At 72.9% G+C, this 56,339-nt stretch carries 51 protein-coding genes, 1 tRNA gene and 2 pseudogenes (1 of these 54 running past the window's edge); 34 read left to right on the forward strand and 20 right to left on the reverse strand.

What is annotated here, in order from left to right; genetic code table 11:
• The 3 genes from IE98_RS0130510 to IE98_RS0130520 all read left to right on the forward strand — a co-directional run.
• Positions 1 to 781, forward strand: a 781-nt coding sequence (locus IE98_RS0130510; RefSeq protein ID WP_043175520.1) for a cytochrome c oxidase subunit I, incomplete at its 5' end; no start/stop codon positions are given.
• A gap of 86 nt (positions 782 to 867) precedes the next feature.
• Positions 868 to 1,245, forward strand: coding sequence for a hypothetical protein (locus IE98_RS0130515; RefSeq protein ID WP_052391180.1), 378 nt, complete (start codon positions 868 to 870; stop codon positions 1,243 to 1,245).
• A 98-nt stretch (positions 1,246 to 1,343) separates the two neighbouring features.
• Complete coding sequence (locus IE98_RS0130520; protein WP_052391181.1) at positions 1,344 to 2,060, forward strand: sigma 54 modulation/S30EA ribosomal C-terminal domain-containing protein; 717 nt, start codon at positions 1,344 to 1,346, stop codon at positions 2,058 to 2,060.
• A gap of 15 nt (positions 2,061 to 2,075) precedes the next feature.
• Here the strand turns inward: IE98_RS0130520 and IE98_RS0130525 are convergent, their stop codons facing one another.
• On the reverse strand, positions 2,076 to 2,825 hold the full coding sequence (locus IE98_RS0130525) for a putative protein N(5)-glutamine methyltransferase (protein ID WP_030274535.1): 750 nt from the start codon (positions 2,823 to 2,825) through the stop codon (positions 2,076 to 2,078).
• Between the two features lie 384 nt (positions 2,826 to 3,209).
• On the opposite strand from IE98_RS0130525, the gene IE98_RS0130530 reads away from it, so the two are divergent.
• The gene (locus IE98_RS0130530) at positions 3,210 to 4,376 is read left to right on the forward strand and encodes a damage-control phosphatase ARMT1 family protein (protein WP_030274538.1); all 1,167 of its coding nucleotides are present in this window, start codon (positions 3,210 to 3,212) and stop codon (positions 4,374 to 4,376) included.
• Positions 4,377 to 4,426: 50 nt separating this feature from the next.
• On the opposite strand, the gene IE98_RS0130535 is transcribed toward IE98_RS0130530, so the two are convergent.
• From IE98_RS0130535 to IE98_RS0130550, 3 genes are all read right to left on the reverse strand, one after another.
• Positions 4,427 to 5,398 (reverse strand): hypothetical protein, encoded by a 972-nt coding sequence (locus IE98_RS0130535; protein ID WP_030274540.1) that lies wholly within the window; start codon positions 5,396 to 5,398, stop codon positions 4,427 to 4,429.
• Positions 5,399 to 5,659: 261 nt separating this feature from the next.
• Positions 5,660 to 5,863 (reverse strand): hypothetical protein, encoded by a 204-nt coding sequence (locus IE98_RS0130540; RefSeq protein WP_030274543.1) that lies wholly within the window; start codon positions 5,861 to 5,863, stop codon positions 5,660 to 5,662.
• Positions 5,864 to 6,445: 582 nt separating this feature from the next.
• Positions 6,446 to 7,468, reverse strand: coding sequence for a hypothetical protein (locus tag IE98_RS0130550; protein WP_030274548.1), 1,023 nt, complete (start codon positions 7,466 to 7,468; stop codon positions 6,446 to 6,448).
• Positions 7,469 to 7,819: 351 nt separating this feature from the next.
• On the opposite strand from IE98_RS0130550, the gene IE98_RS0130560 reads away from it, so the two are divergent.
• Genes IE98_RS0130560 through IE98_RS0130570 form a run of 3 tightly spaced genes read left to right on the forward strand, consistent with a single transcriptional unit; the run spans position 7,820 to position 9,805 of the window.
• Entirely contained in the window at positions 7,820 to 8,815 is a 996-nt protein-coding gene (locus IE98_RS0130560; protein WP_030274550.1) for an AraC family transcriptional regulator, read from the forward strand.
• Between the two features lie 41 nt (positions 8,816 to 8,856).
• Positions 8,857 to 9,324: a PH domain-containing protein gene (locus IE98_RS0130565; protein ID WP_159401127.1), complete on the forward strand. Its 468-nt coding sequence runs from the start codon at positions 8,857 to 8,859 to the stop codon at positions 9,322 to 9,324.
• A gap of 43 nt (positions 9,325 to 9,367) precedes the next feature.
• Positions 9,368 to 9,805: a hypothetical protein gene (locus IE98_RS0130570; RefSeq protein WP_052391182.1), complete on the forward strand. Its 438-nt coding sequence runs from the start codon at positions 9,368 to 9,370 to the stop codon at positions 9,803 to 9,805.
• A 537-nt stretch (positions 9,806 to 10,342) separates the two neighbouring features.
• On the opposite strand, the gene IE98_RS49580 is transcribed toward IE98_RS0130570, so the two are convergent.
• Both IE98_RS49580 and IE98_RS0130575 read right to left on the reverse strand, forming a co-directional pair.
• Complete coding sequence (locus IE98_RS49580; RefSeq protein WP_159401128.1) at positions 10,343 to 11,029, reverse strand: hypothetical protein; 687 nt, start codon at positions 11,027 to 11,029, stop codon at positions 10,343 to 10,345.
• An 819-nt stretch (positions 11,030 to 11,848) separates the two neighbouring features.
• Positions 11,849 to 11,922, reverse strand: a tRNA-Gly gene (locus tag IE98_RS0130575).
• 299 nt (positions 11,923 to 12,221) lie between these two features.
• On the opposite strand from IE98_RS0130575, the gene IE98_RS43335 reads away from it, so the two are divergent.
• Positions 12,222 to 12,443 (forward strand): hypothetical protein, encoded by a 222-nt coding sequence (locus IE98_RS43335; RefSeq protein ID WP_043175522.1) that lies wholly within the window; start codon positions 12,222 to 12,224, stop codon positions 12,441 to 12,443.
• 82 nt (positions 12,444 to 12,525) lie between these two features.
• Positions 12,526 to 13,101, forward strand: a complete 576-nt coding sequence (gene dcd, locus IE98_RS0130585) for a dCTP deaminase (RefSeq protein WP_030274557.1) — start codon at positions 12,526 to 12,528, stop codon at positions 13,099 to 13,101.
• A 158-nt stretch (positions 13,102 to 13,259) separates the two neighbouring features.
• Here dcd and IE98_RS0130590 read toward each other — a convergent pair whose 3' ends face one another.
• The 6 genes and pseudogenes from IE98_RS0130590 to IE98_RS0130615 form a co-directional block, all read right to left on the reverse strand.
• Entirely contained in the window at positions 13,260 to 13,778 is a 519-nt protein-coding gene (locus IE98_RS0130590; protein WP_234443741.1) for an LppU/SCO3897 family protein, read from the reverse strand.
• 166 nt (positions 13,779 to 13,944) lie between these two features.
• Positions 13,945 to 14,835, reverse strand: a complete 891-nt coding sequence (locus tag IE98_RS0130595) for a metal-dependent hydrolase (protein ID WP_030274560.1) — start codon at positions 14,833 to 14,835, stop codon at positions 13,945 to 13,947.
• Between the two features lie 171 nt (positions 14,836 to 15,006).
• Complete coding sequence (locus IE98_RS0130600; protein ID WP_052391183.1) at positions 15,007 to 15,942, reverse strand: Yip1 family protein; 936 nt, start codon at positions 15,940 to 15,942, stop codon at positions 15,007 to 15,009.
• A gap of 203 nt (positions 15,943 to 16,145) precedes the next feature.
• A pseudogene (locus tag IE98_RS0130605) lies at positions 16,146 to 17,210 on the reverse strand (sugar phosphate nucleotidyltransferase); the annotation flags it as partial.
• A gap of 223 nt (positions 17,211 to 17,433) precedes the next feature.
• The gene (locus IE98_RS52075) at positions 17,434 to 18,552 is read right to left on the reverse strand and encodes a LamG domain-containing protein (RefSeq protein WP_106976753.1); all 1,119 of its coding nucleotides are present in this window, start codon (positions 18,550 to 18,552) and stop codon (positions 17,434 to 17,436) included.
• Positions 18,553 to 18,645: 93 nt separating this feature from the next.
• On the reverse strand, positions 18,646 to 20,862 hold the full coding sequence (locus tag IE98_RS0130615; protein WP_030274566.1) for a 4Fe-4S dicluster domain-containing protein: 2,217 nt from the start codon (positions 20,860 to 20,862) through the stop codon (positions 18,646 to 18,648).
• Positions 20,863 to 21,171: 309 nt separating this feature from the next.
• Between IE98_RS0130615 and dnaK the strand changes: the two genes are divergently transcribed.
• The 5 genes from dnaK (at position 21,172) to IE98_RS0130640 (ending at position 26,570) form a co-directional block, all read left to right on the forward strand.
• On the forward strand, positions 21,172 to 23,010 hold the full coding sequence (dnaK, locus tag IE98_RS0130620) for a molecular chaperone DnaK (protein ID WP_030274568.1): 1,839 nt from the start codon (positions 21,172 to 21,174) through the stop codon (positions 23,008 to 23,010).
• On the forward strand, positions 23,007 to 23,603 hold the full coding sequence (gene grpE / locus IE98_RS0130625) for a nucleotide exchange factor GrpE (RefSeq protein WP_030274570.1): 597 nt from the start codon (positions 23,007 to 23,009) through the stop codon (positions 23,601 to 23,603). Before dnaK ends, grpE begins: the two co-directional genes overlap by 4 nt.
• Before the next feature lie 90 nt (positions 23,604 to 23,693).
• Complete coding sequence (gene dnaJ, locus IE98_RS0130630) at positions 23,694 to 24,836, forward strand: molecular chaperone DnaJ (RefSeq protein ID WP_030274571.1); 1,143 nt, start codon at positions 23,694 to 23,696, stop codon at positions 24,834 to 24,836.
• Positions 24,837 to 24,840: 4 nt separating this feature from the next.
• On the forward strand, positions 24,841 to 25,347 hold the full coding sequence (locus IE98_RS0130635; RefSeq protein WP_234443742.1) for a heat shock protein transcriptional repressor HspR: 507 nt from the start codon (positions 24,841 to 24,843) through the stop codon (positions 25,345 to 25,347).
• A 209-nt stretch (positions 25,348 to 25,556) separates the two neighbouring features.
• Positions 25,557 to 26,570 (forward strand): TrmB family transcriptional regulator, encoded by a 1,014-nt coding sequence (locus tag IE98_RS0130640; protein WP_052391184.1) that lies wholly within the window; start codon positions 25,557 to 25,559, stop codon positions 26,568 to 26,570.
• 53 nt (positions 26,571 to 26,623) lie between these two features.
• Here the strand turns inward: IE98_RS0130640 and IE98_RS49585 are convergent, their stop codons facing one another.
• Positions 26,624 to 26,761, reverse strand: a complete 138-nt coding sequence (locus tag IE98_RS49585; RefSeq protein WP_159401129.1) for a hypothetical protein — start codon at positions 26,759 to 26,761, stop codon at positions 26,624 to 26,626.
• A 400-nt stretch (positions 26,762 to 27,161) separates the two neighbouring features.
• Here IE98_RS49585 and IE98_RS45255 point away from each other — a divergent pair, with 400 nt between their 5' ends.
• Positions 27,162 to 27,782 carry a hypothetical protein gene (locus tag IE98_RS45255; RefSeq protein ID WP_030274576.1) on the forward strand — a complete coding sequence of 207 codons (621 nt, stop codon included), beginning with the start codon at positions 27,162 to 27,164 and terminating at the stop codon, positions 27,780 to 27,782.
• Between the two features lie 7 nt (positions 27,783 to 27,789).
• On the opposite strand, the gene IE98_RS45260 is transcribed toward IE98_RS45255, so the two are convergent.
• From IE98_RS45260 to IE98_RS0130670, 3 genes are all read right to left on the reverse strand, one after another.
• Positions 27,790 to 28,770: a hypothetical protein gene (locus IE98_RS45260; RefSeq protein ID WP_052391185.1), complete on the reverse strand. Its 981-nt coding sequence runs from the start codon at positions 28,768 to 28,770 to the stop codon at positions 27,790 to 27,792.
• Positions 28,771 to 28,868: 98 nt separating this feature from the next.
• On the reverse strand, positions 28,869 to 29,843 hold the full coding sequence (locus IE98_RS0130660) for a helix-turn-helix domain-containing protein (RefSeq protein ID WP_030274580.1): 975 nt from the start codon (positions 29,841 to 29,843) through the stop codon (positions 28,869 to 28,871).
• 855 nt (positions 29,844 to 30,698) lie between these two features.
• Entirely contained in the window at positions 30,699 to 31,943 is a 1,245-nt protein-coding gene (locus IE98_RS0130670) for a C4-dicarboxylate ABC transporter (protein ID WP_078661428.1), read from the reverse strand.
• A gap of 70 nt (positions 31,944 to 32,013) precedes the next feature.
• Between IE98_RS0130670 and IE98_RS0130675 the strand changes: the two genes are divergently transcribed.
• Both IE98_RS0130675 and clpB read left to right on the forward strand, forming a co-directional pair.
• Positions 32,014 to 32,928: a LysR family transcriptional regulator gene (locus IE98_RS0130675; RefSeq protein WP_030274584.1), complete on the forward strand. Its 915-nt coding sequence runs from the start codon at positions 32,014 to 32,016 to the stop codon at positions 32,926 to 32,928.
• 116 nt (positions 32,929 to 33,044) lie between these two features.
• Positions 33,045 to 35,648 (forward strand): ATP-dependent chaperone ClpB, encoded by a 2,604-nt coding sequence (gene clpB, locus IE98_RS0130680; RefSeq protein WP_030274586.1) that lies wholly within the window; start codon positions 33,045 to 33,047, stop codon positions 35,646 to 35,648.
• A 37-nt stretch (positions 35,649 to 35,685) separates the two neighbouring features.
• Here clpB and IE98_RS0130685 read toward each other — a convergent pair whose 3' ends face one another.
• Both IE98_RS0130685 and IE98_RS0130690 read right to left on the reverse strand, forming a co-directional pair.
• A complete protein-coding gene (locus IE98_RS0130685) occupies positions 35,686 to 36,546 on the reverse strand; it encodes a hypothetical protein (protein ID WP_030274588.1) in 861 nt (286 codons plus the stop codon).
• Positions 36,543 to 36,830: a helix-turn-helix domain-containing protein gene (locus IE98_RS0130690; protein WP_030274590.1), complete on the reverse strand. Its 288-nt coding sequence runs from the start codon at positions 36,828 to 36,830 to the stop codon at positions 36,543 to 36,545. The genes IE98_RS0130685 and IE98_RS0130690 overlap by 4 nt, the downstream gene beginning before the upstream one ends.
• Positions 36,831 to 37,123: 293 nt before the next feature.
• On the opposite strand from IE98_RS0130690, the gene IE98_RS0130695 reads away from it, so the two are divergent.
• The 8 genes and pseudogenes from IE98_RS0130695 (at position 37,124) to pyrE (ending at position 44,097) form a co-directional block, all read left to right on the forward strand.
• The gene (locus tag IE98_RS0130695; protein ID WP_052391186.1) at positions 37,124 to 37,477 is read left to right on the forward strand and encodes a beta/gamma crystallin domain-containing protein; all 354 of its coding nucleotides are present in this window, start codon (positions 37,124 to 37,126) and stop codon (positions 37,475 to 37,477) included.
• A 139-nt stretch (positions 37,478 to 37,616) separates the two neighbouring features.
• On the forward strand, positions 37,617 to 38,171 hold the full coding sequence (locus tag IE98_RS0130700; RefSeq protein ID WP_030274594.1) for a YbjN domain-containing protein: 555 nt from the start codon (positions 37,617 to 37,619) through the stop codon (positions 38,169 to 38,171).
• Positions 38,172 to 38,333: 162 nt separating this feature from the next.
• Positions 38,334 to 39,494, forward strand: coding sequence for a pyridoxal phosphate-dependent aminotransferase (locus IE98_RS0130705; protein WP_030274595.1), 1,161 nt, complete (start codon positions 38,334 to 38,336; stop codon positions 39,492 to 39,494).
• Positions 39,495 to 39,837: 343 nt separating this feature from the next.
• Positions 39,838 to 40,398 (forward strand): DUF2617 family protein, encoded by a 561-nt coding sequence (locus IE98_RS0130710; protein ID WP_030274596.1) that lies wholly within the window; start codon positions 39,838 to 39,840, stop codon positions 40,396 to 40,398.
• A gap of 115 nt (positions 40,399 to 40,513) precedes the next feature.
• Positions 40,514 to 42,157: a spermidine synthase gene (locus IE98_RS0130715; RefSeq protein WP_052391187.1), complete on the forward strand. Its 1,644-nt coding sequence runs from the start codon at positions 40,514 to 40,516 to the stop codon at positions 42,155 to 42,157.
• A 134-nt stretch (positions 42,158 to 42,291) separates the two neighbouring features.
• A pseudogene (locus IE98_RS52665) lies at positions 42,292 to 42,708 on the forward strand (SRPBCC domain-containing protein); the annotation flags it as partial.
• Between the two features lie 421 nt (positions 42,709 to 43,129).
• A complete protein-coding gene (locus IE98_RS51290; protein ID WP_030274599.1) occupies positions 43,130 to 43,525 on the forward strand; it encodes a hypothetical protein in 396 nt (131 codons plus the stop codon).
• A 32-nt stretch (positions 43,526 to 43,557) separates the two neighbouring features.
• Positions 43,558 to 44,097 (forward strand): orotate phosphoribosyltransferase, encoded by a 540-nt coding sequence (gene pyrE, locus IE98_RS51295; RefSeq protein ID WP_030274601.1) that lies wholly within the window; start codon positions 43,558 to 43,560, stop codon positions 44,095 to 44,097.
• Positions 44,098 to 44,213: 116 nt separating this feature from the next.
• Here pyrE and IE98_RS0130730 read toward each other — a convergent pair whose 3' ends face one another.
• Positions 44,214 to 44,924, reverse strand: coding sequence for a DedA family protein (locus IE98_RS0130730; protein ID WP_052391188.1), 711 nt, complete (start codon positions 44,922 to 44,924; stop codon positions 44,214 to 44,216).
• Positions 44,925 to 45,205: 281 nt separating this feature from the next.
• Here IE98_RS0130730 and fbaA point away from each other — a divergent pair, with 281 nt between their 5' ends.
• A complete protein-coding gene (gene fbaA / locus IE98_RS0130735; protein ID WP_030274604.1) occupies positions 45,206 to 46,228 on the forward strand; it encodes a class II fructose-bisphosphate aldolase in 1,023 nt (340 codons plus the stop codon).
• Positions 46,229 to 46,320: 92 nt separating this feature from the next.
• Here the strand turns inward: fbaA and IE98_RS0130740 are convergent, their stop codons facing one another.
• Positions 46,321 to 47,064 (reverse strand): CGNR zinc finger domain-containing protein, encoded by a 744-nt coding sequence (locus tag IE98_RS0130740; protein WP_078661430.1) that lies wholly within the window; start codon positions 47,062 to 47,064, stop codon positions 46,321 to 46,323.
• A gap of 249 nt (positions 47,065 to 47,313) precedes the next feature.
• Between IE98_RS0130740 and IE98_RS0130745 the strand changes: the two genes are divergently transcribed.
• The 8 genes from IE98_RS0130745 to IE98_RS0130780 all read left to right on the forward strand — a co-directional run.
• Positions 47,314 to 48,855 (forward strand): 4-hydroxyphenylacetate 3-hydroxylase family protein, encoded by a 1,542-nt coding sequence (locus tag IE98_RS0130745; protein WP_052391189.1) that lies wholly within the window; start codon positions 47,314 to 47,316, stop codon positions 48,853 to 48,855.
• A 59-nt stretch (positions 48,856 to 48,914) separates the two neighbouring features.
• Complete coding sequence (locus IE98_RS0130750; protein WP_030274610.1) at positions 48,915 to 49,412, forward strand: flavin reductase family protein; 498 nt, start codon at positions 48,915 to 48,917, stop codon at positions 49,410 to 49,412.
• 21 nt (positions 49,413 to 49,433) lie between these two features.
• The gene (locus IE98_RS45265; RefSeq protein WP_052391190.1) at positions 49,434 to 50,471 is read left to right on the forward strand and encodes a hypothetical protein; all 1,038 of its coding nucleotides are present in this window, start codon (positions 49,434 to 49,436) and stop codon (positions 50,469 to 50,471) included.
• Between the two features lie 160 nt (positions 50,472 to 50,631).
• Complete coding sequence (locus IE98_RS0130760; protein WP_063749033.1) at positions 50,632 to 52,179, forward strand: FAD/NAD(P)-binding protein; 1,548 nt, start codon at positions 50,632 to 50,634, stop codon at positions 52,177 to 52,179.
• Between the two features lie 37 nt (positions 52,180 to 52,216).
• Entirely contained in the window at positions 52,217 to 53,017 is an 801-nt protein-coding gene (locus tag IE98_RS0130765; RefSeq protein ID WP_106976754.1) for a class II aldolase/adducin family protein, read from the forward strand.
• A 46-nt stretch (positions 53,018 to 53,063) separates the two neighbouring features.
• Positions 53,064 to 53,702, forward strand: a complete 639-nt coding sequence (locus IE98_RS0130770; RefSeq protein ID WP_030274616.1) for an NAD(P)-dependent oxidoreductase — start codon at positions 53,064 to 53,066, stop codon at positions 53,700 to 53,702.
• Between the two features lie 128 nt (positions 53,703 to 53,830).
• Positions 53,831 to 55,078, forward strand: coding sequence for a multidrug effflux MFS transporter (locus IE98_RS0130775; RefSeq protein ID WP_052391191.1), 1,248 nt, complete (start codon positions 53,831 to 53,833; stop codon positions 55,076 to 55,078).
• Between the two features lie 176 nt (positions 55,079 to 55,254).
• A protein-coding gene (locus IE98_RS0130780; RefSeq protein ID WP_052391192.1) for a class II 3-deoxy-7-phosphoheptulonate synthase crosses the window boundary here: on the forward strand, positions 55,255 to 56,339 show its 5' portion. 310 nt of this gene lie beyond the right edge of the window; only the first 1,085 of its 1,395 coding nucleotides appear in the window; its start codon is at positions 55,255 to 55,257; the stop codon falls past the right edge of the window.

Consider the following 56,339-nt stretch of genomic DNA (forward strand, 5'->3'; position numbering starts at 1 on the left):
CTTCATGACCTTCCTGATCGCCGTCCCGACCGGTGTGAAGTTCTTCAACTGGGTCGGCACCATGTGGAAGGGATCGCTCAGCTTCGAGACCCCGATGCTCTGGACGACCGGGTTCCTCGTCACCTTCCTCTTCGGCGGCCTCACCGGCGTGCTGCTGGCCGCCCCGCCGATCGACTTCCACGTCTCCGACTCGTACTTCGTCGTCGCGCACTTCCACTACACCCTGTTCGGCACGGTGGTGTACGCGATGTTCGCCGGCTTCCACTTCTGGTGGCCGAAGATGACCGGCAAGATGCTCGACGAACGCCTCGGCAAGATCACCTTCTGGACGCTGACGGTGGGCTTCCACAGCACCTTCCTCGTCCAGCACTGGCTCGGCGCCGAGGGCATGCCCCGCCGCTACGCCGACTACCTGGCCTCGGACGGCTTCACCACGCTGAACACCGTCTCCACCGTGGGCTCGTTCCTGCTCGGCCTGTCGATCCTGCCGTTCCTCTACAACGTCTGGAAGACCGCCAAGTACGGCGAGAAGGTCACCGAGGACGACCCGTGGGGCTGGGGGCGCTCGCTGGAGTGGACCACCTCCTGCCCGCCGCCGCGGCACAACTTCCGCACCCTGCCGAAGATCCGCTCGGAGTCCCCGGCCTTCGACCTGCACCACCCCGAGATCGCCGCCCGCGACCACCTGGAGCACCACGGCGCGCCGGCCGAGCACCTCGCCGGCGTCGTCCCGGCGGCGTACGACGCGCCGGTCGGCCGGCGCCACCGCCAGGACGTCTGACCCCCGAGTCCCCGTCCCCGCCCCGTCCTCCCCCGTCGGGGCGGGGGCGGCCCCACCGCCGTCCCCCGTACGAGCAAGGAGCAGCCGTGAGCCACATCGTCCCGGCCATCGGCGCGGCCGCCCTCGCGGCGGCCGGCAACGTCTGGTGGCTGCCCGCCCTGGCCGATCTGCGGGCCGGTGACGACCGGCCGCGCTCCGCCCGGCCGACCGCCCTCGGCTGCCTCGCCTGGTGGCTCGGCACCGCCCTGACCGCAGCGCTCTGGTTCACGCCGGCACCCGGCCGCCTCGGGCTCGCGCTGCTCGCCCCGGCCGCGCTCGCGGGCGGTGCCCTGTGGTTCGCCGGGTGCGTCCGGCGAGGGGCCGAACTGCGCGAGGCGGCGCGGACCTGGGCGGCCCTCGCACCGGCGGCCGTCCCCCCGCAGGTCCGCGGGGGCGGCCCCCGGATCGGCCGGACGGGCCCGTGACCGGGCCGTTCGGCCCTTTCGGAGGGCAGGGCCCCGGAGTTGGGTAAGGACAGGGGTGCGTTCAGTCGTCCGACACCAGCGGCAGGAGGAGCGGTCACATGACCGAGGCGATCACTGTTCAGGCCTTCGACGGCGTCCCGTGCGAGGTGCTCGACGAGGCCCGCGGCCGGATCGCGGCCGCCGCCGACTGCGCCAACGCGCTCGTCGAGTCGCTGCGGGTCCGGCTGACCTCCGCGGGGCTCGCGCAGGTCAACGCCGAGGTCGACGGCCGGCGGATCCGGGTGCAGGAGACCGCGCGCGGCCTCGGCGAAGCGCTGGACCGGCTGGCCGAGGGACTGCGCCGCCGGATCTCCGCCGTCACCGGCACCTGGACGCCACGGGCCTGGCCGCAGCCGTCCCGCCCACCGCTGCCGCCGGTCCCGCCCGCGGCCGGCCCGCAGGTCATCGCCCGCGTCAAGACGCCGTCGCTGGTGTGGTGTTCACCGGACGCCGCGGCCCGAACCCTGGACGCGATGGACTACCGGATCCACCTGTTCACCGACCCGGCGACCGAGACGGACGCCGTCGTCTACCGGGTCGGCCCGACCGGCTACCGGCTGGCCAGGACGATCGCCGCCGCCCCGCCGCGCGGCTGCACGGCCCCGCTGACCGTCAGCCCGCACGGCGCACCGACGCTCGACGACCGGCAGGCCGCGGAGCGGCTGGCCGGCGCCGAACTGCCCTTCCTGTTCTACGCCGACCCCGCCGACGGCCGCGGCCGGGTGCTCTACCGGCGCTTCGACGGCCGGCTCGGCCTGATCACCGGCTCCTCCTGAGCCCCGTCCGGCGGCTCACCGCGTGCCGATCACGACGGTGGCGTCCATCTCCTCGCAGACGGCGGTCCGGGCGGGCAGCCCTGCCGCCGCGAAGGCCGCCAGGGTGGTGGGGGCCTGCCGCCCGCTGGTCTCCACCAGCAGGTGGCCGCCGGGCGCGAGCCACCGCGGCGCGTCCGCGACCACCCGTCGCTGCACGTCCAGTCCGTCCGCACCGCCGTCCAGGGCGACCCGCGGCTCGTGCTCGCGGGCCTCGGCGGGCAACAGCCCGATCGCCGCGGTCGGCACGTACGGCGCGTTGGCGACCAGCACGTCGACCCGGCCGAGCAGGGTGGCCGGCAGCGGCTCGTAGAGGTCGCCGAGGTGGACGGTGCCGCCGACCGCGGCCGCGTTGCGGCGGGCGCAGCGGACGGCCGCCGGGTCGACGTCCGCGGCGTGCAGTTCGACCCCGGGGCCGACGGCGGCGGCCAGCGCCACCCCCAGGGCGCCGACCCCGCAGCACAGGTCGAGCACCACCGCGGACGGGCCGGCCAGCAGCGCCGCCTGCCGGACGAGGAACTCGGTGCGCCGCCGCGGGACGAAGAGCCCCGGGTCCACGGCGATCCGCAGACCGCAGAAGTCCGCCCAGCCGAGCACGTGCTCCAGCGGGCGGCCGGCGGCCCGGGCGGCCACCATCGTGTCGAGCTCGGCCGCCGAGCGGGCGGTGGCGAGGATCAGCTCCGCCTCGTCCTCGGCGAAGACGCAGCCGGCGGCGCGCAGCCGCAGCACGACGGCCGGGAAGGCGGGAAGCGAGCGGAGGTGGTCGGAAGGACCGGTACTGCGGGAAGAGCGGGAGGACAACGGGAGCCTTTCGGGAAACCGCCGAGGGGCGCTCCCGCGACCGCTACCGCGGTCGTGCCGTCCGGCCGTACGAGGAGAGCACCCGACCTGCACCTGCGTCGATGGGTCCCACCTCCTCGATCCGTCCCTGCTGGGGTGCCGCCACCCTACCCGAGCCGGGCCCGTTCGCCATCGTCCTTCCGTGCGCCCGGCCGCGTCCTGTCGCCGCATCAGGGCCGCTCCGGGATGCGCACGGCGCCGTCCCGGTGCTGCGGGCCCGGTCTGCCCTAGGGTCGGAGGGCCGCCGTCCGACCGCCGAGAGACAGGCCCGCCGTGCCGACCGCACCCGTCATCCGCATCGACGTCCCCGGTTCCTTCCCGTGGGGCGTCTTCCACGAGCGGCACCCCGAACTCGTCCGGCAGGTACTGGCGGCGCGGCCGTACGGGCCCGCCGAGCGCGCAGCGGTCGGGGAACTGCTCGCGGAGAGCACCGGCGGCCTGCTGGAGCCGCCCGGCGCCGGCCTCCACGACCGCGCCGAGTGGCTCGTGTGGGGCGAGGGGCTCTGGGGCCGGCCGTGGAGCGAGGCGCCCTTCCTGTGGGCGGAGAGCTGGTTCCACCGGCGGCTGCTCGACGCCACCGGGTACTTCCGGCCCGGGCCCTGGCAGGGCGTCGACCCCTACGCGCCGTTCAAGGACGCGGAGCTGGCCGGCGAGGCCGTGGACGGCGAGCTCGCCGCCCTCGACGGGCTCGCCGACCTGCCCGGGGAGGCGCGGGCCCGGGCCGTGCTCTCCTCCGCCCTCTGGGGCAACCGCGCCGACCTGAGCTTCCGGATGGCCGCCGGGCCGGAGGGCGCGGCCGCGTCCGACCTGGTCGCCGACGACAGCGGGCTGCTGCTGGCCGAACTGGAGCGGGTCCGGGGCGGCACGGTCTGCATCGTCGCCGACAACGCCGCGAGGGAACTGCTGCCCGACCTCGTCCTGGCCGACCACCTGCTGGCCGCGGACGAGGCCACCCGGGTCCTGCTGCACGTGAAGCCGCAGCCGTACTTCGTCTCCGACGCCACCCCCGCGGACGTCCTCGCCGCGGTCGACCGCCTGCGTGCGGCGGACGGGGCCGCGGCCCGGGCGGTGGGCGAGCGCCTCCGGCGGGCCGTGGACGACGGCGTGCTGCGGGTGGCGGCCCACCCGTTCTCCTGCGCGCCGCTCCCCTACCGGGACATGCCGGCCGACCTGCGGGCCGAACTCGCCGGCGTCGACCTGACCGTCCTCAAGGGCGATCTCAACTACCGCCGACTGGTGGGCGACCGCCACTGGCCGCCGACCACGCCGTTCGCCGACGTGGCGGGTCATTTCCCCTCCCCCGTCGCCGTCCTGCGCACCCTCAAGTCCGATGTGGTGACGGGCCTGTCGCAGTCCACCGTCACCCGCCTCGACACCACCGGCCCCGACTGGCGGACCGCAGGCACCCACGCCCTCGTCCAGGTCCGCACCCGCGCCTAGCGCGCAGCGCGCCTCGCGCCCGGGGCCTGCCGTCGAACGCGCCCGGGTGGTCACGTCAGCGGCACCCGGGGAGCATCCATGACCTGCGGCGGCACGTCCCAGCCGGCCGCGGCCGCTGCGTCGCCCGCACTCCGCATGGCGGCCCGGACCAGGGCCGCGCCCCGCCGGGTGGCCGCCTCTCCCGTCCCGACCGCGACCGGTCTCGTTCCCAGCCCGGCGCAGGGGCGGCAGATCCCGGGCCGCGGCACCGGGTCGTGGCACTGTCCGCACTCCGCGTACCGGGCGACCACGGGCGGCGCGGCCTCCGGCACCGGGGGCATCTTGCGGGTCAGGCGGTGCCGCAGCACGCCGAACGCCGAGTGGATCGTGGCAGGCAGGCACGACAGCAGCGCCTGGGCGAGGTCGGCCGGGCTGCTGCCCCGTTCCAGCCAGCCGGCGACCAGCGGTGCCAGTCTCCGGGCCTCCGCCTGGCCGAGGCGCAGCCGGGGCTCCGGCCGGATCACCCGGAACAGCACCGACACGGCCTCGTCGGTGCGGTCGTCCGGCGGCTCGACGGCTCGCGGCGCCCTCGTCCGGCGGCGCTCGGCCGGTACGGCCTCGGCCGGCGGAGCCGTCCCGGCCGGTTCGGTCCCGGCCGGTTCGGTCCCGGCCGGTTCGGGTTCCAACGGCGGGACAGGGAGGGAGGGTTCTTTGTCTAGGTCTTTTAGAGGACCGCCAGGTCCGCCGCTGTTCCGCCGACCGGACCCCGGGGTTTCGACACCCGGTGCGAGCTGCTGCGGCGTGTCGTAGACGTGGACCGCGCTGTGCCACTTGCCGCTCTGATCCTGGTACTTGACGACCCAGTAGTAGCCGGCCGCCGTCAGCTCGCGGAGCGCCTTGGCAACCGCGATCCGGCCCTGCACGCAGCTGTCGGCCAGGCTCCGGCCGTCCTCACGCCAGCCGTCCGGCCGCGAGAGGAGGTCGCCGAGCAGCCCGCGCGCGGTATAGCTCAGCCGGCGGTCCTGCAGGGTGACATTCGGCAATACCGTGAAGTTCCCTGCCGGTTCGATACGATGGATGTGCATGGGGAGGTTTGGCTCCTAGTGCCGTGCCCCGGGGTGTTGCCGCACCGCCGGGGTCATCTGTGCCCGTTCGCACGGAACCTAACACACGCAGAGTCACCTCATCGACACGATCCGTGTCGCTCGCATTCGCGCACCGATCGATCAACTCCCGCACCTCCACGGCCCCTTCGCATCAGTGCCGCAGCCGCGGTGGTGGTCCGTCCGCGGCCCGCGGCGCCCTCACCGGCGACGGCGCGAACGCACCTGCTGATGGATCGCGTAGCAGGCGAGCGCCATCAGGACACCGGCGCCCACCGCCCAGAGGCCGGATCCGCCACGACGCCGCAGCTCCAGACCACCGATCAGCAGCCCCGCGGACAGCACCAACTGGCAGTAGGGCATCGCCCTGTCCAGCACACCGCCGTCCCTCAAGGGGTTCTTCACCGGCCCTCCCCGCCCTCGCGGCAGCACTGTACTGCCGTGCGACCCCCGATCGGGCGTCCGAGCACGCCGGGTGCTGCACCCGCGACCTGCGACGTCCCCGGGCGGGGCCTGGAGGTGCGCCGTCGCGATCGCCGTGACGCCGCGGTCAGGGGGTGGTGCCGGGGGGTGCGTCCCCGCAGCGCCCGGACGAGGATCAGGACGGTCGTCTTGGCGAGCACGTGCCCGCAGGTGTCCACGATCGACGTGACCGCGTCGGAGGCCCCGAGGACCCGGGGAAGATCGGCCGTCGCCACAGAGGCACCGAACATGAACGGCAGCCACTCCCAGTGCGTCCGGGAGCGCCGTGTCCGTGTGGCGGGCCGTCGCCGTCTCCACCGTCGGGCGAGCAGGCCGAGCAGCGGGCTCAGGGCCATCAGCGAGGCGGCGAACCCCACGTCCGACCAGTGCAGTTCGACGTCCACGTCAGCCCCTCCGGTGCCGGGTGTCCCCGGATCCGGGCGGTGAGCCCACAGCCGCCGCCGTCCGTGGGGCAGCCCCCGGCCGCGGGGGCGGTCCGGGGGCTGCCGTGGTGGTGCGGGTCGTTCAGAGGGCCTTGCCGTTGACGAACAGCTTGACCGGGCCGGTGGGGGTCTTCGCACCGGTCACGGTGTCGCCGTAGGCGATCGCACCTTCGGTGACCGGTCCGTCGGTGACGCTGCCGGGCACGACGGCACCGCCGACGACGGCACCGGCCGTGACGGGGCCGTCGGTGATCGCACCGGGCGTGATGACATTGCTGAGCTGCGTGATCTTGTCAGCGTTGGAGCTGCGGAGGCAGTCGTCCGGGTTCTCGCCCGGAGCCGCGTCCCACGCGTCCCAGACGACGCCGGTCAGGGGCCCGAACGCGTAGTCCCCGAACGTGTAGTCGCCGAACGCGTAGGGCCCGAAGTCGAAGTCGCCGAACGCGTAGTCACCGAAGGTCCAGTCGCCGAAGGCGGGGGCGTTCCAGTCGGCGGTGCCGGCCTCGAAGGTCGGCTCGCCCTTCCAGCCCTTGAGGACGAAGCCGGTGTACTGGTTGGCCTTGCGCGCGTCGGCGTCGACGTCGTAGCCGAGGGTGCCGGTCAGGCTGCCGGAGCGGCTGCCGGCCCGGGTGCCCTCGCGGGAGGCGTCCCGGCTGCCCGTCCGGGTGCCGGTGTGCGAGGCCGTCCGGGTGGCGGTGCGGACGGCGTCGCGCTCGCCGGCGCGGTGGAACGTCTTGGTGCCGTTGCCGTTGGTGAACGTGCAGGTCAGGGTCTGCACGATGGCCTGGGTGGCCGTCTGGGTGGCGGTCTGGGTCCCGGTCTGGGTGGCGGACTGCGTCCCGGTCTGCGAGGCGGACTGGGTGACGTCCTGCGCCAGCGACTGGGTCGCCGGCTGCTTGGCGGTGAACGAGAGGCTCTTGGCGTCGACCGCCTTCTGCAGCGCCGCGTTGTTGAAGCCGAGCGCGGTCTGGACGTCGCCCTTGCCGATGAAACCGGTACCGGTGGCGGGGTCGAAGCCGGCCGCCGCCGAGGCGGGGGCGGCGCCGAGCGCGAGGGCCGCCACGGAGACCGCGGCGCCGCCGACGAGCTTGCTGCGAATGTGCATGCGCTGGTTCTTTCGTCGTGCCGTCATGTGTGCGCGGCTGCCGGTCTCGGAGGCGTCAGTGCGCCTCTCCTCCGGCTGCCGGTCTTCTGTGATCCTGTTGGGGCAGGCCGGTCGTCCGACGTACGGGCGACCCGCCTGAGGTGTGATCACGGATCGGTGATCGCGACGGAGAGTACGTGGTCGTTTGCCGCCCGCGGCCCGGAGCGCCCGGCAGCAAGCGCATCGTTCGCGCAGGTCAGAGGGGATCTGCGCGCGGCCGAGGAGGTTTCGCATGTCCCGAAGTGATGGGTCGGCGTCCCAGGTGGTCATCCGCAGGGCCGGGGTGACGCGCTCCCGGCAGGCGGCCTTCTGATGGAGCCTCTGGCGCGCAGCGCGGCACTGACGGGGTATCCGGAGCTGTGCCGCACCCTGGGGATCGACCCCCGGGCGCTGCTGCGCGAGGTCGGCCTGGACGTGCCCGATCTCGCCGACCAGGACAACTGGATCTCCGCGTCCGCGGTGGCGCAGGTCCTCGAAGCGTCGGCGGACGCGGCCGGCCGGGAGGACTTCGGGCTGCGCATGGCCGAACTGCGCCGCCTCTCCACCATGGGCCCGATCAGCCTCCTGGTCCGCGAGGAGCCCGACGTCCGCAGCGTGCTCCACGTCCTGATCAAGTACGAGCACATGTACAACCAGGCCGTTCGCCTGAGCCTGGACGAGGCCGGCGATCTGGCGACCCTGCGCATCTCCCTGGACCTGCCGGCGACCCAGCGGGTCCGTCAGGTCATGGAACTCGGGATGGCCGCCTACTACCAGATCCTCAAGGACCTCCACGGCGGCCGGCTGCGGCTGCGTCAGGTCTGCTTCACCCACCGGGCGCCGGCCGACCCGGACACGCACCACCGCGTCTTCGCGGCGGACCTGAGGTTCGACGCGGGCTTCAACGGCATCGTGCTGGCGCGTAGGGCCCTGCAGGCGGCCAACACCGAGGCGGATCCGATCCTGCGGAGGTACGCGCGGCAGTACGTCGAGTCGCTGGCCGCGGAGACCGGGTCCTCCGACGCGGCGCAGGTACGCAAGATCATCGAAGTCCTGATGCCCGCCGGCAGGGGCACCGCGAGCCAGGTGGCGCGCAGCATGGGGATCGACCGCCGCACCCTGCACCGGCGCCTGGAGCAGTCGGGCGAGACCTTCACCTCGCTCCTCCATGCCGTCCGGGTCGATCTCGCGCCGAGGTTCGTCGCCGACGGCCGGCGCCCGCTCGCGGAGGTCGCCCCACTCCTCGGCTTCACCTCCGCAGGAGCGTTCTCCCGGTGGTTCCGCGTCCAGTTCGGGGTCAGCCCCAGTCAGTGGCGCAGCGAGCACTAGGCCTTTCCCCCGGTGGGACGACCCCGCCTAGGCTCTGGGCCATGAGCGGTGGCGGGCGGGCGGGGCGCAGCTGGCGGGTGCGCCCGTGGATCCGGACGTGCGGGGTCCTCGCCGTCCTGGCCCTCGCCGTCGAACAGGCCTCCGTCATCCACTTCGTGCGGGCCGGGCAGATGTCGGCCGGCGAGGTCCGCGACGGCTTCGTCGCGATCGGCGCGGTCGTCCTCGCGGTGTGGCTGCTCGCGTTCAGGCCGCGGGTGCGCATCGACGCCGATCGGAACGTCGAGGTCCGCAACCCGATCAGGACCACCCGGTTCCGTGCGGCCGACGTCGTGGACTGCCGGCCGACCGGCCTCGGGCTGCGGTTCCGGCTGCGCGACGGTTCCGCGCCGTGGAGCATCGTGTTCCAGGACACCGCGTCCTTCGACGAACCCCGCTGGTTCGACGTGGCCGAGGCCGTCACCGGCACCAGACCGACGCTGCCCCCGGACGACGAGGCCGAGGAGGAGTAGCTCCGACGCCGGCCCTGGACGGGGCCCGTGGAAGGATCCGGCCGTGACCTGTGACGTCTGTGGACACGACCTGCGGTCGGTGCCGGTGCCGGAACCGCGTGCGACGTGGCAACTGCCGGTGAAGGAACGCTGGGTCTGCCCCTGGTGCCACGCCTGGACCGAACGGGGACACCACCCCCGAGAGGTCTCGCGGCCGCAGTACCGGCCCGTCGACATGCGCTGGGAATGGGCGGACTCGGAGGAGCTGAGCGAGGACGTCCCCCACGCCTACGGCCACTTCGGTACGACCCTGTGCGGGATACGGCACGACGGCCTGACCGCCTCTCCTTACCTGTGGGACCCGGGATGGGCCCATGCCTGCCCGGCCTGCGGGGAGATGGCGGCCGTCATCGACGGCCGATGGCCCGAGGACGCGCAGGGCGAGAAGCGCAAGCGACTCCGGACCACACCACCCCCCGGGTCCGCCTGGCCGCCCTTCTAGCCGGCGCCGACGCCACGCCCCCGCAGGGCACCCGGCACGGGCCCGACGGAGGGCGCGACCAGGCGGCTGCCCGGCGCGCACGCAACGCGCCTCGCCCGACGATCAGTTCGGTCCGGCCCCGGGGTTCCGCACGACCGCCGCGGCTGCCTGCGCGGCGTGGTGTGCCTGGCGCTCGGCCACTGCGCGGCGATCGCGGCAGCCAGCGCGAGGAGCGCCTCGACCTGCGCGAGCGCAGCGGCCTGTTCGGGGCTGAAGCGCCCGCTGTACCTGGCGTGGCAGTTGGCGATGATCTGCTGGGCTGCGCCTGCACGAGCGGCGAAACCGGCCCTGTGTCCTCCCCGGTGTGTGCACCCACGGTAGGAGTGCGACGCGCACGACGGAGTGGTCTTGCCCGGTCCCGGTCCGGGCCGAGGCACCCTGATCGACCGAGGGGGACCGCCGGAACAGACGGATGCCGCCACACAACTCTGCGCCTGGCGCAGCTGAGTCCGAGTCAGCTACCGCCGTGTGCGCGGAGGCTGCGAACCGGCATCCTCATCAACCTGGCGGATCCGGCGGTGACGAGGAGGAAGAGGGAGGAGCTTGGCCGGCGCCCCAACCGGCCCAGTTCGGCTCCCGCCGGCCCCTCCCCAATCGATTCGGTCGAAGGCGAGGGTCCGCAGTTTGGAGTGAAAGAGCAACCACAAGGTGCCAAAGCACAAAGAGAATTCCGAAGCCCAGTGCAATGACAGATGCGGACCAACCGATCCTGGAGGCCCAGCCACCATCCAGCAGGAGAAAGGCCAGCCCGAATTCGCAAACAAGAAACAATGCACCGTAGAACATGAGTCGAGCGATGGACGCCGGAATGGAATGCAGCGGGTAAAGCAATAAAATTGCCCTGACCCTCCCCCAGAACGGGGTACGCTCCGGCCGCGACTGCACATCATCGACCGGCACCTGAAGGATCTGGAACTTATTCTCCAGGTAGCTGGCCGCCCACGCCTTCTCGGGAGCGATGTCGAAGCCCGGCGATACCGCTTCATACACTTTGAACCATTGGGCCAGAAAAGTAAGGTAGGCCTGCGCCTCGTCCAGCTCCCGCCTTCGCCTCACTTCGATGTTCCGCCGCGCGCGCCATTCCCGGAACCAAAGCCCCGCCGCACCGACAAGCGAGGCCGCGATGGCCGTGATGACCGACGGAAGAACACGATCGGTCAGATGTAATGAGTTTGCTGCGGACATGCCATCACCTTATCCGGCCCGTCTCGCCAATGCGGAACGTATCGCCTGTCCACCGAGCATGCAGCCGACCACGCAGTTGCGCCCCAAGATGCTGCGCCATCCGGGTTCCGCCGCCTCGCGACGAGGAGGATCCCACCCTCGCCCGCCTGCAGCTCGACATCCTGCGGCGCATGTTCTGGCAGAAGCGCGACCGCGGGCTCACACCCGGGCCGCCGGTGCAAGGCAGTGGAAGCAATTCGAAATAATTCCCTGGATTCGAGAGAGTGTCGAGACTTTTGAATCTGCGCAGGAGGCAAGGGCAGTACCGATCAAGGGCGCAGGCAAGGAGACGGCACCTGGGCGGCCCATCGCCACGATCGTCCAGGTGGACGCCGTCGCCGATGCCAGGGGACCGCGGTGGCGCCTGATGGTCCGCATCGCGGCCCACGGTCCTCCCCGCCCGGAGGAATTGGCGGAGATGCGGCGGCACGATGTGGATCTGGAAAGGGCCGGCGTGCGTGTCCGCCGGGCGGCACCCGAACTTACCAACGGCAGACGGGTCCTGGGCGAGACCAGGCCGAAGCCCGGCAGTCGGTTCATCGTGCTGCCCGACGTCCTCCGCAAGGAGCCGGACCGCGACTTGAGGTGGTACGCCGAGAAGGGCCGCACGGACTGCCGTTCGTGGGTGAGCGCGGCACTCCCTTCCGGTGCTCCACCTTCGGGCGGAAATGGCGTGCGGCCCGCGCGAAGGCCGGCCCGCCGGCTGACTTCCGGTTCCAGGGTTCCCGAAGAGGTCCGGACACAGCAGAAACCCCAGGTCATCGACCTGGGGTTTCCTTGTGGAGCGGGCGACGAGAATCGAACTCGCGCTCTAAGCTTGGGAAGCTCATGTTCTACCATTAAACTACGCCCGCATCTGACGGCCCGTCACGGGTCGCCCGATCAAGCACCACTGTACCCCATCCGCGGAGCGGCTCGGGGCATGGCGTGAACGCGCCGCCGGCCCGGTGCAGGGGGGTGTCCGAGGGGCGTACTGTGTGGGCCGTTCCGGCTGCGCGAGGCGGCGAGCCGCTCCGTGGAATGTCCGGAACATCCCCTAATGTGACGCTGGCGCCCGCGGCGCGGCCCTTCGCTTGGGCACGCCGCACGGGCCGGAGGCCGCGCCGGGGCGCGAGGCGGACGGGGACCACGGGGAAGTATGGGAAGGGGATCGATGGAGCAGCGCACCGTCGTTCGTTGTGCCGAGGGGCACCTGTTCAGCACGGCCACGTTCCCGATGCAGAATCTCGGCACCGCACGGCTCGGCCCGGGCAGACTCATCCGCTGTCCGCAGTGCGGACGGCTGCGGAGTTCGGTGCCGGCGGACGTGAGCGAGCTGTCCGGGACGCAACTGGCACGCGCCATGCGGCTGGAGGCCGCGGAGTTCCTCGCCTGACGGTGTTCGGGCACGGCCGCGGGGCCCGGACGAACGGCACCTGATTCGTCCGAGGCCCCGCGTTGCCTTTAACCTCGACTGCGTGCTGCTCTCTGACAAGGACATCCGGACCGAAATCGACAAGGGCCGGGTCGTGATCGACCCGTTCGACCCGAAGATGGTCCAGCCCTCCAGCATCGACGTCCGGCTGGACCGCTTCTTCCGGGTGTTCGAGAACCACCGCTACCCGCACATCGACCCCTCCGAGGAGCAGCCGGACCTGACCCGGCTGGTCGAGCCGGAGGGCGACGACGCGTTCATCCTGCACCCGGGCGAGTTCGTGCTGGCCTCGACCTTCGAGGTGATCACGCTGCCGGACGACGTCGCCTCCCGGCTGGAGGGCAAGTCCAGCCTGGGCCGCCTCGGCCTGCTGACGCACTCCACGGCCGGCTTCATCGACCCCGGCTTCAGCGGCCACGTCACGCTGGAGCTGTCGAACGTCGCCACCCTGCCGATCAAGCTGTACCCGGGGATGAAGATCGGCCAGCTGTGCCTGTTCCGGCTCTCCTCGCCGTCCGAGCACCCGTACGGCTCGGAGCGGTACGGCTCGCGCTACCAGGGCCAGCGCGGTCCGACGCCGTCCCGCTCGTACCTGAACTTCCACCGCACGGACGTCTGACCCGCCGGGTCCGGCACCAGCCCTCCTCCGCCCCTGCCGGGGCCCCGAGGAGGGCCCGGAGGAGGGCCCGGAGGAGGGCCCGGGAGCGCAACGGCAGTGGGCCGCCGATCGGTGATCGGCGGCCCACTGCTGCGTCCGCGGAGACCGCGGGAGCGCGGTTACTTCTTCTCGGCCAGGCAGAGCACGAACTTGTCGCTGAGCAGCTGCTGGGCCAGGCCCGCGGTGGAGCCCTCGACGTTGCTGCAGGCGTTCGGGTCGAAGGAGTTGTCGACGACCGAGATCACCTTGTAGTTGGCGTCGGCGCTGCCGCAGTCGACGGTGTCGACCTTGGGGTCGTTGTCGCTGCCGGTGACCTTGACGCACTCGCCGGCCTTGGCGTGGACCGGCTTGTCGGCGGCGGCGTAGCCGATGCCGAAGCTGATGCCGAACTTGACCGCGACGATCAGCACCAGGGTGCCGACGCCGACGAGGATCTTCTTGATCGGGCTCTTCTTCGGGGCGAGCACCGCCGCCTGGGCGGCCTGGGCGTACCCGTCGGGCACCTGGCCCGGGGCGGGCTGGCCGTAGGCGGGCGCCGGCTGGCCCGGAGCGGGCTGGCCGTAGCCCTGGGCGGGACCGAAGCCGCCCTGCGCGGACGGGTCGGCGGGGTGGCCCTGGGGCGGCTGCGGGGTCGTCATGGTGTTCCTCGGCTGGGGACGGGTGCTGAGTGCAGCCGAACGCTACCGAGGGCGACCCCGCCCCGCCCCGAACAATTCGAACATTTGCCGCATAGGCTCACGGTGCGTTATGGATCTGCAACGGAGCACGCCCCCGGACCGGGAACCTCCGCCGACCGCCGCGAGTTCAGGCCCGCTTCGGCCGGGTGACGGCGACCAGCTCGCTGCCGTCCTCGGAGAGGGTCAGTTCGGTGCGCAGCTCGGCGAGTTCGCCGAGGTGGTGCAGGTGGGTGCCGCCGCAGAAGATCCGGGCCGGGCCCTGCGGGAGCTCGCAGTGCCACTGCCGGCGTGCAGTCAGCTCCGGCCCGGGCACGTCGATGCCGACCGGGGCGTCGGCGGCGACCCAGGCGGCGAGCTGCGCGTTGACGGCCTCGGTGAGGGCGGGGATCGCCTCCGCGAGCGCCGGGAAGCCCTCGCCGGCCTCGGTGGTGAAGCCCTTCTTCCGCAGCGACTTGCCGAGGCGGTAGGTGTCGGTGCTGGCCTCGGTGTCCATCACGGAGGTGGCCATGGCGAGGCTGTCGAAGTCCGGGCTGCCGAAGGCGTCGCTGCGGCCCGGGTCCTTGCGCCAGCGGGGGGCCAGCGCGGCGTTGAGGGCGAGCGCGAGCAGGTGGCAGCCGCTGTGCGAGGCGGAGAGCAGGGCACGGCGCTCGGCGTCCACCGCGAGCTCCGCGGTCGCGCCGACCGCGTCGGCGGGCTCCTGCTCGACGACGTGCAGCACCAGCCAGGACCACTCCTCGTCACCCCGGCGGACGGGGATGTCCGCGCCGACCAGCAGCTCGCCGCCGTCCGGGCCGACCGCGCCGGTCAGGCAGTCCACCACCGGGTGCGTGACGCCGCCGACGGTGAGCGTGCCCAGGTCGGCGGGCTGGTCGGGCCAGGTGTGGTCGAGCGGGTGGAAGGGCGTCGCCCCGGTGACGACGGCGTACCGGCCGCCGTCCAGCGGGTGCACGGCGAGCACCGGCGAGGTGCCGGTCACGGCACCGGACGGGAAGCTGACGTGGGTGGTGGCGAGGGTCATGAGGGTGCTCCGGGCACTGCGTGGGGCAGACGGACAGACTGTCCACCCTATCGCCGCGGCCCGGTGTACCCGCCCTCCCGACGGCGGGGCCCTGCGGCACCGGCCGCACGGCCCCGGACGCCCCCGACGGCCGGCACCCCGCAGCGGGGGGCCGGCCGTCGGGGGCGTCCGTCAGCTCAGCGTCGGCAGCTTGATGAGGACGAGCAGGGCGAGCAGCTGCAGCGCGGCCGCGCCCGCGGCCTTGCCCCAGGGCAGGTCGTGCACCCGCCGGACCATGGTGGTCAGCAGGACGGCACAGATCAGCCAGGTGATCCAGCCGACCACCTGGACGACCGGGTTGCCGGTGGGCAGGAACAGCGCGAGCAGCAGCCGCGGGGTGTCGCTCGTCCAGCCGATCAGCACGGCCAGGCCCACGGTGGACTGCCAGGGGCCGTCACCGCCCAGTTGGCGGGCCAGCGCGTAGGTGACCGCGCCGAGCATGGCGCCGGCCACCGCGAAGCCGATCGCGGCGGCGATCAGCGCCCAGGCCGCGACCGAGAAGGTGGAGTTGACGATGTCGTCGTGGGTGGCACCCATGCCGAGCACCGCGAGCACGCCGTAGACCAGCGAGACGGTGAGAGCGGGCAGCCAGGCCTGGTGGTCCCGCATCCGGTCGAAGGTGCGGGCGGGCTCGCGGTAGATCCCGACCAGCAGTTCCTTCCAGGTCGGACGCGGCCCGGAGACCCGGGGCGCCACCTGGCCGCCGGCCCGGTAGACGGCCACGTTGTCCCGGTCGCCGTAGCCCTGGTCGCCGTAGCCCTGCGCGTCGTAGCCCTGCCCGCCGTACGGCTGCTGCTCGTAGCCGCCCCGGCCGTAGGCGTCCTGGCCGTAGCCGGCGCCGCCCTGGCCGTACGGGTCCTGGTCGACCGGGAAGGCCCTGGTGTGGCCCTGTCCGTCGTCGGCGTACCCGTCGCCGGGGCCCGGGTGGCCCGGGACGGGCGCGGTGAAGTACTCGGGCTCCCCCGTGGGCCCGCCGCCGGGCTGCTGCCGCGGCGCCGGGCCGGCGGGCGCGGACCATCCCTGCCGGGGATCGGCGCCCTGCCCGTTGTCGTATCGATTGCCAGCCACGCCTCGACGGTACCTGCTCCCGCTGACCGGCCGTCGGTTGATCAACGGCCGGGCACCGGATTGCAGCCGTCCTGTGACGAGCGGCGGTGCGGGGCGGCCGGACGGCCGCCCCGCACGGGTCAGCGCTGGGCGCCGATGGCCGGGCCGTGCACGGTGGCCGCCGCCGACTCGCCGGCCGGGCAGCCGCCGGGGCCCGCGGTGGTGCGGACGGCGCCGACCGGCAGCAGTGTGCCGCAGGCGATCCGCAGGCCGTTCGGCAGCTCGTTGTCGGACTCGACGGTCGCCCCGTCGCCGATCACCGTGCCGTCCAGCGAGGTCCGGGCGCCGATGACGGCGTAGGCGCCGACAATGGAGTCCTTCACGTAGGCGTCGGCGCCGATCACGGCGCCGGGCAGGATCACGCTGCCCTCGACGATCGCGCCGGCCTCGATCTCGGCGCCCTCGGAGACGACGGTGCCGTTGCTGAGCACCGCGCCGGGGTCGACCTGGGCGCCGGGCAGCAGCAGGGCCTCGCCGGTCGGGCCGGGCACCGCCGGCGAGTCGACCTTGCCGAGCACCAGGTCGGCGGAGCCGCGGACGAAGGCGGCGGGGGTGCCGAGGTCCAGCCAGTACGAGGTGTCGACGACACCGCGCAGCAGGGCGCCGGTGGCGAGCAGCTCGGGGAAGGTCTCGCGCTCGACGGAGACCTCGCGGCCGGCCGGGATGCGGTCGATCACCGAGCGGGTGAAGACGTAGCAGCCCGCGTTGATCTGGTCGGTGACGATCTGCTCGGGGGTCTCGGGCTTCTCCAGGAACTCCAGCACCCGGCCGTTCCCGTCGGTGGGCACCAGGCCGAAGGCCCGCGGGTCCTCCACCCGGGTGAGGTGCAGGGTGACGTCGGCGCCCGCGGCGACGTGCCCGTCGCGCAGCGCGGCGATGTCGAGGCCGGAGAGGATGTCGCCGTTGAACACCAGGACGGGCTCGTCGGGGCCGCAGGTCAGGCCGGCGGCGGCGTTGCGGATGGCGCCGCCGGTGCCCAGCGGCTCCTTCTCGGTGAGGTACACCAGCTCGATCCCGTACGGGCTGCCGTCCTGGAAGTGGTCCTCGAAGACCTCGGCGAGGTACGAGGTGGCGAGCACCACCCGGGTCACCCCGGCCGCCGCGGCCCGCGCCAGCTGGTGCGCGATGAAGGGCACGCCCGCGACGGGCAGCATCGGCTTCGGGGTGTGGGTGGTCAACGGGCGCAGCCGGGTGCCCTTGCCACCGACCAGCATGATCGCCTCGGTCATGGTCTGAGCTTCTCCCCTGTGTACGGTACGGTCCCGGCCGTGATCGCTCTGGCCGGTGTCGATCTGTTCGACGCGTGGCCGGCGCGGCCGCTCCGGCCGTCCCCCGGCGGACCCGCGCACCGCGTGTCCAGCGCCTACTGTATTTCCTCCCGGGGCGGCCCCTGCCGCACGGCCCCCGGTTGTGTCTTCCCGACAAACGCGGGCGCCGCGGGATCCGGCGCGGTCAGGGCAGCAGCCACCCGGCGGCGGGCTGCGCGCCGGCGGCCGTCCCGCCGCTGCGCCACAGCTGCGCGACGCGCTCCGCGGGCAACGCCTGGCTCCAGGTCTGCACGTTCGTGAGCGCGCCGTCCCAGGGGTCGGTCCAGGTGTTCTTCCAACGGGTGCGGCCGATCTGCAGCGGGCCGGTGGTCTGCCAGATGCCCGACACGGAGGTGGTCTGGGCGGGCGCGCCGTTGACGTACAGCCGTATCTGCTTGCTGCCGGCGTCGTACACGCCGGTGAGCATCACCCACTGGCCGGTGGTGGCCTGGCCGGTGGAGAAGGCCTGGCGGCTGGTGCTGTCCTCGCCGCCGGCCGCGGTCTGCACCTTGAACACCCACTGGTTGTGGCTGCCCCAGTAGTCCCGGCCCAGGTAGAAGGAGTAGTAGCTGCCGGTGCCCTGACTGACGACGGCGCGCGCGCCGGTGGCCGCGTCGTTCCGCACCACCGCGGAGACGGTGAAGCTCTTCGAGGTGTCGACGACCGCCGCGGAGGTCTGCGCCCAGCCGTCGGCGCTGCCGTGCAGCAGCAGCGCCGGACCGGTGTGGCCGGGGGCGGTGCCGACGGCGGCGCCCGGGCCGAGGGCGGCCGGGCGGGCGCCGCGCAGGTCGTCGAGCCGGGTCGGCGCCGCGCTCGGTGCGGCGGACCTGCTCGCGGCCGGGCTGCCCGACGCGGCGGACGGCGAGGCGGAGGCCGAGGCGGACGGCGGCGCCGAGGACGCGGCGGAGGCGCTCGGGACGGCGCTGGGCGGGCCGTCCACGGCGAGGGTGGCGGCCGGGGTGGGTTCGGCGGCCCGCGGTCCCTGGGGGCCGTCCTGGCGGAGCAGGACGGCGGTGGTGACGATGCCCGCGACGGCCAGTACGCCGGCCACCGTGCCGCCGGTGATCAGCAGCCTGCGGCGGCGCTGCCGGCGCTCGTTGGACTCGGCGAGCGCGGCCCAGTCGGGCGTCGGGCTGCCGGGCGGTGCGATGCCCACCGGCGGCAGGTACGCGGGGCGCCCCGCCCCCGCGGGTCCGGTACCGTCCGGCCCGCCCCCGGACATGCCGCCGCCGACCATGTGCGCTGTGCCCCCGCCGTCGCTCATGGGCGCCCATGCTAGGCCACCGTACGGGGCCGGACGCGTCCCGGCCCCGTGCGCCGCGGGGGCGTACGGGGCCGGGACGGGGTGCCGCGGGGGTCAGGCCTGGACGGTCTCGGGCTCGGGCTCGACCGGCTGGGCCTTGACGGAGTCGAGCAGCAGCTGGGCCACGTCGACGACCTTCAGGTGCTCCTTGGCCGCGCCCTCGTTCTTCTTGCCGTTGACCGAGTCGGAGAGCATGACGAGGCAGAACGGGCAGGCGGTGGAGACGATGTCCGGGTTGAGGGACAGCGCCTCGTCCACGCGCTCGGTGTTGATGCGCTTGCCGATCCGCTCCTCCATCCACATCCGCGCGCCGCCGGCGCCGCAGCAGAAGCCGCGCTCCTTGTGGCGGTGCATCTCCTGCTGGCGCAGGCCCGGGACCTTGTCCATGATCTCGCGCGGCGGGCTGTAGACCTTGTTGTGGCGGCCCAGGTAGCACGGGTCGTGGTAGGTGATCAGGCCCTCGACGGGGTTGACCGGGATCAGCTTGCCCTCGTCGATGAGGTGCTGCAGCAGCTGGGTGTGGTGGATGACCTCGAAGTGCCCGCCGAGCTGCGGGTACTCGTTGGCGATGGTGTTGAAGCAGTGCGGGCAGGTGGCCACGATCCGCTTGACCGGGGCGTCCTCCAGCGCGGCGTTCAGCGTCTCGACGTTCTGCGCGCCGAGCATCTGGAAGAGGAACTCGTTGCCGAGGCGGCGGGCGGAGTCACCGGTGCAGGACTCATCCTTGCCGAGGATCGCGAACTTCACGCCCGCGGTGTGCAGCAGCTCGGCGAAGGCCTTGGTGGTCTTCTTCGCGCGGTCCTCCAGGGCGCCGGCGCAGCCGACCCAGTAGAGGTACTCGACCTCGGCGGGCTCGATGTCCTGGCCGATGACCGGGACCTCGATGCCGGTCTCCTTCTTGAGCTCCTTGACCCAGTCGAGGCGCGCCTTGGTGGCCATGCCCCAGGGGTTGCCCTTGTTCTCCAGGTTCTTGAGCATCGTCCCGGCCTCGGTCGGGAAGGAGCTCTCGATCATGACCTGGTAGCGGCGCATGTCGACGATGTGGTCGATGTGCTCGATGTCGACGGGGCACTGCTCGACGCAGGCGCCGCAGGTGGTGCAGGACCACAGCACGTCCGGGTCGATGACACCGCCCTCCTCGGCGGTGCCGATGAGCGGGCGCTCCGCCTCGGCGAGGGCCTCGGCGCTCACGCCGGCGAGCTGCTCGGCGGTGGCCTTCTCGTCGCCCTCCACGGACTTGCCGCCGCCGGCGAGCAGGTAGGGGGCCTTGGCGAAGGCGTGCTCGCGCAGGCTCATGATGAGCAGCTTCGGCGAGAGCGGCTTGCCGGTGTTCCAGGCGGGGCACTGCGACTGGCAGCGGCCGCACTCGGTGCAGGTGGAGAAGTCGAGGATGCCCTTCCAGGAGAAGTGCTCGACCTGGGAGACGCCGAAGACGGCGTCGTCGGCCGGGTCCTCGAAGTCGATCGGCTGGCCGCCGCTGGTCATCGGGCGCAGGGCGCCGAGCGCGGTGCCGCCGTCCTCCTCGCGCTTGAAGTAGATGTTGAAGAAGGCGAGGAAGCGGTGCCAGGCCACGCCCATCGACGGGTTGATGCCGATGGTGATCGCCCACGCGAAGGAGATGCAGATCTTCAGCATCGCGAAGACGTAGATCAGGTTGACCAGCGTGCCGTGGGCGACGCCGTCGAAGGCGGCGACGATCGGGTACGAGACCAGGTACGCCGGGTCGTAGGACTCGACGCCGGCCAGGGCGCCCTCCAGTCCGCGCAGCATCATGATGCACAGGCCGATGCCGAGGATCGTGTACTCGACGTAGAAGGCCTGCCAGGCGATCGAGCCGGCGAAGCGGGACTTGCGGCCGGAGCGCGACGGCAGGCTGAGCAGCCGGATCACGATCAGGGTCGCGATGCCCAGGGTGGTGAGGGTGCCGATGAGCTCGGTGAAGATCTCCCACGGCAGCCAGCCGCCGATCACCGGCAGCACGAACTCGGCGTCGAAGAGCTGGCCGAAGGCGTTCACCAGGGTGAGCACCAGGGAGAAGAAGCCGACGGCGACGAACCAGTGGGCGACGCCGACGACGCCCCACTGGTTCATCCGGGTGTGGCCGATGAACTCGGTGGCGACGGTCCTCACCCGCTTGGCGGGCTGTCCGAAGCGGGTGGTGTCGACCTGTCCGGTCCGGACGACCTTGTAGATGTACGCGGCCGCCCGGGCGGCGAGCGCAGTGCCGATCACAGTGGTGACCAGCGAGATGACGATCGCTGCTAGCTGCATCGGCTCTCCGTCTCCAGCGGCTGGTGTAGAGGGGTCGCCCCCAGTGTACTGGTCGGTAACTTAGCGACCCGACGCCCGGACCCTACCGCTCCGTAGCACCGCACCAGAAGACACTCAAGGTATGGCGGCAGTCACTAAGGACATACTCACCCATCCGGCCGCCCCGGGAGGCACCCGGCACCCTCCCGACCGCCTTCCGCGGCCCGCGCAGCAAAGTTGAGCGACACGGACTCATGGCTGTTGACGGTCCCCGAACCGTCAGGCATGCTTGAGCCCGTAACGCTCAACTCTCCCGTGGAGGTATTTACGATGGCACGCGCGGTCGGCATCGACCTCGGTACGACGAACTCTGTCGTCAGCGTTCTTGAGGGCGGTGAGCCCACGGTCATCACCAATGCCGAGGGCGCTCGGACCACGCCGTCCGTCGTCGCCTTCGCCAAGAACGGCGAGGTCCTGGTCGGTGAGGTCGCCAAGCGCCAGGCGGTCACCAACGTGGACCGGACGATCCGGTCGGTCAAGCGCCACATGGGCACCGACTGGAAGATCAACCTGGACGGCAAGGACTTCAACCCCCAGCAGATCTCCGCCTTCATCCTGCAGAAGCTGAAGCGCGACGCGGAGTCGTACCTGGGCGAGACGGTCACCGACGCCGTCATCACCGTCCCGGCGTACTTCAACGACTCGGAGCGCCAGGCCACCAAGGAGGCCGGCGAGATCGCGGGCCTCAACGTCCTGCGCATCGTCAACGAGCCGACCGCCGCCGCCCTGGCGTACGGCCTCGACAAGGACGACCAGACCATCCTGGTCTTCGACCTCGGTGGCGGCACCTTCGACGTCTCCCTGCTGGAGATCGGCGACGGCGTCGTCGAGGTGAAGGCCACCAACGGTGACAACCACCTCGGTGGTGACGACTGGGACCAGCGCGTCGTCGACCACCTGGTGAAGACCTTCCAGGCCGGCCACGGCGTCGACCTGTCCAAGGACAAGATGGCCGTCCAGCGCCTCCGCGAGGCGGCGGAGAAGGCCAAGATCGAGCTGTCCTCCTCCTCGGAGACCTCGATCAACCTGCCCTACATCACGGCCTCCGCCGAGGGTCCGCTGCACCTGGACGAGAAGCTCACCCGCGCCCAGTTCCAGCAGCTGACCGCGGACCTGCTGGAGCGCTGCAAGCACCCGTTCCACAACGTCATCAAGGACGCCGGCATCGCGCTGTCCGAGATCGACCACGTCGTCCTCGTCGGCGGCTCGACCCGCATGCCGGCCGTCGCCGAGCTCGTCCGCGAGCTGACCGGCGGCAAGGACGCCAACAAGGGCGTCAACCCGGACGAGGTCGTCGCCATCGGCGCGTCCCTCCAGGCCGGTGTCCTCAAGGGCGAGGTCAAGGACGTCCTGCTGCTCGACGTCACCCCGCTGTCCCTCGGCATCGAGACCAAGGGCGGCATCATGACCAAGCTGATCGAGCGCAACACCACGATCCCGACCAAGCGCTCGGAGATCTTCACCACGGCCGAGGACAACCAGCCGTCCGTGCAGATCCAGGTCTACCAGGGCGAGCGCGAGATCGCGGCGTACAACAAGAAGCTCGGCATGTTCGAGCTGACCGGCCTGCCGCCGGCGCCGCGCGGCCTGCCGCAGATCGAGGTCACCTTCGACATCGACGCCAACGGCATCATGCACGTGGCCGCGAAGGACCTCGGCACCGGCAAGGAGCAGAAGATGACCGTCACCGGCGGCTCCTCGCTGCCGAAGGACGAGGTCGACCGCATGCGCCGCGAGGCCGAGCAGTACGCGGACGAGGACCACAAGCGCCGCGAGGCCGTGGAGACCCGCAACCAGGGCGAGCAGCTCGTCTACTCGACCGAGAAGTTCATCGCCGACAACTCCGACAAGCTCCCCGCCGACGTCAAGACCGAGGTCGAGACCGCCATCGGCGAGCTCAAGGAGGCGCTGAAGGGCGAGGACATCGCGGCGATCCGCGAGGCCACCGAGAAGGTCTCCACCACCGCCCAGAAGCTCGGCGCCGCGCTCTACGCGCAGGCCGACGCCGCCGGTGCGGCCGGTGCCGGCGAGTCCGCCGGCGCCAAGGAGGACGACGTGGTCGACGCCGAGATCATCGACGACGAGAAGCCCAAGGGCGGTGCCGCATGACGGAGAAGGCGCAGGGCGGCGAGCCCGGCGACGACTCCGCCGAGGAGGCCGTTCTCAAGGCCGCCGAGGAGGCGGTGGCGGCCGCCGACGATCTGGCCGCTGCCAAGCGCGAGGCCGGTGAGCGCACCGCCGACCTGCAGCGCCTGCAGGCGGAGTACCAGAACTACCGCAAGCGGGTCGAGCGCGACCGTCTGACGGTCCGGGAGATCGCCGTCTCCAACATCCTGGAGTCGCTGATCCCGGTGCTGGACGACATCGGCCGGGCCCGTGAGCACGGCGAGGTGACGGGCGGCTTCAAGTCGGTCGCCGAGTCGCTGGAGACCGTGGTCGCCAAGCTGGGCCTCCAGCAGTTCGGCAAGGAGGGCGAGGCCTTCGACCCGACGCTGCACGAGGCGCTGATGCACAGCTACTCCTCGGACGTCACCGAGGACACCTGCGTGCAGATCCTCCAGCCTGGCTACCGGATCGGCGAGCGGATCATCCGCCCGGCGATGGTCTCGGTCGCGGAGCCCCAGCCGGGCACCCAGACCACGTCCGCCCCGGACGCCGACAAGCCGGAGTCCGCCAAGGGTGACGGTGCGGCGGACAGCTGACAACCTGTGCACTGCGGAGTCGTGCGCCGACCTCGTCGGGGTGCGACTCCGCAGCGCCGTGCAGACACGTTTCGGGAGGTGGCGGCAGCCATGAGCACCAAGGACTATGTGGAGAAGGACTACTACAAGGTCCTCGGCGTGCCCAAGGACGCCACCGCAGCCGAGATCAAGAAGACCTACCGCAAGCTGGCCCGCGAGTTCCACCCGGACGCCAACAAGGGTGACGCCAAGGCCGAGGAGCGGTTCAAGGACATCTCCGAGGCGTACGACGTCCTCTCGGACGAGAAGCGCCGCAAGGAGTACGACGAGGCCCGCAGCCTGTTCGGCAACGGCGGGTTCCGACCCGGCGGCGCCGGCGGCAACTACAACTTCGACTTCGGCGACCTCTTCTCCGGGTCCGGCGCCAACAGCGGCGGGCTCGGCGACGTCTTCGGCGGCCTGTTCAACCGCGGCGGCCGGCAGGCCCAGCCGCGGCGCGGCGCCGACGTCGAGACCGAGGTGACGCTCTCGTTCGTCGAGGCGGTAGACGGCGCGACCGTCCCGCTGCGGATGACCAGTCAGGCCCCGTGCCGCGCCTGCGCCGGCACCGGTGCGAAGACCGGCACCACCCCCCGGGTCTGCCCGACCTGCGTCGGCGCCGGCACCGTCAGCCGCGGCCAGGGCGCCTTCGCGCTCTCCGACCCGTGCCGCGACTGCAAGGGCCGCGGCATGATCGTCGACGACCCGTGCACGGTGTGCCACGGCAGCGGCCGCGCCTCCTCGGCGCGGACGATGCAGGTGCGCATCCCGGCCGGGGTGCAGGACGGCCAGCGGATCCGCCTCAAGGGCAAGGGCGCCCAGGGCGAGCGCGGCGGCCAGCCGGGCGACCTCTACGTCAGCGTGCACGTGGACGGCCACCCCGTCTTCGGCCGCAAGGCCGACAACCTCACGGTGACCGTGCCGGTCACCTTCCCCGAAGCGGCCCTCGGCGGGACGATCGAGGTCCCGACCCTCAACGGACCCGCGGTGAAGCTCAAGCTGCCGGCCGGCAGCGCCAACGGCCTCACCCTCCGGGCCCGGGGCAAGGGCGCCACCCGCAAGGACGGCACCCGCGGCGACCTGCTGGTCACCGTCGAGGTCGTCGTCCCCAAGCACGTCACCGGAGACGCGCTGAGCGCACTGGAGCAGTACCGCGAGGCCACCGCCTCGGACGACCCGCGTGCCGCCCTCTTCCAGGCGGCGGAGGGAGCGTGACCAGATGACGACCCCCGACAGTCCGATCGGCCCCGGCCTCGGCGAGGGCCTGCCCGGCGCCGCGCCGCGACGCCCGCGCGGCACCCCGGCGCCGCAGTACGTGCTGACCGAGGACACCCCGGTGTACGTGATCTCGGTGGCCGCGGAGCTCTCCGGCCTGCACCCGCAGACGCTGCGCCAGTACGACCGGATCGGCCTGGTGTCCCCGGACCGCACGGCCGGCCGGGGCCGTCGCTACTCGGCCCGGGACATCCAGCAGCTGCGCGAGGTCCAGCGCCTCTCGCAGGACGAGGGCATCAACCTGGCCGGTATCAAGCGGATCATCGAGCTGGAGAACCAGGTCGCCGCCCTGCAGTCCCGGGTGGCGGAGCTCGCCGACGCCCTCGACGGCGCCGCCACGGCCATCCAGCAGCGCGAGGCGGCGGTGCACGCGTCCTACCGCCGCGACCTGGTGCCGTACCAGCAGGTCCAGCAGTCCAGTGCGCTGGTGGTCTGGCGCCCCAAGCGCTGATCGGACCCCAGGGGTCTCCCAGGCCGCCGGTTCCCTCCTCCCGGGGGGTGCCGGCGGCCTGCTGTCGGATGAGACAGTGCGGTACCCCGCCGTGCACCGGCGGTGGGAATGTCCGGCGCGGGGGCTCCCCGCAGCTCCGGGGCGCCTATGATCCCCGGAGAAGCGGTACCGGCCGCGCCGCACCGGTTTGACCGATGGCAAGGAGCCTGATGAGTGAGACCGACGAACCGGGCCTCACCCCACGCGGGCTGGGCGTCCTGTCGAGCGAGGCCCGCCAGCTCTACCGCAACGTCCTGAAGTCGCACGGCCGGCTCTCCCCCGACCTGGAGGCGCCGGAGGGCAGCAAGGCCCTGGACGAACTGCTGGACATCGGTCTGCTCGTCCCGGACACCGACGACCCGGCGGTGCTGGTGGCCGTCGACCCCGAGCAGCTCTCCGCCCGGCTGACCAGCCTGTGGCAGCGGAAGGCGCTCGACCTGCTGCACCGGGCGGTGGCCCTGCCGGCCGACCTCCAGGACCTCGCCGAGGACTTCCGCACACCCCGCAAGGCGGGCGGGATCATCGAATACGTCCACGGCAAAGTGCTGATAAACCAGCGGCTCGGCCAGCTCGTCAGCGGCTGCTCCGAGGAGATGCTGGCCGCCCAGCCGGGCGGCCCCCGCCCACCGGAGGCGCTGGCCGGCGTCATCGCCCGGGATCTGGAAACCCTCCGCCGCGGCGCGACCATTCGGACGATCTACCACCCGAGCACCCGGTATCACGCGCCCACGCGCGACTATGTCGCCTCGATAACCACGGCCGGCGGGCGGGTCCGAACGCTGGACGAGCCCTACACCAGATTGATCGTGATCGATCGGCGCACCGCGGTGATCCCGGTGGTCGACGATCTCAACTTGGCCGCGTTCATTCACGATCAGGCCGTCATCAGCTACCTGATCGAGGAGGTCTTCGAGCGGAACTGGAGTCGGGCCCTGGATTTTGACGGCTCACCGACAGTTCCGCCCCAGGTGGTTTCCCGGCTGCGGCAGACGATCATCGATCTGATGCTCAAGGGAATCAATCACCGCGTCATCGCCCGGCGTCTGGGCATCAGCGAGCGCACACTCGCCCGCCACATCGCGGAGATGCGCGAGGACTACCAGGTGGAGTCGCTCTTCCAGCTCGGCTGGGTGCTCGCCCGCTCGGCCAAGGAGTCACCGACCGACCAGGCCGACTTCGGCTGACGGTCGGACCCCGGGCGCCCCGTCCCGCCCGGGAGCAGTACCCTCGCCGCCCGTCAGGTCCAGGCGGAGTCGTCCAGGAGCAGCAGCGAGCCCGACCTGGCCTGCACGGTCTCCGCCGCGGCCGCCTGGTCGGCGTGCACGCTGCGGAGTGTCCAGGCGCTGTCGGCCGCAGCCGGATTACTACCCGTCAATATCGCCGCACCCATGACAACTGGCACGACGGCAAGCCGAACAAACCGGCGCATACGAGACATTGCGACCGATCCCTCCTCTGGGAATGCCTACCGAGTGAATAGAGAAGTCTCGAACATTGACCCAAATCATGCCGCAAGAGCACGCTCGGTGTCACGATCGGCGCATTCCCGCGGGTGCGTCATCTCGCTGCCAGGCAGCCATATGACACCACGTGCCGGTGGACTTGTCGGTCACGAACGTTGGACGATCAGCAAGGTCACACCACATCCGCGGCGCCCGAGCAGCCACGAAGGCACCGCCCCGACCACACCACAGCGGAACTCGCCTCGGGGCGAGCCCGGACGCCAATCGCTCGCCGGACGTCAGACCAGCCAGCGGCCAATCCCCGGAGTCGACATGAGTGAGCCCTACCTGCGCCATCGCACCGCCCAGGCCTCCGAGGGCCGGCGCGCACGGGTCTTCCTGGCCGCACCGCTGATGCGGCTCACCGGCCCGGCCGACAGCGTGGTGACGCTGGCCAGCCGCACCCGGCTGACCACCCTGCGGACGACCCTGCTGCGCAGCGGCGCAGCCGTCTACAGCGCCCACCACAGCGACGCCTGGACGGTGGCCGGCCGCGCCCCCGAGCCGCGGGTGCCCTCCGACTTCCGGGCGCTGCAGACCGCCGACCTGGTCTTCGCCTACGTCGGCGCGCCGCTGTCGGCCGGTGTCAGCCTGGAGCTGGGCTGGGCCTCGGCGCTGCGCAAGCCGATCGTGCTGCTGGTCGACGAGGCGATCACCCACAACCCGCTGATCGCCACCATCGAGCAGGTCGCCCCGGTGCTGCCGCTGGTCTTCGACGACGGCTGGTCGCAGGACGCCCTGCAGCACACCGTGGAGACCGCGCTGGACTGGGCCGGCATGGCGCTGTCGCTGCGCGAGGGCTTCTGGACGGCCCCCGGCGAGCAGTTCCCGGTGCCGCGGCAGTCCAAGGGCGACTCGTTCGGCTACTGGTCCCCCGGGATCGCCACCGGCTGACGCGGCGTCACTCCGGCCGTTCCTCGGCCGCGTCGGCGCGCATCTGCCAGCCGAGCTGGAAGAGCGTCTCGGCGCCGTACAGCTCGCGCAGCCGGGCGATGTGGGCGGCCACCGTCCGCTCGCCGAGCCCGAGCCGGCTCGCGACCGTCCGCTGGGTCAGCCCCTGCGCCAGCAGCCGGCCGACCTGCTCGTGCACCGGGATGCCCTTGCCGTCCTGCGGGGCGGTGCGCCACTGCACCCGCTCCGCGCGCTCCCAGTCGCGTTCGAAGACGCCGACCAGGTAGCCGACCACCGCCGGGTCCTCGACGAAGGCCGCGCTGCTGTTGTCGGCCGCCGCGGGGAGCACCGCGATCCGGCGGTCGAAGACCAGCATCCGGGTGAAGGGCTCGGCGAGGATGCGGAACCGGGCGCCGAGCTCGGTCAGTTCGGCCGCGTAGTCGGCCGTCGCCTCGTCCAGCCGCGCGCCCGGGTGGTAGACGGTGCGCAGCGTGGCGCCGCGGGCCAGGAAGGCCCGGGCGCGGTCCCGGCCGGCCGCCAGGTGCCCGGCCGGGCGGGCGCCGCCGGGCTGGAGCGCCAGCGCCTCCTCGCGGGTGTCCGCCTCCAGTTGCAGGAGGCGGTGCCGGATCTGGCCGAAGCCGTGGACGTGCTGGACCTCGCCCGTCCGGTCGACCCTCGGCGGGGTGGCGTCGTAGGCCTGGGCCAGGTCCTCCAGCGCGCCGGGCGTCTGCTCGGCGCGGATCAGCATCCGGGTGCCGGCCGAGCGCAGTTCGGCGCTGAGCCGGTCGCTGACCGTCCGGGGGTTCACCGCGGTGAGCGAGGCGTCCTCGGCGTGGTGCACCAGGAAGCCCAGCTCGACCAGCCGGAGCACCGCCTCCGGGTTCTCCGCCAGGGCGTCGCGGAACATCACCCGGCCGCCCTGGGCCAGGACGGCCCGGTAGAGGGCCCGCTCCTCCTCGTTCGGGAGCGCTCCCGTGCCGCCGTCAGCCATGCCGCTCTCCCCGCTGTGACCGTCCCATGGAGATAGAGCGCCTGCGGGCGGAAAACGTCACAGGACATGTCAGCCGCGGCGGTGCCGCGCGGGGCCGGTCAGTCACGGCGGCTCCCCCGCATCAGCCAGCCGAGCTGGAAGAGGGTCTGGGCGCCGTACCGCTCGCGCAGCCGGGAGATGTGCCCGGCGACGGTGCGCTCGCTGAGCCCGAGCCGGGTGGCGACGGCCCGCTGGGTGAGCCCCTGGGCGAGCAGCCGTCCGACCCGGTTCGCGGCGGAGGCGGCAACGGCGGGTGCGTCGACCTCGGCCCACTGGACGACGTCGGCCCGGGCCCAGTCGCGTTCGAAGGTCTTCACCAGGATGGCGACGGCCGCCGGGTCGGAGATGAAGGCCGCGCGGCTGTAGTCGTCGGCGGCGGGGACGACGGCGACCGAGCGGTCGATGATCAGCATCCGCTCGAAGGACTCGTCGAGGACGCGCAGTCCGGCGCCCTGCTCGGTGAGCTCGGCGGCGTATCCCAGCGTCCAGGGCTCGGCGAGGACCTGCGGCTGGTAGAGGGTGCGCATCCGGGCGCCGCGCTGGACGAGGGCCAGGTCCTGGTGCCGGGCGAGGGTTATGGTGGCCGGCTGCCGGGGGCCGGGCTGGGCGGTGAGCATCTCCTGCTTGCAGTCGGAGACGAGTTCGGCGATCCGGTGGCGGATCCGCTCGCGGCCGTCGACGTAGGTGGCGCGCTGCGGGTCGTCGCTCTGCCGCGGGAGCGAGTCGTACGCCCGGGTGAGCGGGTCGAGGTCGGCGGGCAGGCGCTCGGCCCGCCAGAGCAGGTCCGCGGCGGCGGAGCGCATCTCGGAGCCGATCCGGTCGCCGACCGCCCGCGGGCTGACCGCCACGTAGGCGCCGTCGATCGGATTGGGCACCAGCAGGCCGACCCGGACGAGCTGCTCGACCGCGGCGCGGTCCTGCTCGGGGACGGTGGACAGCGGAATCCGGCCGCCGCGCGCGAGCACGGCGAGGTAGAGCCCGCGTCCCGCCTCGTCGGGCAGTCCGGAGCTCCGGTCCGTCGGTTCCGCAGCCACCTCGAAGTCTCCCTGCCGAACTTTCCCCTCAGTGTCGGATCATGATCTCAACAAGTTCGGATCGGGAGGGATTCGGTACCCCGTTTCGACGCGTCCCCCGGCCCGGCGCGCACGGAGCGCGCCGGACCGGGGGACCCGTCATGTCACGCCGTTGCCGAAGGCGCTTCCGGCGAGGCGGAGCAGCAACGCCTCGCCGAGTCCGGTTCCGGGGGCCATCACCACACATGGCGTCCCGGCCGGCGCTCTTCCCCCCGCGGCAGCGGCGCGGACGCACCACCACCCACACTGAAGAGCAAGTCACCGTCCCTCGGGCTGCGGTTGCCCGGACGGCTGGCGTGGTTCCACCCTCACAGCGTGACGGCCGAGTCACAAGTGGCCACCGCCTGCAGGTTTCCGCAAGTGCAGGAACTTGCAGTCCCCGGCGCGGCGGGCGGAACGGGAATCTCCGGTCCGCCGGACATCCGGGTGTCCGCCCGGGGTGCGGTGCCCACCAAACGTCCATTCGGCGTCCGTGAGGCCTCCACACGACCGATCCCCCCCTGCGGTGGAATGCGCGCGTCCGCCGGCCGCCGGGCGCCGGATCGTACACGCGGTCGAATCCCTGACGCCGCGGGGAGCCGCTCCCACCTGGGCGGCAGCCGTCCGGTGGCACCGCGTGCCATCACACCCCGGGCGCCTGTCCGAATACCCCGGAATGGCCGCCGCGGGATTCGTGCACCGAGCATCTCCGGGCGGATTCCCGCCGTCCGCTCCGGCCGCGCCGGAAGGACGCGGCGAGAAACCGCAATTCGCCGTCCGGTGTGTTCCGCGCCACGTCGCCGAAGTCCCGCCGCGGCCGGCCGCACGGGCCGGCGTTCAGCGATTCCGCACCGGCTCCGCCGGACAGGCCGCCGCCCGCCAGGTGGCCGGGAGCGCGGCCGCGGTGCGCAGGGCGGCCACCGCCCAGGCCCCGAGCAGCAGCGCGTAGAGGGCCGCGGAGAGCGCGGCGAAGCCGCCGAAGCCGGTGTGCCGGGCCAGCGCCGCCGCCCCGGTCACCAGGGTGCCGACCGGGAAGGTGAAGGCCCACCAGGTCATCGCGAACGGCATCCCGGCGCGCAGGGCGCGCAGGTTCGCGGCGACCGCCGGGACGAGCCAGAGCAGGGCGAAGCCGAGCACCGCCACGCCGTACAGGACGGAGAGCGCCCGGGCGGACCCGGCGAGCGCCGGGGCCGCGGTGCGGGCGGCGTCCGCCAGCCCGCCCGCCGCGGTGGTCGACTGGCCGAGCGGGCCGAGGACGAGGAAGAGCGAGGGGGTGAGCACCGGGGCGAGCCGCCCGTGCACCAGCCCGGCGAAGACCACCGGCAGCACCAGCGCCACACCGAGCAGACCGGCGCCGAACAGGGCACAGCCGGCGTACAGCAGCACCGGCCGCGAGGGCTCCGGCAGGTGCGGGACCAGCGCCGCGGCGGCGGAGGCGGCGACCAGGGGCGCGACCGCGGGCAGCAGCCAGGTCGGGTTGGTCTCACGGGCCGCCGTCCGGTGCCGGGTGATCATCAGGTACGGGACGCCTGCCGCCACGGCGACCGCGTACAGGGCGCCCGCGCACCAGAGCACCAGGTCGACGGCGACCGCGGCGCGGGTGCCCAGCACCGGGGCGCCCGCCACCAGGGTGGCGTGCCCGACCGCGAGCAGCGCCATCGGCGGACAGCCCTGGAAGACGGCGGTGGCCGGCTCGTCCAGCAGTTGGGCGCGGACGGCGCCGGGATGGCGGACCAGCTGCACCGCGCGGGCCGCCGTGACGGCCGCCAGCGCCGCGACCGCGACCAGCCAGACGGCCGCCGCGAAGGCCGCCCGCCCGGGCAGGCCCACCGGAACGGCGGTGGCCCCGGTGGCGACGATCGCGGTGCCCATCACCGCCGCGTACCAGTTCGGGCCGAGCCGGCCGAGGCCGGGCCGCGCCGGCGCGGCCGCAGGCCCGTCCCCGGTGACGCCGGCGCCCGTGACGCCGGTGCTCGTGACGTCGGCGTCCGTGATGTGGGCGTTCGCGGGATCGGCGGGCTGCGGGGCTGCGTCCGGCGGCGCTGCCGGGGCAAGGTGCGGTGCGGCGGTGAGGGTGGGCATGGCAGCAGCCTCCGCCGCGGGCCGTCCGGCCGGTAGCCGTCCACGATCTATGAGGGCATAACCTGGCTCTATGCCTCTCTCGTCGCGCGTCCCCGACATCGGCGCCCTGGAGCTGTTGCTGGCCGTCGCCCGGCTGGGCAGCGTCGGACGGGCCGCCGCCGAGCTCGGGGTGAGCCAGCCCGCCGCGAGCGCCCGGATCCGGGGCATGGAGCGGCAGATCGGCGTCGCACTGCTGGAGCGCTCCCCGCGCGGCTCGCGGCCCACCGAGGCCGGGCAGCTGGTGGTCGAGTGGGCGCGCAACGTGGTCGAGGCGGCGCAGGCCCTGGACGCCGGAATCGACGCGCTGCGCGGCCGCCGGGACGCCCGGCTGGTGGTGGTGGCCAGCCTGACCGTCGCCGAGTACCTGATGCCGGGGTGGCTGCTGGCCCTGAACGAGGTCAGCCCGGACACCGCGGTGACGCTGCGGACGGCGAACTCGGCGGACGTGGCGGCGCACGTCCTGGCCGGCGACGCCGACCTCGGCTTCGTGGAGGGCGCGGGCACCCCGCCGGGACTGGCCGGGGCGGTGGTGGCCGCCGACCGGCTGGTCGTGGTGGTGGCGCCGCAGCACCCCTGGGCGCGCCGCCGCAGACCGCTCACCCCCGCCGAGCTGTCGGCCACCCCGCTGGTGCTCCGGGAGCCGGGCTCGGGCACCCGCGAGGTCCTCGACCAGGCGCTCGCCCCGCACGGCGGGACGGCACCGCCCCGTCTGGAGCTCGCCTCCTCGACCGCGTTGAAGGCGGCCGCGATGACCGGCGCCGGGCCGGTCTGCCTCTCCGAACTGGCCGTCGTCGAGGAGCTGGCGACCCGTCGCCTGGTGGCGGTGCCGGTGGAGGGGCTGGACCTGCACCGGCCGCTGCGGGCGGTCTGGCCGGTCGGCCGGCGGCCCGCCGGCCCCGCGCGGCTGCTGCTTGGTCTGACCAGGGAGCCCGCCCGGCGCGGATGAACAACGGGTGACGGGACGGGCAGCCACTGGACCCGGAGGGTTGAGCGAACTAGACTCAACTTACTGGATGCTGAACGAGGCAGACTCGATGCCCGAACGGAAGGAGCACGCCACCAGTGGATGCCGGCAAGTTCACCAGCAAGACGCAGGACGCCCTGTCCGCCGCGATCCGGCAGGCCAGCGCCGCAGGACACCCGGACGTCAAGCCGGTGCACGTCCTGCTGGCGCTGCTGGAGCAGCCGGAGGGCATCGCCCGCCCGCTGCTGGAGGCCGTCGGAGCGGACCCGGCGCGGGTGACCGCCGCCGCCCGTCAGCAGCTCGCCGCCCTGCCTAGCGCGCAGGGCTCGACCGTCGCCGCGCCGCAGCTGGCCCGCGACACCCTCGCCGTCCTCCAGGAGGCGGGCAAGCGCGCCACCGACCTGGACGACCAGTACCTGTCCACCGAGCACCTGATGGTCGGCCTCGCCGCGGAGGGCGGCGCGGTCGCCGAGCTGCTCAAGCAGAACGGCGCCACCCCCAAGGCCCTGCTCGCGGCGTTCAAGGACGTCCGGGGCAGCGCCCGGGTCACCTCCGCCGACCCGGAGGGCACCTACAAGGCCCTGGAGAAGTACGGCACCGACCTCACCAAGGCCGCCCGCGACGGCAAGCTCGACCCGGTCATCGGCCGGGACACCGAGATCCGCCGGGTCGTCCAGGTGCTGTCCCGCCGCACCAAGAACAACCCGGTGCTGATCGGCGAGCCCGGCGTCGGCAAGACCGCCGTCGTCGAGGGCCTCGCCCAGCGGATCGTCGCCGGCGACGTGCCCGAGTCGCTGCGCGGCAAGCGGCTGGTCGCGCTCGACCTCTCCGCGATGGTGGCCGGCGCGAAGTTCCGCGGCGAGTTCGAGGAGCGGCTGAAGGCCGTCCTGAACGACATCAAGGACAGCGACGGCCAGGTCATCACCTTCATCGACGAGCTGCACACCATGGTCGGCGCGGGCGCCGGCGGCGACTCCGCGATGGACGCCGGCAACATGCTGAAGCCGATGCTCGCCCGCGGCGAGCTGCGGATGGTCGGCGCGACCACGCTCGACGAGTACCGCGAGCGGATCGAGAAGGACCCGGCGCTGGAGCGCCGCTTCCAGCAGGTCATGGTCGGCGAGCCCTCGGTCGAGGACACCATCGCCATCCTGCGCGGCCTGAAGGGCCGCTACGAGGCGCACCACAAGGTGGAGATCTCCGACGCGGCGCTGGTCGCCGCCGCCACCCTCTCCAACCGCTACATCACCGCCCGCTTCCTGCCGGACAAGGCCATCGACCTGGTCGACGAGGCCGCCTCCCGGCTGCGCATGGAGATCGACTCCTCGCCGGTCGAGATCGACGAACTCCAGCGCTCCGTCGACCGGTTGCGGATGGAGGAGCTGGCGCTGGAGAAGGAGTCCGACCCGGCCTCGGTGGACCGCCTCGCCCGGCTGCGCCGCGATCTCGCCGACAAGCAGGAGCACTTGAGCGTGCTCACCGCCCGGTGGGAGCAGGAGAAGAAGTCCCTCAACCGGGTCGGCGAGCTCAAGGAGCGCCTCGACGACCTCCGCGGCGCCCTCGAACGGGCCCAGCGCGACGGCGACTTCGAGCGCGCCTCGAAGCTGATGTACGCCGAGATCCCGGCCGCCGAGCACGAGCTCGCCGAGGCGCAGGACCGCGCCGCGGACGAGCCGAACGCCACCATGGTCAAGGAGCAGGTCGGCCCGGACGACGTCGCCGACGTGGTCGCCTCCTGGACGGGCATCCCGGCCGGCCGGCTGATGGAGGGCGAGAGCGCCAAGCTGCTGCGGATGGAGGAGGAGATCGGCCGCCGGCTGATCGGCCAGGCCGAGGCCGTCGCCGCGGTCTCGGACGCGGTGCGCCGCACCCGCTCCGGCATCGCCGACCCGGACCGCCCGACCGGCTCCTTCCTCTTCCTCGGCCCCACCGGCGTCGGCAAGACCGAACTCGCCAAGGCGCTCGCCGACTTCCTCTTCGACGACGAGCGGGCGATGGTCCGCATCGACATGAGCGAGTACGGCGAGAAGCACTCGGTCTCCCGGCTGGTCGGCGCCCCGCCCGGCTACGTCGGCTACGAGGAGGGCGGCCAGCTCACCGAGGCCGTCCGGCGCCGCCCGTACAGCGTCGTACTGCTGGACGAGGTGGAGAAGGCCCACCCGGAGGTCTTCGACGTCCTGCTGCAGGTGCTGGACGACGGCCGGCTCACCGACGGCCAGGGCCGCACCGTGGACTTCCGGAACGCGATCCTGATCCTCACCTCGAACCTGGGCAGCCAGTTCCTGGTCGACCCGGCGACGCCGGACGAGCGCAAGAAGGAGCTCGTCCTGGAGACGGTCCGCACCGCCTTCAAGCCGGAGTTCCTGAACCGCCTCGACGACATCGTGGTCTTCGACCCGCTGGGCACCGCCGAACTCAGCCGGATCGTCGACCTGCAGGTCTCCCGGCTCGCCGACCGGCTGCGCGACCGCCGGCTCGCCCTGGAGGTCACCCCGGCCGCCCGGGACTGGCTGGCCCTCACCGGCTACGACCCGGCCTACGGCGCCCGGCCGCTGCGCCGCCTGGTGCAGTCGGCGATCGGCGACCGGCTGGCGAAGGAGATCCTCTCCGGCCGGGTGCACGACGGCGACACCGTGCTGGTCGACCGGGACGAGGAGCACGACCGGCTCTCGGTCGGGCCGCGGCCCTCGCTGGTCAAGTGACCCGCCCGCCGGCCGGGTCCGCCCCGGCCGGCGCGGGTCAGGCCCCGACCGTCCCGGTGAGCCGCACCGCCTGCTCGGCGACCGACTCCCGGTAGGCCGCCAGCCGCTCCTGGTGGGCGGCGATCAGCTGCCGCTGGTAGCCGGCCAGCACCGCGAACCAGATCCCGGCGAGGTTGCCGGCCGCGGTGCAGCGCTCGTCCGCGGTGGCCGCGGCCAGCTCCTCGGCGGTCGGCCGGCCGGGGCCGTGGTAGCGGGCGACCAGCCCGTCCGGGGTGGTGTCGGCGAAGCCCGCGTCCTTCATGCAGACCGTCCAGGCCCTGGTGGCCGCGACCACCCTGGCGTCCCGGCCGGTCGCGTCCAACGACTGCCCGAACAGCTCGTTCACCAGCTCGGACCCGGCTCCGTCGGCCGGCCGGACGGCGGTCAGCGCCTTCTTCACGCACTCCTGGGCCGCCGCGCCCTCCGCCTCGGAGGCCGGCGGCCTCGGCGTGCGCACCGGCGCGGCCGCGGTCGGGCCGTGGAAGCCCTGCACCGCGGCCACCTCCGCCCGCAGGTAGCCGAAGGCCCCGGCCGGCAGCGCCGACGCGTCGGGGACGGCACCGCCGCCGTCCAGGGCGTCGTCCCTGGTGAAGTCCGCCCAGCCGGCGGCGTGCATGCAGTCGGCGGTCAGGGCGCGGACGGCCTGCTCCTGCCGGGCGCTCTGCTCGCGGTCCGCCCCGTACGCCGACAGCGGCAGGGCCAGCATCCCCTCGCGCCCGGACGGCGGGGCGGCGGGCGTCCCGAGCGGCGGCGGGGTGAGCCCCGGGGCGGCCGTGCCGCCCCCTCCCGCCCCGCACCCCGTCGGTGCGAGCAGCGCCAGCACCACCGCGGCCGACCGCAGCACGGCGGCCGCCCTCACGCGTGCGCTCCGCTCCCCCGGGCGTGCCCCGTGCCGTCGCGCTTGGCCCGGGCCAGGCGGTGCAGCTCGGCGCGCTGCGCCTCGGACAGCTGCCAGGTGTGCGCGAGCAGCCGGAGCGTCGAGATCCGCGGGCAGGAGACCCCGCGTTCCAGATCGCGGATGGACCGCACGCTCATGCCGGACGCCGCCCCCAGCTCCTCCTGGGTCATCCCCCGGTCCAGCCGGATGCTGCGCAGCAGCGTCCCCAGCCGGTCCTGCGGCGCCCCCGCCCCGAAATCCCCCACCGCACGACTCCTCGTCAGTCGACGCACCCAACCGGACGTCCGGCGGCGCCGGTTGTCACCGCCGGGAGGGTTGCACCGCAAACTAACCGCCGCCGTGGCAGGCGGCAACGCGTTCACATCGGCCGCCGCGTGACATGAATCACTCAAGAATCTGGTTTGTCCGTACCGACCGGTCGTTCTGCCGTCCAACGTCCTGACAACCACCTGGCCCGGCCGGCGGCGCGGTTGCGAAACTCCCGTCCGCCACGACCGACCGGCCGGCCCGTCCGGCCCCGCACAGGAACGGTGACCGCATGACACGCCGATGGAAGCAGGCCGCCCTCACCGCGGCGGCCGCCGCGGCCCTCGTCCTCGCCCTCCCCGCCACCGGGGCCTCGGCGATCAACCGGGTCAGCTGCAACGGACGGACCGACTTCGTCAACATCTACAACTACGGGTGGTCCGGCCACCTGTGCTTCGCCAACGCGGGCTACGCCGACGTGACCATCTACAACGTCGACAACATCTACTCCGGCAACAACCTGCTGTACTACTACACCAGCCTGAACGGCGGGGTGACCCGGCACCTCGACCCGTGGACCTGGGAGGACGACCACTACTACGACAACGGGGCCGAGGGCACCGTGCGCTGGCTGCAGATCTTCTGACCTGGGCGACCGTTCGGCGGCGGAGCGCCCCGCCGCCGCCCGGGAGACCCTGTGCCCGCGGCCGCGGATGAGGCAGGATGGGACATGGAGGCGGTCTCTCATCGCCGACCACCCCCCGCGCTGTGAGATTGAGGACCCCATGAGCATCGACCCGTCGTCCATCCCGTCGTTCGGCGCGCCCCAGCCGCCGCAGGGCGGTCAGCCCGGCGGCGCCCCGTCCGGCCCCCCGCCGGTGATCGTGCCGGACCAGAACCTGGTGGCCCAGCTGCTCGACCAGATGCAGCTGAAGCACGTGATCGACGAGGAGGGCGACCTCACCGCTCCCTGGGACGGCTTCCGCGTCTACTACATGTTCCGCGGCGACCAGAAGGAGCTCTTCGCGGTCCGCGCCTTCTACGACCGCGCGTACGACCTGGGGCGCAAGGGCGAGATCCTCGACCTCGTCGACGAGTGGAACCGCGAGACCCTCTGGCCGAAGGTCTACACCCACACCCACGAGGACGGCGTCGTCCGCCTGATCGGCGAGTCGCAGATGATCGTCGGCACCGGTGTGAGCCTGGAGTACTTCGTCACCACCACCGCGAACTGGACCCAGGCCTCGGTCGGCTTCGAGCAGTGGATGATCGAGCGCCTCGGCCTGCAGGACGACATCGAGGAGGGCGACAAGCCCGAGGACGGCGGCGAGGACGCCTGATCCCGCCCCGCTCCCGCGGTCGGGCCCGCACTCCGGTACGCCGGGGTGCGGGCCCGACCCGTTCCCGGCCGCGCCGCGGTCCGCCCCGGCGAAGGACCCTGGGAAGCGCCCGGCCCGGGCACTACGGTGGGCGCAGCCGCCGACGACACCGCTGGAGACGCCATGGAAGCCCGGCCCCTGCTCAACCGCCGCCTCGCGGGTATGGGAACCACGATCTTCGCGGAGATGTCCGCCCTGGCCACGGCGACCGGCTCGATCAACCTCGGGCAGGGCTTCCCCGACACCGACGGGCCCGAGGAGGTCCGCGAGGCGGCCGTGCGGGCGCTGCGCGAGGGCCGCGGCAACCAGTACCCGCCCGGGCCCGGCGTCCCCGAGCTGCGCACCGCGATCGCCGAGCACCAGCAGCGCTTCTACGGGCTGACGTACGACCCGGACACCGAGGTGCTCGTCACCGCCGGCGCCACCGAGGCCATCGCCGCCGCGCTGCTGGCCCTGCTGGAGCCCGGCGACGAGGTGATCTCCTTCGAGCCCTTCTACGACTCCTACGCCGCCTGCATCGCCATGGCCGGGGCCGTCCGGGTGCCGCTCACCCTGCGCGCCCCCTCGTTCCGCCCCGACGCGGACGAACTGCGCGCGCTGATCACCCCGCGCACCCGGCTGCTGCTGATCAACACCCCGCACAACCCCACCGGCCTCGTGCTGAACGCCGACGAGCTCCGTACGATCGCCGAACTCGCCGTCGAGCACGACCTGTTGGTGGTCACCGACGAGGTCTACGAGCACCTGGTGTTCAGCGGCGGCCACCACCCGATCGCCGCCCTGCCGGGCATGCGCGAGCGCACCGTCTCGATCTCCTCCGCCGGCAAGACCTTCTCCTTCACCGGCTGGAAGGTCGGCTGGGTCACCGGTGCCCCCGAGCTGGTGGCGGCCGTCCGCACCGCCAAGCAGTACCTGACGTACGTCTCGGCCGGCCCCTTCCAGTACGCGGTGGCCGAGGCGCTGCGGCTGCCCGACGACCACTTCGACGGGTTCCGCGCCGACCTGCTCCGCAAGCGCGACCTGCTGGCCGACGGGCTCGCCGGGGCCGGCTTCCGGGTCTTCGTCCCCGAGGGCACGTACTTCATCACCACCGACATCACCCCGCTCGGCGAGAAGGACGGCGCGGAGTTCTGCCGCTCCCTCCCCGGGCGCTGCGGCGTGGTCGCCATCCCGAACGCCGTCTTCTACGACAACGCCGACGAGGGGCGCCCCCTCGTCCGCTTCACCTTCTGCAAGCGCGACGAGGTCCTCCGGGAGGCGGTCGCACGGCTGGGCCGCCTCTGAGCGGCCGACTCGGGGCGGCCGAACGGGTGTGTGGTTAGGCGGGGCGCACCGCCGGCGCGGACGGCGCGTGCGCGGGTGCATGGGAACACGGTTCGCAGAGTCGACACCCCGAATGAGCGGGGTGCTCCGACGGCTCCACCCGGAACGGTGAATGCTGGTCGAGGATGGGTAAATCCCCGACGGACCCGCAGAATTCGTGCTTCTCTGCTGCTGAGTCTCCAGCCGGAATCCTTCCTTCCACGGTCGGCCGCGTCCTGGACCGCACAGCCTCGAACGCCGGCCCGTCGGTGGAGTCGGATGCTGACGGCGGACGCGTTACGGAGTTTGAAACGCGGAGCCGAGCATGCTCACCACACTGCAGACCTCGTACACGGACACCCGCGCCGGCGACCTCGCCTGGCAGCTGGGCGGCGAGCCGCTGCCCGCGCTGGCCGTGCGGGAACTGCGCTTCGCCGCCCCGGCCGGCGGCGCCGCCGGGGTCGGCACGGCCACCCTGCAGCTGCGCCTGCTCGGGGCCTCGCACCAGGTCGTGGTGGCCGCCGGACCGGGCGACTGCCTGGAGACGGTGGCCTGCCTGCCCGGCCGCCGCACCCCGCTGCCCGCCCGGGTGGCCGAACGGGTGGCGGGCTGGGAGTACGAGTTCGCGGCCCGGATCGAGGAACTGCCCGCGCACACCTTCGCCGCCCGCGCACAGGAGCTGCTGGCGCTGGTCGCCGAGCACCCGCACGGCCTGGCGGGCATCTTCCCCGGCGACCCGTGCGCCTTCACCGCGCTGGTCGCCCAGTGCGAGGAGCACCGGGTCCTCTGGCGCACCTGGCACGCCTACCCGCAGGAGGGCCGGCTGGTGTGCACCCGCTCCTCACTGGTGCTGCAGGCGGCCGGCGGGGGCACCGGGACCGGATGATTCACGCGAACGGGGCAGCACCGGCCCGGAACACCGACGAACCGTCAATTCCATCTGGTGCGATGTCCTTCCAACGGGTGCCGCCACGGCCGGTCGATGTCGCTAGCGTTTGTGCATGATCAACCGTCCGGCGGATCCCCCCGCTCGGCCGGGCCTCGACGGCCGCGCCGAAGCACCCCGCGTCCGGCCCGTCGCCCGACCCTGGACCGGCGGCGCCGCACCGCCCGGCGTACGCCGCCGGCTGGCCCGGCCACTGGTGCTGCTGGCCGCCTTCGTCTGCGCCGCCTGCGGGCTCGTCTACGAGCTGGAACTCGTCGCCGTCGGGCAGGCCCTGCTCGGCGACTCGGTCACCCAGACCTCCCTGGTGCTGTCGGTGATGGTCTTCGCGATGGGCGTCGGCTCGCTGCTCGCCAAGCGGCTGACCCGCCGCCCCGCCACCTCCTTCGCCCTGGTCGAGTGCGGGCTGGCGCTCACCGGTGGGCTGTCGGTCCTCCTGCTGTACTCCTGCTGGGCCTGGCTGGACGGCCACCGGGCGGCCGCCGCAGGCCTGACCGCCACCACCTTCCTGATCGGGGTGCTGATCGGCGCCGAGATCCCGCTGCTGATGACCCTCGTCCAGCGGATCCGCCGCGAGCACGCCGGACGGGCGGTCGCGGACCTGTTCGCCGCCGACTACGTCGGTGCGCTGATCGGCGGGCTGGCCTTCCCCTTCCTGCTGCTGCCCGTCCTCGGCCCGGCCGTCGGCGCGCTCGCCACCGGCGCGGTCAACGCGGTGGCCGGCGCCGCGGTGGTGCTGTGGCTGTTCCGCGAGGAACCCCCACCGCGGGCCCGGCTGCTGCTCTGGGCCGGCTGCGGACTGGTGCTCGCCGTCCTGGCCTGCGCGGCCGCCTTCACCGGTGCGATCGAACGCGCCGCCCGGCAGGCCCTCTACGGGGCACAGGTCAGGCTCGCGGTACCCGGCCGGGACCAGGAGATCGTGCTCGCCGGCGGACCGGGCGCCGGCGGACCGCTGGAGCTCTTCGTCGGCGGACGGCTGGCCGTCTGCGGACCGGACGAGTACCGGGAGAGCGAGGCGCTCGTCCACCCGGCCCTTGCCGGCGCGCCCAACGGACGGGTGCTGGTGCTGGGCGGCGGCGGGGCCGCCCTGCGCGAGGTGCTGCGGCACTCCGCCGTCCGCGAGGTCGTGGTGGTGGAACCGGACGCGGCGCTCACCGCCCTCGTCCGGCGCGACCCGGCCCTCGCCGCCCTCACCGGACACGCCTACGACGACCCCCGGGTGCGGGTGGAGCACGCCGACCCGATGTCCTGGCTGCGCCGCGCCCGGCGTGCGGGCCGCCCGCCCTTCGACGTGATCGTCTCCGACCTGCCGGTGCCGCACGGCGACGACGGCCGGGCGGCGCACAGCCAGGAGTTCTTCGGACTGGCCGCCGGACGGCTGGCCCCGGGCGGGCGGCTCGCCCTCCGCGGCGGCCCCGTCTCCCGCGGCCTGTGGACGGCCGAGGCCGGACTGCGCGCGGACGGCCTGCGCACCGTCGCCTACCAGGCCCCGCCCGGGGCACCCCCGGCCTGCCCGCACAGCGGCCCTCCTGCACCCCGCCCGGCGTTCCTGCTCGCGGCCCGCACCCAGCCCGTGCTCTCCCTCGGCCGGGACGCCCCGCCGCCGCGGGCCCTCACCGCCGACGGCCTCCGGAAGTCCGCCGCGGGGCTCGCGGGCCGCCGCCCGGCCCGGCTGCCGGCGCCCTACCGGCTGCTGGACTGAGGCCACCGCCGCCCGCCCGGCCGGGCCGCCGCGGCAGGGCTGCGGGGGCCGTCCGTGTACAGCTGCCGAACCTCCGCGGATCCACCCGACGCCAACCCCCCGCACCGGGCACCCGGGTGGGTAGGCTCGCCGGTATGGAGCATGAGGTTGTCGTCCCGCTGCCGGCCAACGCCGTCCGGCAGGTCCTGCAGGACAGCGAGCTGCTGGCCCGCTGCGTCCCCGGCCTGAGCACCGACACCGGGACATCCCGCACACCGGACGGACAGATCGACGGGCGGCTGCGGCTGCGTGTCGGCAGCTCCACCATCACCTACCGCGGATCGCTCTCGCTGATCCCGGGACGCGAGGGCGTGCTCACCGCGCTCGCCGAGGGCGAGGAGGTGCGGGGCTCCGGCGAGGTCACCGCGACCGTCCGGGTCAGCGTGCACGACCACGCGGACGGCAGCACCATGCGCTTCGCCGGCGACCTCAGCGCCGAGGGCCGCCTCGCCGAGTTCCCGGACGACGTCCTGGAGACCGCGGGCCGCCGCCTCCTCGACCGCCTGGTGGCCGCCCTCGCCGTCGAGGCGGGCGCCAGCCCGGGCACCGTCCTGCCCCCGGCGGACGACGAGACCGAAGAGACCGAGGCCGCGGAGACGGCTGCAGCCCAGGGCGCGGAGACCGAGCCGGCCGAGGCCGCGGAGACGGCTGCAGCCCAGGGCGCGGAGACCGAGCCGGCCGAGGCCGCGGAGGCGGCCGCACCGGCCGAGGAGGCCGCTGTCGAGGAGCCCGCCCTCGAAGAGCCCGCCGCCGAAGAGCCGGCCGTCGAAGAGCCGGCTGCCGAGGCTCCCGAGGAGCCCAGCGCCGAGACCGTCGTGGCCGAGGAGCCCGCCCCGGAGCCCGCGGTCGCCGAGGAGGCTGCTGGAGGAGGCCGGGGAGACCGAGGAGCCGGAGGAGGGCGAGGGCGAGGCCGGGGAGGAGCCCGGGGCGACGGTGGTCTACCTGGACGACCGGGCGGTCCGGGACCTCGACGACGACCTGTCCGACCTGATCGCGTTCTCGGACGACGACGAGCCGCTGCCCTCGCCCGAGCCGGAGCCCGCGGGGCTGGAGTACCAGCCGGAGCCGGCCGGGTCCGGGCCGGTGCGGCGGTCGATCGTGGGCCGTTCCGCGGAGGAGGTGGACCACGCGCCGCCGCACGGCCGCTACGCCCCCACTCCCCCGGCCCGCAGCGCCCGTGCCCGGGCGGCCAGCCGCTGGGGCGGCCCGGAGCCCACGCTGCTCACCGGCGGGGCCGGCGAGCGCAGCGCGATGCCCTGGGTGATCGGCGGCGGGGTGGCGCTGATCGGCGGTGCCGTGGTGCTGGTGCGGGCGCTGCGCCGTCGCTGAGCGGAGGGTCGCGGCCCTTAGACTGGCTGCTCATGAGCACTGAGGACCGCGACGCCCTGCTGGCGCAGATCAAGGACAAGGCCGTCGTGCACGGCAAGGTCACCCTCTCCTCCGGGCTGGAGGCCGACTACTACGTCGACCTGCGCCGGATCACGCTGGACGCCGAGGCGGCGCCGCTGGTCGGCCGGGTGATGCTGGACGCCGCGGCGGACCTCGAGTTCGACGCGGTCGGCGGCCTGACCCTGGGCGCCGACCCGGTGGCGACCGCGATGCTGCACGCCGCCGCCGCCCGCGGCCGGAAGCTGGACGCGTTCGTGGTCCGCAAGGCCGGCAAGGCGCACGGCCTGCAGCGCCGGATCGAGGGCCCGGACGTGAAGGGCCGCCGGGTGCTGGCGGTCGAGGACACCTCCACCACCGGCGGCTCGGTGCTCACCGCCGTGGAGGCGCTGCGCGAGGCGGGCGCCGAGGTGGTCGGCGTCGCGGTGATCGTGGAGCGTGGTGCGGCCCCGGCGATCGCGGAGACCGGCCTGCCGTACGTCACCGCCTACACCCTGGACGACCTGGGCCTCTGAGCCCGCGCACGGCCCGGTGGCGCCCGCGGGCACCACGGGGCGGAAACGGTGACGGCCGGTGTTTCACGTGAAACCACGTGTCACACCGGCCGTCGCCGTGTACGGGACGGTGGCCCTCAGCCCTTGCGGTGGCGGCCGGTGCCGACCGGCTCCGCCGCCGGGGTGTCGCCGCCGGCCTTCTTCTTCCGGCGCTCGCGGATCACCTCGACGATGATCGGGGAGATCGAGATCAGGATGATCAGCGCCATCGCGGGGATCAGGTACTTGTCGATCACCGGAGCCATCGCGTCGCCGAAGAAGTAGCCGATCAGCAGCATGGACTCGGTCCACAGCACGGCGCCGACGACGTTCCAGACGAAGAAGGTCCGGGCCGGCATCTCCAGGGTGCCGGCGACCGGGTTGAGGAAGGTCCGGACGATCGGGATGAAGCGGGCCATCACCACGGCCTTGGCCGGGCCGAACTTCTCGAAGTAGTACTCGGCCTTCACCACGTACTCGCGGCGGAAGATCTTCGACTCCGGTTTGTCGAACATCCGGGGGCCGAGTTTGGCCCCGATGAGGTGGCCGAGCTGGGCGCCGACGACGGCGCAGATCGGCGCCCCGATCAGCAGCAGGGCGATCGGCAGCCGGGCGCCCTCGCCGAGCACCGAGGAGGCCGCGCCGGAGGCGGCCACACCGGCGAGGATCAGCAGCGAGTCGCCGGGGAAGAAGAACCCGACCAGCAGGCCGGTCTCGGCGAAGATGATCGCGAGCAGGCCGATGGCGCCCAGCGACGAGATCAGCGATTTGGCGTCGAGGAGATTGACGGCGAGCTGGTTGTAGTCCACGCGCGCAGGATAGCGCCCTGCCGTTGAAGACGGCTTAAGGAGCGGTGGCCGGGGCCCCGCCCGGTCGGGCCCGTGGGGCTACTGGCGCGTAGGCGCCGTTCGCGTCCCGACTGGCGGGCCGTGGGTGACCGCGGAGGGTGAGTCTGGGAAGATGGCCCCGGTGTCCGGCCTGCGGTCGAGGACCACCCTCTTCTCGTACCGCGAAGCACGCCGTGAGCCAGAGGCGTAAGAGCATCGGACAGCGTCGTTCGATCGCCCCACACCGACAGGAGCGAATTCGCATGCCCATCGCAACTCCCGAGGTCTACAACGAGATGCTGGACCGGGCCAAGGCGGGCAAGTTCGCCTACCCGGCCATCAACGTGACCTCGTCGCAGACCCTGCACGCCGCGCTGCGCGGCTTCGCCGAGGCCGAGAGCGACGGCATCATCCAGATCTCCACCGGTGGTGCGGAGTTCCTGGGCGGCCAGCACAACAAGGACATGGTGACCGGCGCCGTCGCGCTGGCCGAGTTCGCGCACATCGTGGCCGCGAAGTACGACATCACGGTCGCGCTGCACACCGACCACTGCCCGAAGGACAAGCTGGACGGCTACGTCCGCCCGCTGCTGGCGGTCTCCGCCGAGCGCGTGGCCAAGGGCCTGAACCCGCTGTTCCAGTCGCACATGTGGGACGGTTCGGCCGAGACCCTGGCCGACAACCTGGCGATCGCGCAGGAGCTGCTCGCCCAGGCCGCCGCCGCCAAGATCATCCTCGAGGTCGAGATCACCCCGACCGGCGGCGAGGAGGACGGCGTCTCGCACGAGATCAACGACGAGCTGTACACCACCGTCAACGACGCGGTGCGCACCGCCGAGGCGCTCGGCCTGGGCGAGAAGGGCCGCTACCTGCTGGCCGCCTCCTTCGGCAACGTGCACGGCGTGTACAAGCCGGGCAACGTCGTGCTGAAGCCGGAGCTGCTCGCGGAGCTCCAGGCCGAGATCGGCAAGCAGTACGGCAAGGCCGACCCGTTCGACTTCGTCTTCCACGGCGGCTCCGGCTCGACCGCCGAGGAGATCGCCACCGCGCTGGAGAACGGCGTCGTGAAGATGAACCTCGACACCGACACGCAGTACGCCTTCACCCGCCCGGTCGTGGACCACATGTTCCGCAACTACGACGGCGTGCTGAAGGTCGACGGCGAGGTCGGCAAGAAGAACACCTACGACCCGCGCACCTGGGGCAAGCTGGCCGAGGCCGGCATGGCCGCCCGCGTGCTCGAGGCGGCGCAGCAGCTGCGCTCGGCGGGCAACCGCATCAAGTAGTGCGCTCCGCGTCCGCGAGGACGCGAGAGGGACGGCCGTGGCCCCGGGGAGTCGACTCCCCGGGGCCACGGCCGTCGTGCGTCCGCGGCGGGTCAGCCGACGGCGACCCGGGCGCCGCCGCGGACGGCGGGCTGCTCGCCGCGCAGCCGCCGGTAGTGCCGGGCGGCCTTGGCGCGGTTGCCGCACTCGGCCATCGAGCACCAGCGGCGCATCCCGTTGCGGGAGGTGTCGAGGAACCAGAGCGGCAGGCGGTGCGGTCCGGCGCAGCTGCGGATCCGCTCGGGGGCGGTGCCGAGCAGCTGGAGATAGTCGTCGAGGGCGAGCCAGCCAGCCAGCCAGGCCGGGTCGTCGACCTCGACGGTGGTGGCGGGCCCCTCGGCGGTGAGCCGGTAGCGCAGGGCGCCGCGGGCGAGCAGCCGGTCGACCTCGCGGACGGCGTCCGGGTCGGCGGGCGCCCGGCCGGGCCGGCGCTGGTCGTACGGGGGGCTCAGGGTGGCCTGCAGCGCCTCGCGGGTGTGCCGGGTGGCGGAGAGCGCGGCGCCGTCGGCGGGGCAGAGCCCGGCGAGGCCCGCGGAGGAGAGCCAGATCCGGTAGCCGTCCAGGTCGTCGAGCAGGTCGCGGGCGCCGGCGGGGGCGTCCCAGCGGGTGTTGAGCAGGTCGAGGGCGAGGGGCTCGCCGAGCAGCGGCCGGCGGTCGGCGGGGTCGGCGGCCCGGGTGCCGGCGGTGCCGGCCGGGCCGTGCCAGCGGCGGTCGGGTCCGGGCGCGCCGAGGGCGAGGTCGAGCAGGGTGACCCGGGCGTCCGCCAGGGTGGTCAGCGGTGTGCCGTGTGCGCGCATCGTGCTCCCTCGGCCGGTGTCGGGCCGCTCTCCTCCCGGTCCCCGGGCGGCACTGCGCGGGCAGTGCGGCGGCACCGGGCCAGTCTGGCGCCGGGCCGGGCGCGCCGGAACGGCTGGGCACCCGGTGTGCGCGCAACGGCCAGAGGCCGTGCGCAGCCTCATAACTGACCCACGGGAATCTTTTCTAGCTTCGGATGTGCCAGACCCGGACACGCAGATCCGAACGCCCGATGGGGAGAGTGAAGCACGATGGCTCAGGCCGAATCAGACCTGGCACAGCCGGGCGCCGAGGCGCCCAACGACCTGCTGAACGGCGACACGTACCTGGAGAGCCTGCGTGACGGGCGCCAGGTGTACATCGACGGCGAGCTGGTCAAGGACGTGACCGAGCACCCGGCGTTCCGCAACGCCGCCCGCTCGATGGCGCACCTGTACGACGCGCTGCACCACCCGGACACCAAGGACATGATGACCACGGTCGACCGGTACACCGGCGCCCGTGTCCACCGGTTCTTCACCCCGGCCCACACGGCGGACGACCTGGTCAAGGCCCGTGACGCCATCGAGCACTGGGCGCGTCTGAGCTACGGCTTCATGAACCGCACGCCGGACTACAAGGCCTCCTTCATGGCCGGCCTGGCCGTCACCCACTCGTTCTACGAGCCGTTCGGCGACAACGCCCGGGCCTGGTACGAGAAGTACGCCCGTCAGGCGCTGGCGATCAGCCACGCGATCGTCAACCCGCCGGTCGACCGCCACAAGGCCGCGCACGACATCCCGGACGTCTACCTGAAGGTCGTCGAGGAGCGCGACGACGGCATCGTGGTCGAGGGCGCCAAGCTGATGGCCACCGCCTCCGCGCTGACCCACGTCGCCTTCGTCGGCCAGATCCACCTCGCCAACCTCGAGAAGGGCAAGGCCGAGGACATGGCGCTGGCCTTCATGGCGCCGCTGAACACGCCGGGCATGAAGGTGATCTGCCGCCCGTCGTACGAGAAGAAGGCCAACAGCCCGTTCGACAACCCGCTCTCCAGCCGGTTCGACGAGAACGACGCGGTGCTGGTCTTCGACAAGGCGTTCATCCCGTGGGAGAACGTCCTGATCTACCGGGACACCGAGAAGATCCACCAGTACTTCCCGCGTTCGGGCCTGCTCTCCCGCGGCTTCTTCCAGGGCGCGATCCGGATGGCCGTGAAGCTGGAGTTCATGGCGGGCGTCCTGGACCGCGGCACCCGCCTCAACGGCACCGACAAGTTCCGCGGCGTCCAGGCCGGCCTCGGCGAGCTGCTCGCCTGGCGCCACCAGACCTGGGCCGTCACCACCGCGATGGCGATGGACCCGGAGCCCGCCGAGGGCGGCACCGTCCTGCCGCGGATGGACTACTCGGCCGGCTACCGGGCGCTCGCCCCGATCAGCTGGGACCGCACCCACAAGTTCTTCGAGGAGCACCTGGCGGGCGCGCTGCTGATGACGCCGTCCAGCCACAAGGACCTCCAGAACCCGGAGCTGCGCCCGCTGTTCGACCGCTACTACCGCGGCTCCGGCACCACCGCGGAGGAGCGCGCCAAGCTCTTCAAGATGGCCTGGGACGCGGTCGGTTCGGAGTTCGGCGCCCGCCACGAGCTGTACGAGCTCAACTACGCGGGCGGCCCGGACCAGGTCCGCCTGGACACCCTGAACTGGACCCGCGCGGCCGGACTGCTCGACCAGTACGGCGACTTCGTGCAGAAGGCCATGGACGACTACGACCTGGACGGCTGGCGCAACGGCCGCTGGGCCGAGACCGACTGACCCGGCCGGGCGGGCGGCCGCGGACGCGGCCGCCCGCCCTCCGCTCACAGGAGGCGGTAATGAACCACGATCTACGCAGCGTCATGCGTCACTTCGCCACCGGGGTCTGCGTCGTCAGCACCTACACGGACGGCGCCGACGGCCGGCGGCACGACGCCATCACGGTCAACTCGCTCACCTCGGTCTCGCTCGACCCGGCGATCATCACGCTCTGCTTCCGGCACGACTCGCGGTTCCTCGCGGACCTGCGGACCGCCGGCGTGTGGGGCGTGTCGATCCTGGACCGCGAGTCCGAGGGCCACGCCCGCGCCTTCGCCAAGGACCCGGAGTCGCGCCAGGTCTCGCTGACCGAGGCTCCGCACAACTTCGGCGACGCCACCGGCGTGCTCCTGCTGGAGGCCGCCGGCTGGATGGAGGTCGCCTACCGCGACGAGCTGGTGATCGGCGACCACGTGATGGTGATCGGCGAGGTCGTGCGGCTCGGCGCCGCCGACTCCACCGCTCCGCTCATCTTCCTCCAGGGCGGATTCCACACCCTCGAACTCACCCGTTCCTGAGACAACGGAGATCGCACCACCATGAGCACGCCGAAGAAGAACACGTACAAGAGATCCCTCATCGCGTCGTCGGCCGCGGCCGCCCTGCTCGGCACCGCCGCCCTGATCTCGCCGGCCGCCGGTTCGGCGAGCGCGGCGGGCACGGCCGTCGACACGACCCCGGTGAAGGTCTGTCTGACCGGGAACACCAGCACCACCGCCGAGTTCAACGTCACCCTGCCCAAGGTGGCCGTCGACCCGGTGCTGCAGGCGACCCCGTCGTACCTGGGGCCGTGCGCCTCGTACGGCACGCCGAGCGCCCTGGGCAACGGCAACGTGCGCACCTACGCCCAGCAGGAGCCGAACGGCAAGCCGATCTCGATGGGTTTCGTCTTCCCGAAGACGATGCTGCAGAACCTGCCGACCACGATGACGGACCAGCACCACTGCTACGACATCAACGGCAACGGCGTCATCGACGAGCACACCGAGTGCATGGGCGGCCACGAGCGTCCGCTCGACCTGCCCACCGCGCTCACCAGCACCCCCGACATCCCGTACAAGTGGGCGCTGCTGAACTACAACACCATGGGCCACGGCCCCGCGGGCATCTACGACATCCCGCACTTCGACTTCCACTTCTACGTCCAGCCGAAGGCCGAGCGGGACGCGATCCGCCCCGGCCCGTGCGCGCTGGCGATCAACTGCGACGACTTCGCCACGGCGACCAAGCCGATCCCGTCGCAGTACATGCCCTCCGGCTACATAGACAACGGGGTGGCCGAGGTCGCGATGGGCAACCACCTGATCGACCAGAGCTCCCCCGAGTGGCACGGCCAGACGTTCACCCAGACGTTCATCTACGGCGCCTACGACGCGAAGATCAGCTTCCTGGAGCCGATGATCACCAAGGCGTACCTGGACGGCCTGGCCACCGGCGCGAACCAGAGCGGGTGCTTCCCGATCAAGCAGCCGCAGGCCTGGCAGGTGGCCGGCTGGTACCCGAAGGACTACTGCATCAAGTACCGCGCCAACCGCGGCGACTACACCGTCTCGATGGAGAACTACCAGCACAGCTGAGCCATCGACCAGGCAGGGCCCTCCCCCGCCCTGCCCTCGGAGCCCGGCACCGGGGGCCATCCCCACCCCCGGTGCCGGGCCGCACCCACAGGCCGTTCGGATACGCGGAGGAGACAGCGCATGGACGGCGCCGGACATCCACGAGTGGCAGGAATCTGACATGTCATCGGCGATCTCACTCGCAGTCATCGGAGGCGGGGCCTCGGCGGTCTGCCTGATCGACGCCCTCGCCCAACGCGACACCGCCCCCGGCAGCATCACGGTCTTCGAGCCGTCGCCGCACCTGTGGCGGGGCCGGGCGTACCAGTCCGACACCACCACGGTGAAGGTCAACGCGACCCCCGACGACATGTCGGTCCGGGCCGGGGACGACCGGCACTTCGAGCGGTGGCTCACGACCCGGGACCGGATCCTCGGCCTGCCGGAGGGCACCAGCGGGCTCGACCCGAAGGCCGGCGCCCGCTTCGCACCGCGCACCGAGTACGGGGAGTACCTGGAGCAGACCGCGCACGCCGCCCTCGCCAAGCTGCGGCTGCGCGGCTGGCGGGTGGACCTGGTGAGCGAGTCCGTCACCTCCGCCAACCTGGCGGCCGGCCGCGCGATGCTGCGCACCAACGAGGGCCGGGTGCGGGCCTTCGACTACGCGGTGCTCTGCGTCGGCGGCGACAGCCCCAAGGACGTGTACGGGCTCACCGGCAGCGGGAACTTCATCGGCGACCCGTACCCGATCACCCAGAAGCTGCAGTCCGTCGCCCCGGACCAGCACGTCGCCGTGATCGGCAGCGGCCTGACCGCCGTCGACATCATCATCTCGCTCGCCTCCCGCGGGCACCGCGGCCGGATCAGCCTGCTCTCCCGCCGCGGCATGCTGCCCGGCGTCCGGCAGAAGCCGGTCCACTTCGACCTGAAGCACGTCACCCCGGAGCGGATGCAGCGGCTGTCCCGCCGTCAGACCAGCCTGCGCCTCCAGGAGATCGCCGACCTGATCGGCAAGGAGTTCGCCGAGGCCGGCGCCGACCTGACCGCGGTGATCGAGGAGATCACCGGCGCGCACCGCGAGCACCCGGTCGAGCGGCTGCGCCGCCAGCTCTCCGAGGTCGACTCGCCCGACCTGGGCCTGCGCATCCTGCAGCGCGCGGTGCCGGACACCGGCCCGGACATCTGGCCGCTGCTCTCCGAGCGCGACAAGGTCGAGCTGCTGCGCACCCACTACCGGACGATCATGAGCCTCTGCTGCCCGATGCCGCCGAGCAGCGCCACCGAGCTGCTGCGGCTCGCCGACGAGGGCCAGCTGCAGATCGTCTCCGGCCTGCAGGACATCGCGGCCGGCCCGGAGGGCGGCTACACCGTCGAGACCTCCGAGCAGGACGCCTTCCGGGTCGACGTGGTGATCAACGCCGTCAACGCCTCCGAGGGCAAGATCCCGATGGCCGCGGCCCCGCTGGTCAACTCGCTCACCCGCAACCGGCTCGCCGACCGCCACCCGCACGGCGGTCTGCACATAGCCCGCGCCACCAGCCGGCTCGCCGTCGAGGGCCGGCCCGAACCGCGCTGGTACGCGCTCGGCAACATCGCCGCCGGGACGCTGTTCTTCACCTTCGGCATCCCCTCGCTGGTGGACCGGAGCCAGGACATCGTCCGTGCCGTCCTCGCGCACTCCCAGCGGATCGCCGGCCTGCGCGCCGAGCGCGTCCTGCAGAGCGCCTGACCCGGCGCCCGAGACCAGAGCCAAGGAGAGCACCCCCGTGACCACGACCACCCCGAGCTACCTGGCGGACACCGCCACCGGCCTGCCGCTGCCCGGCGACGCACAGTTCGCCACCGCCGCCGAGGAGCGCCGGTACCGCAAGCAGCGGCTCACCGCCGCGCTGCGGCTGTTCGGCAAGTACGGCTTCGGCGAGGGCATATCGGGCCACATATCGGTCCGCGACCCCGAGCTGCCCGGGCACTTCTGGGTCAACCCGTTCGGCGTCTCCTTCAAGCGGGTCACCGTCGGCGACCTGATCCTGGTCGACTCCGACGGCACGGTGGTGGAGGGCCGGCACAAGGTCAACCCGAGTGCCTTCGTCATCCACTCCGCGATCCACGACATGAACCCGGACGCGGAGGCGGCCGCGCACGGCCACACCGCCCACTCGCGGGCGCTCGGCGCGCTCGGCCGGCTGCTGGAGCCGATCGACCAGGAGTCCGCGGCCTTCTACGGCAGGCAGGTGCTCTACACCGAGTACGAGGGCCCCTCGGTCGCCGTCGAGCAGGGCAAGGACATCGCGCAGAAGCTCGGCGACAACCGGGCGATCCTGCTCCAGCACCACGGCCTGATCACGGTCGGCGGCTCGCTGGAGGAGGCCGTGCACTGGTTCTTCACCTTCGACAGCTGCGCCGAGGTCCAGCTGCTCGCGCTCGCCGCGGGCACCCCGAAGAGCTTCAGCCACGAGCAGGCCGTCTCCGCCGGCGCCGGCTTCGGCGACGCCCAGCTGGGCCGCTTCAGCTTCCAGCTGCTCTGGGACGAGATCGTCCACGAGCAGCCCGACCTGCTCGACGAGTGACGGCCCGTCGGGCACACCGCACACCCCTGCCACACGAGGAGTGGTCATGAAGGTTCTGCTGTTCGGAGCGACCGGGAACATCGGCGCCGCGATCGCCGAGGAGCTCGTCGCCCGCGGCCACGAGGTCACCGGAGTCACCCGCTCCGGCGGCACCGGCAGCGGCTCGGCCGTCCCGCTCGTCGCCGGTGACGTCGCCGACGCCGAGCAGGTGGCCGAGCTCGTCCGGGGCCACGACGCGGTCGCCTCCGCCGTCGGCCCGCGGATCGGCGCGGACGACGACCGGACGATCCTCCTCGGCGCCACCGACGGCCTCGTCGCCGGCCTGCGCAAGGCCGGCGTGAAGCGCCTGGTGGTGCTCGGCGGCGCCGGGAGCCTGCGCACCGCCGAGGGCACCCGCGTCGTGGACGACCCCCACTTCCCGGAGCTGTGGAAGGCCAACGCCCTCGCCCAGATCGAGGCGCTCGGCCGCTACCACGAGGTCGACGACCTCGACTGGACGTACATCTCGCCGGCCAAGCTGATCGAGCCCGGCGAGCGCACCGGGGCCTACCGGCTGAGCGGCGACGACCTGCTGGTCGACGCGGACGGCCGGTCCCGGATCAGCATCCCGGACTACGCGGTCGCCTTCGTCGACCAACTCGAAGGCGGACAGGCCCTGCGGACCAGGGTCTCCGTCGCGTACTGACGCCGCGTACCGGCGGACCGACGGCCCCCACCCGACGGTCCGCACCCCGCATCGGCACCACCGGCACGCCCGGCGACCGGCCCCCGCCGACCGCCGGGCGCGCCACCACTCCGGAGGGAACCCACACCATGTCATCCACCGCCAGGACCAAGGGCGGCGGCGCGGTCGTCGCCATCCTCGGCGCGCTCACCGCACTGGGCCCGCTGTCCAACGACACCTACCTGCCCGGTCTGCCCGACCTCACCCACGACCTGCACGCCAGCGCCTCGGCCGGCCAGCTCAGCCTCACCGCCTGCCTGCTCGGCCTCGGCCTCGGCCAGCTCTTCGCCGGCCCGATCTCGGACGCCGCCGGCCGCCGCAAGCCGCTGCTGTGGGGCCTCGGCGTCTACACCGTGGCGGCGCTGCTGTGCGCCGTCGCCCCGAACATCTGGCTGCTGGTCGCGCTGCGCGCGATCCAGGGCCTCGGCGGCGCGGTCGGCATCGTGATCGCCGCCGCGGTCGTCCGCGACAAGCACGAGGGCGCCGCGGCCGCCAAGTACTTCGCGCTGCTGATGCTGATCACCGGCCTGGCGCCGGTGCTCGCCCCGGTCGCCGGCGGCCAGCTGCTGCGCTTCACCTCGTGGCACGGCATCTTCACCCTGCTCGGCGTCCTCGGCGCGCTGCTGCTCGTCGTGGTCGCCGTCGGCCTGCCGGAGACCCACCCGGTGGAGCGGCGGCGCACCGGCGGCCTGCGGGCGACCGGCCCGGTCTTCCGCCGGCTGCTCTCCGACCGCGTCTTCGTCGGCTACAACCTGGCCTGCGGCCTGGCCTTCGCGGCGATGTTCGCGTACATCGCGGGCTCGCCGTTCGTGCTGCAGGACATCCACGGCATGTCCCCGCAGGGCTTCAGCGCGGTCTTCGCGGTCAACGCGGCCGGCCTGGTGATCTGCGCGCAGATCTGCGGCCGGATCGTGCACCGCACCGGCCCGCGCCCGCTGCTCGCGATCGGCCTGACCGGCTCCGCGGTGGGCGGCCTCGGCCTGCTCGTCACGGTGCTCGCCGACGGCGGCCTGGTGCCGCTGCTGGTCGCGCTGTTCGTGGTGGTCTCCAGCGTCGGCCTGGTCATGCCGACCGCGACCGCGCTCGCCCTGCAGGAGCACGGCGACTCGGCCGGCTCCGCGGCGGCCCTGCTCGGCCTGTCCCAGCACATCATCGGTGCCGCCGTGGTGCCGCTGGTCGGCCTGGCCGGCGAGGGCACGGCCGTGCCGATGGGCATCGTCATCGCGGTGCTCGGCAGCGGCGCGCTGCTCTCCTTCGCCGCACTGACCCGCGCCGCGGCCGCGCCGGCCGCGGCGGCCGGTGCGGACACCCGCTCCGAGCAGGCCGCGCACGCCTGACCCACCGCCGCCCCGCCGGGCCCCGGCCCGGCGGGGCGGCCCCTCGCTCTCCCCCGCACCACCCGCACCACCGCAAGTCCCCCGCTCCCCCGGAACCACTGAAGTACGGGCGTTGCGCCCCGATCGCCTCGCACGCTCTGCCGCACCGCGTCCCATTTCACGAGCCGGAGATCGTTATGCCGTTCGCAACCACGACCGACGTCCTGCCCCGGGAGGAGTCCTGGCGGACCCTGCCCGCGGCCCAGCAGCCGGACTGGCCGGACCCCGATGCCCTGGAGCGGGTCTGCGACGAACTGCGCACCTACCCGCCGCTGGTGTTCGCCGGGGAGTGCGACAACCTGACCGCCCGCCTCGCCGCGGTGGCCCGCGGCGAGGCCTTCCTGCTCCAGGGCGGTGACTGCGCGGAGACCTTCGACGGCGTCTCCGCCGACCAGATCCGCTCCAAGCTGAAGACCATGCTGCAGATGGCCGCGGTGCTGACCTTCGGCGCCTCGGTGCCGGTGGTCAAGGTCGGCCGGATCGCCGGCCAGTACTCCAAGCCGCGTTCGCAGTCCACCGAGACCCGGGACGGCGTCACCCTGCCGACCTACCGCGGCGACTCGGTCAACGGGCTGGCGTTCACCGCCGGCGCCCGGGTGCCCGACCCGCAGCGGCTGCTGCGGATGTACAACTCCTCCGCCGCGACGCTCAACCTCGTCCGCGCCTTCATCTCCGGCGGCTACGCCGACCTGCGCGAGGTGCACTCCTGGAACCAGGACTTCGTGCGCACCTCGCCGGCCGGCCAGCGCTACGAGCGGCTCGCCGAGGAGATCGACTCCGCGCTCTCCTTCATGCGGGCCTGCGGCGTCGACCCGACCGAGCTGCACCGCACCGAGTTCTACACCAGCCACGAGGCGCTGATCCTGGACTACGAGTGCGCGATGTCCCGCCTCGACAGCCGGTCCAACGACCGCTACGACGTCTCCGCGCACATGCTGTGGATCGGCGAGCGCACCCGCCAACTGGACGGCGCCCACCTCGAGTTCGCCTCCAAGGTGAACAACCCGATCGGTGTGAAGCTCGGCCCGACCACCACCGCGGACGAGGCGCTCACCCTGATCGACCGGCTCGACCCGAAGCGCATCCCCGGCCGGCTCACCTTCATCACCCGGATGGGCTCGGAGAAGATCCGCGACCTGCTGCCCCGGCTCGTCGAGAAGGTCACCGCCGAGGGCGCCCGGGTCGCCTGGGTCTGCGACCCGATGCACGGCAACACCTTCAC

It is taken from the genome of Streptomyces sp. NRRL B-24484, assembly GCF_000717715.1.
In the GTDB taxonomy this organism is placed as follows: domain Bacteria; phylum Actinomycetota; class Actinomycetes; order Streptomycetales; family Streptomycetaceae; genus Kitasatospora.

Coding starts and splice junctions, on each gene's coding strand:
- IE98_RS0130520 (WP_052391181.1), top strand. CDS start 1,344: ATGACCGAGGCGATCACTGTTCAGGCCTTCGACGGCGTCCCGTGCGAG.
- IE98_RS0130760 (WP_063749033.1), top strand. CDS start 50,632: ATGTCATCGGCGATCTCACTCGCAGTCATCGGAGGCGGGGCCTCGGCG.
- IE98_RS0130745 (WP_052391189.1), top strand. CDS start 47,314: ATGGCTCAGGCCGAATCAGACCTGGCACAGCCGGGCGCCGAGGCGCCC.
- IE98_RS0130560 (WP_030274550.1), top strand. CDS start 7,820: ATGGAGCCTCTGGCGCGCAGCGCGGCACTGACGGGGTATCCGGAGCTG.
- IE98_RS0130635 (WP_234443742.1), top strand. CDS start 24,841: ATGACGACCCCCGACAGTCCGATCGGCCCCGGCCTCGGCGAGGGCCTG.
- IE98_RS45265 (WP_052391190.1), top strand. CDS start 49,434: ATGAGCACGCCGAAGAAGAACACGTACAAGAGATCCCTCATCGCGTCG.
- IE98_RS52075 (WP_106976753.1), bottom strand. CDS start 18,552: ATGAGCGACGGCGGGGGCACAGCGCACATGGTCGGCGGCGGCATGTCC.
- IE98_RS0130675 (WP_030274584.1), top strand. CDS start 32,014: ATGCCTCTCTCGTCGCGCGTCCCCGACATCGGCGCCCTGGAGCTGTTG.
- IE98_RS43335 (WP_043175522.1), top strand. CDS start 12,222: ATGGAGCAGCGCACCGTCGTTCGTTGTGCCGAGGGGCACCTGTTCAGC.
- IE98_RS0130715 (WP_052391187.1), top strand. CDS start 40,514: ATGATCAACCGTCCGGCGGATCCCCCCGCTCGGCCGGGCCTCGACGGC.
- IE98_RS45260 (WP_052391185.1), bottom strand. CDS start 28,770: ATGGCTGACGGCGGCACGGGAGCGCTCCCGAACGAGGAGGAGCGGGCC.
- dnaK (WP_030274568.1), top strand. CDS start 21,172: ATGGCACGCGCGGTCGGCATCGACCTCGGTACGACGAACTCTGTCGTC.
- IE98_RS0130695 (WP_052391186.1), top strand. CDS start 37,124: ATGACACGCCGATGGAAGCAGGCCGCCCTCACCGCGGCGGCCGCCGCG.
- IE98_RS0130770 (WP_030274616.1), top strand. CDS start 53,064: ATGAAGGTTCTGCTGTTCGGAGCGACCGGGAACATCGGCGCCGCGATC.
- IE98_RS0130595 (WP_030274560.1), bottom strand. CDS start 14,835: ATGACCCTCGCCACCACCCACGTCAGCTTCCCGTCCGGTGCCGTGACC.
- dnaJ (WP_030274571.1), top strand. CDS start 23,694: ATGAGCACCAAGGACTATGTGGAGAAGGACTACTACAAGGTCCTCGGC.
- IE98_RS45255 (WP_030274576.1), top strand. CDS start 27,162: ATGAGTGAGCCCTACCTGCGCCATCGCACCGCCCAGGCCTCCGAGGGC.
- IE98_RS0130670 (WP_078661428.1), bottom strand. CDS start 31,943: ATGCCCACCCTCACCGCCGCACCGCACCTTGCCCCGGCAGCGCCGCCG.
- IE98_RS0130640 (WP_052391184.1), top strand. CDS start 25,557: ATGAGTGAGACCGACGAACCGGGCCTCACCCCACGCGGGCTGGGCGTC.
- pyrE (WP_030274601.1), top strand. CDS start 43,558: ATGAGCACTGAGGACCGCGACGCCCTGCTGGCGCAGATCAAGGACAAG.
- IE98_RS0130700 (WP_030274594.1), top strand. CDS start 37,617: ATGAGCATCGACCCGTCGTCCATCCCGTCGTTCGGCGCGCCCCAGCCG.
- IE98_RS0130615 (WP_030274566.1), bottom strand. CDS start 20,862: ATGCAGCTAGCAGCGATCGTCATCTCGCTGGTCACCACTGTGATCGGC.
- IE98_RS49580 (WP_159401128.1), bottom strand. CDS start 11,029: ATGTCCGCAGCAAACTCATTACATCTGACCGATCGTGTTCTTCCGTCG.
- IE98_RS0130590 (WP_234443741.1), bottom strand. CDS start 13,778: ATGACGACCCCGCAGCCGCCCCAGGGCCACCCCGCCGACCCGTCCGCG.
- IE98_RS0130750 (WP_030274610.1), top strand. CDS start 48,915: ATGAACCACGATCTACGCAGCGTCATGCGTCACTTCGCCACCGGGGTC.
- IE98_RS0130710 (WP_030274596.1), top strand. CDS start 39,838: ATGCTCACCACACTGCAGACCTCGTACACGGACACCCGCGCCGGCGAC.
- IE98_RS0130565 (WP_159401127.1), top strand. CDS start 8,857: ATGAGCGGTGGCGGGCGGGCGGGGCGCAGCTGGCGGGTGCGCCCGTGG.
- grpE (WP_030274570.1), top strand. CDS start 23,007: ATGACGGAGAAGGCGCAGGGCGGCGAGCCCGGCGACGACTCCGCCGAG.
- fbaA (WP_030274604.1), top strand. CDS start 45,206: ATGCCCATCGCAACTCCCGAGGTCTACAACGAGATGCTGGACCGGGCC.
- IE98_RS0130740 (WP_078661430.1), bottom strand. CDS start 47,064: ATGCGCGCACACGGCACACCGCTGACCACCCTGGCGGACGCCCGGGTC.
- IE98_RS0130775 (WP_052391191.1), top strand. CDS start 53,831: ATGTCATCCACCGCCAGGACCAAGGGCGGCGGCGCGGTCGTCGCCATC.
- IE98_RS0130550 (WP_030274548.1), bottom strand. CDS start 7,468: ATGCACATTCGCAGCAAGCTCGTCGGCGGCGCCGCGGTCTCCGTGGCG.
- IE98_RS0130705 (WP_030274595.1), top strand. CDS start 38,334: ATGGAAGCCCGGCCCCTGCTCAACCGCCGCCTCGCGGGTATGGGAACC.